Below are 40,822 nucleotides of genomic sequence, written 5' to 3'. Positions count from 1 at the left end.
CGGCCATGAACCAATTCGCTATCCTTTATGCAGATCGATTCGTTCGACCTTCCGTGTAATTACTCAATCTGCCTCGAACACGGAAATACTGACACCCCCAGCGACTGAATCAACGGCCTCGTCAGACGTTGGGCTTTATGAATCCAGCGGAAAAGCTAGCCGAAACGTTAGGGGTTGCGTTGACCGGTTGAATCCGCCGCTGCTTTCTTTGGTGACTTTCTTTGCAGCGGCAAAGAAAGTTACCCCCGCCCCGGGGAGGGGCAGTGCTAACAGACCGACGTGATAACGGGAAGTCCATAGAAGCGCAAGCAGACAACAACAAGCGCAAGCAAAAAACCACCCTAAACCGCCTGCCTCAAAGTCTCCTTGAACTGCGCAAGTGTGTTGCGCTCCAACAGATGCCCGGCCACCTGCGGCCGTCCCCTCCTTGCGAGGACATCATCGAGTGCCCGGTTGATCGACGCAACCGCCAGATCCTCGACCACGGGTCCAAGCTCCCCGGTCCGGCAGAACCATCCAATCAATCCATCCGCCGTCGCCACGACCGGCTTCCCAAAGCGATATGCCTGCACCAGCACGCCGCTCATTCCGTAATGCCCCTTGTACCCAAGCCACACCACATCGCAAGCTGAAAACAGGTCAAGCTCGTCCTCGCTCGAAATGAACCGATCGAATACCACCGGCGCCGGTGTCAGCGCCGCCAGCGCCGCACTCAGCCGGGTGCGCGTCTCCGCATCCTGCGCCCCCGCGATCACCAGCGTCGGCCCATGCGAGCCGCTCGCCCGCCGCCCAAGCGCCTCGATCAACTCGAACACGCCCTTGCGATCGTTGATCGCCCCATACACCAGCACATGCGTGCCGTCCGACAGCCCCAGCCGCGCACGAGCGGCGGCCGGATCGGCGGCGCGCGCATCAGGAAACGGATCCGCCAGATAGTCGATGCTCGCCCCCGCCGCATGCGCGTGGCGCTTCCACCAGTCCGGCAAGGTCGGGTCGATCGTCAGCAAGGTCTTCATGCCGCCCGCCCGAATCGCACGCGCGAACAACGTCCCCTTGATCGCATTGACCACACGCCGGCGCGGCGCGCGCACGCCCACACGGTGATGGTGAAAGTTCGAGCGCATCGTGATGCCCACCCAGGGCGTCGCGCCAAACGGCGATCCCAGGAACGGCAGCGCAAGCAGGAAGTAATCGACATACGGCACGACGACCAGCGCCGCCCGCCGCTCGCGGCTCGCCGCCCCGTACATGTGCCGGAACTGCCGGTGCATCCGGGCATAACTGACCCTCGACGCCAACGCGCCGCCTTGCGCCGGCGGCGCGACAAACACGATGTCGAGACCGGACGGCGCCGCCTCGCGAATCCTGCGCGCCAGCGGATGGTCTTCGTTGCACGGATCCGTCACGATCGCACAACGGAATCCGGCTTCCATGTACGCATTCGCCGCCCATTCGGCATAACGCCAACGGTGGCCGCTGAAGTCAGGTTCGATGATGAAGACGCTTTCGGTCATCGCAGGGGCCCTTGCGGTCTCTGTGCACGTGGGTCACGCGTGAAGCGGACAGAACAACGCCGCCGACGTCCGTCGATTGCGCCGACGAATCAACACTAGCACCGCCCGCACGTCATCGAACGCCATATATGAGCGTTTATCCGCGTGCCGGAAGCGGTCCAGAAACGGTTCCAGAATCACGTTCGCAACGGCGAAAGGCCCGCAATCCGCATCGCTACCCATTTCGGGCCGATTTCGACTACGCGTTGGCGTCCGCCGCGACACGGCGCACGATACTTTTGCCACAGTCGCCTGAAAAGAAGCGTGGCCGCGCTCGCATCGCCGTCCGGACAAGGCGTTGCAACGGCTCGCAAGGTGGTCCGCACGCGATACCGACATATCGCGGCGCCACGAATTGAAATCTCAGCTGCGCGGGGAATTCGAGTGAGATCGGTCCGGCTTCCTTTTCTTCCGGCACGCGCGCGTTTCGAGCACGATGCAGCGTTCTGGGTGCTGCTCCAGCAAGTCGTCGTGCGCGGTTTCGTGGCCATCAAGTTTCTCGCCATCGGCCGGATTCTCGGGCCGGAAGCCATCGGCGCAGTCAGCATCGCGCTGCTCGCCGTCGCCATCGCCGAATCGCTCTCCGACACCGGTCTCGCCCAGGCCGTCGTGCAAGGGCGCGACGCGCCCACCCACAGCGAACTCGGCGCAGTCTGGACCACCCTCGCCATGCGCGGCCTCGTCATCGGCCTGCTGCTCGCCGCCCTCGCGCCGTTCATGAGCAGTCAGTTTCATCTGAGCGGTTCCGTCGGGCTCATCCTGCTCGCGGCCGCGCTGCCGCTCCTGCGCGGCATCGCCTCTCCCGCCTATTTCGTCGTCACCCGACAGCGCGGTTTCCAGAAGCTCGCGGGCGTCGAAACGTCCGCCGCGTTCACCGATTGCGCCATCGGCCTCGTATGCGCGCTGTCCGGCGCGGGCGCGTATTCCGTGCTGATCGGCCTGGTCGCGGGCGAACTGCTCAAGACCGCGCTCACCTGGACCAGCATGGCGCCGCGTCCGCCACTGCGCTTCTCCTTCGCGGGAATCGGCCACTACGTGAACTTCAGCCGCTGGATCTGGGCGGGCAGCGTGGTCAACCTGCTGCTCAACCAGTTCGACAAGGTGGTCGTCGCCAAACTGCTCGGCCCGGCTCAGCTGGGCGCGTACCAGATGTCATCGAAACTCGCGCAGATGCTGCTCGCCGATGCCGCCATCGCGATGTCGCAGTATCTGTTTCCCACCTTCTCCGAACATCACCGGCGCGACGTGCAAGCCGCGCGCAAGCTGTTCCGCCGCTATCTGCTGCTCGCGGCGTTCGGGCTGGCGCTGTTCGTCGTCGTGCTGCGCTGGGCGGCCGAGCCGCTCTTCAACTTCGTGCTCGGTCCGGCCTGGCTGTCCGCCGTGCCGCTCTTCAGGATCTTCGCCATCAACATGGCGATCGGCGCGATCATCGCCGTGCTGGTGTCGTGGTTGCGCGCCGCCGGTCTGCCGAAGGTCGCGACGCATGCGTCGATCATCCAGGCCGTCGTGCTGTGCGTGACGGTGCCCGTCGCGACGCATCTGTGGGGCGTGACCGGCATCGCCTGGGCCATGACGCTGGGGCTCGGCGCGGCCGCGAGCTGGATGCTGTTCCGAATCATGCGGGAGGCGTGAATGCGCATAGTCCACCTCGTGCTGACGCCGCGCCTGTCGGGCGCCGAAGTCCTGGCGAAAGATCTCGCGATTCATCAGCAGAAGGGGGGCGAAACGGTCGCTGTGGCCTCGCTGATGCCGGCGCACGAGGATTTCACGGCGCTCAGCGCGGAACTCGTCGCCAGCGGCGTGGAATGTCTGTTTCCGGACCGCCGGCACGGCCGCTTCGGCAAGCTGTGGAACCTGTATCGCACCCTCCGCGGCTATCGCGCCGACGTGCTGTTCGCGCACGCGACCATTCCCGCGTTCTATGCACGCGCGCTGCCGCTCGCGGCGCCGGTCGTGTATGTGATGCATTCGGCCACCAACGACTTCGAACGCTCGATGTTCCGCAGCGTCGAGCGCCTGCTGTCGCGCCGGGCGCGCGCGGTGATCGCGGTGTCGCCGAACAACATCGACGATTACGTCGACGCAGTGGGCCGCCATCCTTCGATGACGCTGATCCCCAATGGCGTCGACATGTCGCGTTTCGGCATGCGCACGCGCACCCAGGCGCCGGCGACGGCGCAGATCGTGCAGATCGGGCGCTATACCTCGGTCAAGAACCAGCTCTCGACAGTGCATGCGTTCCGCCAGGTCGTCGAGCGGGTTCCCGCCGCGCGGCTGTTGTTGTGCGGCGTGATCGAAGATCCGGCGTATCACGCGGCCGTGGGCGATCTGATCGACAAGCTCGGACTCGCGGACCGTGTCAGCATCCAAGGGCCGCGCACGGATGTCGCCGACCTGCTGTTCTCGTCCAGTGTGTTCGCGATGCCGTCGCGCTCCGAAGGGCACAGCATCGCGTTTCTCGAGGCGCTCGCCTCGGGACTGCCGGTGGTGGCCAGCACCATCCGGCCATTCGGTTTCGCCGCCGATCTGCCCGGCGTGCATTTGTGCGATCCCGACGATACCCAGGCCTACGCCGATGCCCTCGTGCGCGCACTGGCCGAACCGCGTTCGCACCGGCCGCTGCCGGGACTCACGCTCGCGGATACGGCGGCGCGTTATCTCGCCGTCGCACGCGAGGTCACGCGGCCGCTGCGCGCGGCGGCGGTCTGATTTTTTCATTGCCTTCCGGCTTCCAACGCACTCCGCTTTCTGCCTTTTCTTCAGGGTTTATCGATGCCCCTGGAAGCGCCGCTTTCTTTTTTATTCGTCATGCTAGCCATTCGGACTAGGTGCGTAGAGGCGCGCAAAACCTGATGATAGACTGCATCGCCATATCGCAAAGGATGGCGAAGCATCTGTTACGGGAAGAGATGATGAAGGGAAAGGAAACATGCTGAAAAGAACCGCGTATTACATGCTTGCGAAGCATTGGGACGGAAAATTGCCCGTTGACACTTTTGCTATTGCCCGGTCCGAGAACGTGACCGTGCAGCTTGAACCGGACATGGGCGTAGTGTACGGGCGCTTCGAATTCGTTGACGGACAGCCGCGCATTGCCGTCAATGGCGATGCCCCGGAGCTGCGGCAGCGTTTCGTCGTCGCGCACCATCTCGGACATCTGGCGCTGAGGCACGGCACGCAATTCACGTGTGCCTCACGCCAGTTTTCACTATATCAACTGGACGAAATCGAGAATCAGGCCAATCGCTTCGCACTGGAATTGCTCGTACCCGGGTTCGCGCTCAACATCCTGATACAGAAGCGGAACATCACCAACTTCGCTCGCCTGACGGATGCTTTCGACGTCAGCGAACTTGCAATGAAGGTCCGCTTGAAGCAAACCGGATGGATCAAACGAGCACGCATATGAATCGCCTTCCTGTCGTGGCCGAGCGCGATGAGACCTCGGATCTCACCATTCCGCCACCTGAACTTAAAGAGCGGGTGGCAGCGCATCCCGAACTCATTGAAGAGGAAATTGCTGATCGTAAGCAGTTTCGTCAGCTCAGAGCGTTCTCTTTCTACGGTGTGGCGGGACTGATCGCCACGCTGGCAACCTTGTTCGTTGCGTGGACTGCGTCGTTCGGCATGAGGCTCCATGAAAGCTTTCGAGCGGATCCTGCCTTGAGCGTGTTCCTTCTCACGCCCATGATCGTGATGTCAGCTTCGGTCGTCTTGCCGTTGCTCGCCCTCGTTCGCTTCGTGTTCCGGGAAACCTCCAGCGACGACGAACCTGCCGCACCCACCCTCTGGCAAGCCCTGCTCAAGGAACTGGCAGACCTTTTCAAGCAGTACCTGAACCGCAGCAAGCCCGCGACCTGATCGCGCGTCTCACCACTCGCTCCACTCGCACAGGAGACTTTCATGTCCGACATGCTCAGCATCTCCACCCCTGACGGCAACTTCGATGCCTACGTCGCCTATCCGGCCGCGACGCCCGCGCAGACTGCCGCACCCGCAGTCATCGTCGTCCAGGAAATCTTCGGCATCAACGGCGACATGCGCGAAACCTGCGACGAATACGCGCGTCAAGGGTACGTCGCGTTGTGCCCCGACCTGTTCTGGCGTCTCGAACCCAATGTCGTTCTCACGGATCGCACCGAAGCGGAATGGCAGCAGGCCATGAAGTACTACAACGCGTTCGACCTGAACACGGGCGTCGAGGACATCGCCGCGACCATCGGCTTCGCGCGGGGACTGCCGCAGGTGCGGGGAAAGATCGGCGTGGTCGGCTTCTGTCTCGGCGGGCTGTTGTCTTTCCTGACGGCTGCGCGCACGGACGTCGACGCTGCGGTTGCGTACTACGGCGGCGGCACGGACCAGCATCTCGGCGAAGTGCCGAAGATACGCATTCCGCTGATGCTGCATCTCGCGGAAGCGGACGAATTCATTCCAGCGGATGCACGCAACCGCGTGCTCGTTGCCGTGCAGGGACAAACGAACGTCGAGGCGTTCACCTATCCCGGCTGTCATCATGCGTTCGCGCGCAACCAGGGCGTGCATTACGATGACGCCGCCGCGCAGCTCGCCAACGGTCGCACCTTTGCATTCTTCGCGCAGCACCTGAAATGACCCGCGCCGGTCGCGCCAGAAAAAACGCCGCCCGAAGCAGGGCGGCGCGCGTTCATTACCTCACGCTTATTTCTTCACCGTATGCGGCCGTCGAAACACCAGCCAGCGCGGCGACTTGAAGCGCACGATGCTCACATACAACCACACGTAGGTGGCCGCGAACACCACGACGAAGCAGAACAAATGCAGCGTGTGCCGCCAGAAAAGCGTCGCCGGAATCACGGCGATCAGGCACAGCAGCCAGAGGTAGGGCGAGGTGAGCGAGTTGCGTCGAGTGAGTTCGTGCGCGTTCTTCACCCCGACGGCCCAGCGCATCAGACGCTTGTAGACGAGCATGTGCAGATGCACGCCGTCCGGAATCCCCGGCGAGATGCCGCGAATGAATTTCTTGCGATAGATCGAGAAACAGGTTTCGAAGATCGGGTACATGAACAGCAGCACCGGATACCAGGCCGACACATCGCGGTTGCGCATCACGAGCATGATGGCGAGTTCGCCGAGCATGAAGCCAACGAAGTAGGCGCCGCCGTCACCCAGAAAGATCAACCCCGCCGGAAAGTTCCAGATGAAGAAGCCCATCACCGCGCCCATCATGATGAGCGAGCCCGACAGCACCACCGGATCATGCACCTGGAACGCCACATAGGCGAGCGAGGCGAACATCATGAAGGTGACCATCGAGGCGAGGCCGTTGAAGCCGTCGATGATGTTCACCGCGTTGGCGAGCGCCGCCACCGCGAGCACCGTCACCGCGCAGGAAATGACTGCGTAGGAGAGCAGGAAATCGAGCGGCGGCACGCTGATGCGCGTCACGGCGATGTCGAGAAACCCATACGCCAGTCCGGCGGCGGCCATCGTGCAAAGCAGGCGTACCAGTGGCGACACGCGTTTGGTCAGGTCCTCGACGAGCCCGGACAGGAACGCCGGCATGCCGCACGCAATGATGCCGAGAATGCCGCCCGACACCGCCGGATAGCCCCAGCGCAACTGCACGGCGGAAGCGGTCAGTCCGCACAGAATGCCGACGCCGCCGATGCGCGGCACCGGATGCGCATGAAATTTCTGCACGCCGGCGAGGTCGGTATCGCCGAGCACGCCTTCCTGGAGATGGGCGAAGCGCACGATGAACAGCGTCACCAGCAGCGAAATCAGGAAGGCAAGCGCGAAACTAAGCATGAAGATGAACCGGAGGAGGGGTTGCGCCCCGCATCGTACCTCATCGGCAGGGACGATCCGGAGCGCAATGCCGGAAGCTGCGTTCCAGGCGAACCCTCAAGCAAAACCTTGCGGATTCTGCGACTGCCAGCGCCAGTGATCCTCGCACATGCGTTCGATGCCATGCTGCGCGCGCCAGCCGATCAACTCGGCCGCGGCGGCGGGGTCGGCGTAGCACGCGGCGATATCGCCCGGACGGCGCGGCACCAGTTCGTAGGGCACAGGCTTGCCGGACGCCGCCTCGAACGCCTTGACGACATCGAGCACGCTGTATCCCTGGCCCGTGCCCAGGTTCACGACGAAGCTGCGGTCCAGGCGCCGCAGCGCGTCGATGGCCGCGATATGCCCGCGCGCCAGGTCCACGACGTGAATGTAATCGCGCACGCCGGTGCCGTCGTGGGTCTCATAGTCGCTGCCGAACACGCGCAGGCGCTCCAGCTTGCCGACGGCCACCTGCGCCACATACGGCATCAGATTGTTCGGCACGCCTGCCGGATCCTCGCCGATCAAGCCGCTTTCGTGCGCGCCCACCGGATTGAAATAGCGCAGCGTGGCAATCCGCCATGACGGGTCCGAGATTTCCAGATCGCGCAGGATCTGCTCGGCGATGAGCTTCGACTGGCCGTAGGGATTGGTTGCCGAGAGCGGGAAGGATTCGTCGATCGGCACGCTTTTCGGCACGCCGTACACCGTCGCGGACGAACTGAACACGAAGTTGCGCACATTGCGCGCCTTCATCACCTTGAGCACGGCGAGCAGGCTGCCGACGTTGTTCGCGTAATACTCGACCGGCTTTGCCACGGACTCGCCCACGGCCTTGAGCGCCGCGAAGTGGATGGCGCCGGTGATGTCGTGGGCGTCGAAGATGCGTTCGAGCGCGGCTTCGTCGCGGGAATCTTCCTGATAGAACGCCACCCGCTTGCCGGTGATCTGCTCCACGCGTTGCAGCGATTCGGCACGGCTGTTCACGAGATTGTCGATGACCGCCACGTCATAGCCCGCGTCGAGCAGTTCGACGCAGGTATGCGTGCCGATGAAGCCGGCCCCGCCGGTGACGAGAATCGTGCCCTGGGTCGCGTTGTTCAGCGACTGCTTGCCATTCATCATGCGCTCTCCAAATAACTCGAATCAGAGTGAAATGCCGGTGATGGCATGTATTGTGCCCTTGTAGCGTTCGACGACATTCTTCTCGTCGAATTCACGGGCCACCTTGGCGCGGCCGCGCTGCGCCATCGCCGCGCGTTCGGCGGCGGGCAGCGTCAGCATGCGCTCGAGCGCCTGGGCCAGGCTGTCCGCGCTTTTCACCTCGCAGAGCAGTCCCGTCACGCCGTGCTCGACCACTTCGCGGCAGCCCGGCACATCGGTGGCGACGATCGGGCGGCCCATCGCCGACGCTTCCATCAGCGTGCGCGGCACGCCTTCCCGGTACGACGGCAGCACGACGCAGTCCGCCGCGGCGATGAGCGGACGCACGTCGTGCGCTTCGCCCAGGTACTCGACGATATTGTCGGCCTCCCATTGCGCCACGTCCGTGCGGCTGATCGCGCTCGGATTGTCGACGCCGACCGGCCCGAGCAGCTGAAAGCGCACGTGCGCAAACCGTGCCTTCAGGCGCCGCGCGGCTTCCACGTATTCGGCCACGCCCTTGTCCCACAGCAGCCGGCCAATCAGGATGAAGACAAAATCCTCGCGGGCGGGCAGCGGAGTGAAGGCGAATTCATCGAGATCGACGCCTTCTCCATGCAGCCGCCGCGCACGATCCGGATGCGCCAGCAGCTTTTCCTGCACGAAAGCCGCATGATCGTCCTGATTCAGGAACCAGATCTCGCGTGGGAAGCGGAACGCGAAGCGGTAGAGCCGTTTCGCGACTTCCGCCGTGCGGCTCTTCTGGATGAACACGTAGCCCAAGCCCGTTGTGACGGCGATCGACGGCACGCGCGCGAGCATCGCGGCCAGCGAACCGTAGATGTTCGGCTTGATCGTGTAGTGGAGCACGATGTGCGGGCGCGTCGTCCGATAGGCGCGGTACAGCGCGGCGAGCGTTTTCAGGTCCTGGCGCGGATCGGTGCCCTTCGAGGCCACCGGCAGTTCGACGCAGCGGCAGCCCATCTCGGTGAGCGGCTCGAAGGTGCGGTCGCGCGGCGCGAGAATCGTTACCTCGGCGCCGCGTGCGGTCAGCGTGCGCAGCAGGCCGCGCCGGTAGGTGTAGATTGCCCATGCGGTGTTGCAGACGAGGGCAATGCGAAGACTCGACTTTTCTTTCGTCATCCGGAGGTCATGGTTCGACGGCATGGATCGCGCGGCGTGCCATCGAGTTGCAGGTGAGTGGACAAGTGCCGCGCGGATTCGCCGTGCGCTCAACGTAACGCAAAACAATTTGAAAACAAATCGACAAAAAAGCTTCAGGCGACGGGCGTGGAGCGCATGAGTTTCGCCTTCAGGCTGCGCAGCAGACTGTACGGTAGCGCCAGATGCGCGACGCTCTTGACGATCCCCAGCCAGTCCAGCGGATTCATCACTCGCAGATGGCGCAGCTGCAGCCGCAGGGTCGAGACCACCTGGGTCCGCCGTTTCGTCGCGCTGATGCCGGCCTCGTTGAGTTCGTAATACAGGCCGAACTCGGGCAGGTTGGCGCCGTCGTGATGCTGCAAGAGGCGCAGGATCAGGTCCAGATCCTCCGCGGCACGATAGCGCACGCGATAGTTGCCCGCCTCGATCACCGCGTCCACGCGCAGCATCAGCGAAGGATGCGTGAAACAGGTGCGCACCAGCATCAGGCGGCGCAGCGCGGACGGCTCGCACGGCGGCTTCAGGTCGAACAGCGGCGCGCCCGCGGTGGATACGACGTGGGTCCACATGCCCAGCACCGCGACGCGCGGATGCGCTTCCATATAGGCGCGCTGCTTCGCGAGACGGCCGGGCGTGGCGAGATCGCCGGCGTCGATGCGCGCCGCATAGCGCACGCCGCGCGCCGCGAGCGCCTCGATGCCGGCCTGCAACGCCCGTTCGATGCCGCCGTTGCGCGGCATCCGCAGGATCTCGATCTGCAGGTTCGCCAGCGCGGGCGCGGTGATCGGCGGGGTGCTGCCGTCGTCAACGACCAGCACACGCACCGGCGCCGTCTCCCGGAACGACGCGAGCGTGCGCTCGACCTCGGCCTGGCCGTTGAAGGCGGGCAGCAGCAGCATCACATCGGAAAGAGCATTCATGCGCGCAGCCGGAAACGGAGGTAATAAAAGTTCACCGATGCCGCCGCCACATAGCCCGCCGCCAGGCCCATCAGTGCGCCATAGCCTTCGAAGCGCGGGATCGTGATCAGGTTCACCGCGAACGCGACCGCAAGCGCAAGCAGCCACTTCGACAACAGCACGTACTTCGCCTGATATTTGAGCACGACCAGATTGCCGATCGCCTCGATGCCGGCCGGCACCGACAGCCACACGGCCCAGCGGAACAGGTTGGCGGCGTCGGCATAGTTCGGCCCGAACACGCGCGCGATGATGAAGCCGCCGAGCGCGTCCAGCACGGCGGCGCCCGCGATCATCAGCAAGGCGGTCAGCGCGAACAGGCGCAGCAGGTTGCGCCGCAACAGCCGCGTGTCCTGCACGCGGTACACGAAAGCTGGCGCGATGGTCTGCGCGAGCATCAGCGCGAGCGCGATCCAGTTCTCGTTGAGTTGCTGCGCGGCGGAATACAGGCCCAGTTCGGCGAACGACACGCGGTGCGCGAGCATCAGCCGGTCGAGCTTCAGGAACAGGTACATGCAGATGAGACCGAGCCAGAACACCGTGCCTGCGCTCGCGAAATGCCGGAAAAGCGCGCGGTCGAAGCGCCAGCCGAGCCGGCCGCCGTGCCGGCGCATGTAGTACAACACGAGCGCCGCGCTGATTGCGGCTGCTTCGAGCGCCCACAGCCAGCCGAAGCGCGACGGCGCCGCCGCGACGCGTACGAGCGCGTAGACCAGCGCCGCCTTGACGATCGCGGCCAGCATGCTGGCGAGCAGTTGCGGCTTGCTGTAGGTCTGGCTTTGCAGCCAGGAATTGACGACGCCAATGAAAGGTTCGCGGAACAGCATCGTCACGGCGAGGCCGGCGAGCATGAGGCCGACGGTCGGGTCGATGCCGCCCGCCGCGATCCAGATCCAGGTTGCGATGAGCGCGAGGATCGAGACGCCCATGCGCAGCACGAACGCGCTGCCGAGCACGATGCCGGTGTCGGCGGGCAGACGGCGCACGATGGTCGGGACGAGGATTTCCGCGCCGCAGACCCACGTGACCGGCGCGATCACGAGCAGCAGCGTGTTGGCGTACTGCCACTTGCCGAAGTCGTCGGGGCCGAGATAGCGCGCCAGCACGCCCGCGACGACGATGGCGACCGCAATCTGCGTGAGCCGTTCCAGTCCGAGCCAGACGATGTTGGCGAGCGCGCGGGCGACGTCCGGATTGCCGGAGCGCAGCAAGGCCTTCATGCGGCGCGCTTCCCGCCGTGCACGGGCACGGCGCGTGCTGCCGAAGACTGTCCGGCTGCTCGAATGGCCCAACCTGCTGACGAACGGCCTTCAATTGTCACGTTATGTGGGATGACGCGCGAAGGCGCTTGATTCGGGGGCATCGGGGCAATAGGGCGTTTGAGCATTGGATTAGAATGAACGCGCCGGTTTTTACCGCAACGCGAGAGCCACGAGAGCGCCGAAAGACAGCGATTATAAGTGCGATCCGGGGTGCGTCTGCCCGCCTCGGCCGCCGGCACGGGCTTCAGTGTGTTTCCGTTTGCATGCGCTGCTGCGGTTTGCTTCCATTTGTTTCAGTCGTATGGGTTTAACAGACGCATAGGCACAATTCGACACGTCATCCGACAGTCGTCCGCGCGGCATACGCGCTGTGGCGGCGGCCAACGTCACGACCTGCATGCCCTCATGGCTGCATCGCCGAGAATTCGTTCATCATTCGATAAGAGGTAGCCATCTCATGAGCCAAGTATCCCAATCCATTTTCAAGGCCTACGACATTCGCGGCATCGTTGGCAAGACGGTCGATCGCGACGTTGCGAAGAGCATCGGACAGGCGTTCGGCAGCGAGATCAAGAAGCAGGGCGGCGATTCGGTGGTGGTCGCGCGCGACGGCCGCCTGTCCGGTCCTGAACTGGTCGGCGCGCTGGCGGACGGCTTGCGTGCGGCGGGCGTCGATGTGATCGATGTCGGCATGGTACCGACGCCGGTCGGCTATTTTGCGGCGAGCGTGCCGCTGCCCTTGCCGTCGGGCGAGCGGCGCGTGGATTCGTGCATCGTCGTGACGGGCAGTCACAATCCGCCCGACTACAACGGCTTCAAGATGGTGCTGCGCGGTGCGGCGATTTACGGCGAGCAGATCCAGGGCTTGTACAAGCGCATCGTCGACAATGACTTTTCGACGGGCGAAGGCAGCTATACCGAGTTCGACGTGCAGCAGATGTATCTGGACCGTATCGTGTCGGATGTGAAGCCGGTGCGCGGGATGAAGATCGTCGTGGATGCGGGTAATGGCGTGGCGGGCGGACTGGCGCCGCGTCTGTTCAAGGCGCTTGGTTGCGAGCTGGTTGAGCTGTTCACGGACATCGACGGCAATTTCCCGAACCATCATCCGGATCCGGCGCACGTCGAGAACCTTCAGGACGTCATCAAGGCCTTGAAGGAAACCGATGCCGAAGTGGGCTTTGCATTTGATGGCGACGGCGACCGTCTGGGCGTCGTGACGAAGGATGGCCAAGTGATTTTTCCGGACCGTCAACTGATGCTGTTCGCGCAGGAAGTGCTGTCGCGCAACAAGGGTGGGCAGATCATTTATGACGTGAAGTGCACGCGCAATCTGGCGAAGTGGGTGCGCGAGCAGGGCGGCGAGCCGATCATGTGGAAGACGGGCCATTCGCTGGTGAAGGCGAAGCTGCGTGAGACGGGTGCGCCGCTGGCGGGCGAAATGAGCGGTCATGTGTTCTTCAAGGACCGTTGGTACGGGTTTGATGATGGCTTGTACACGGGCGCGCGGCTGCTTGAGATCCTGTCGAGGGTGGCGGATCCGAGCAAGTTGCTCAACGACCTGCCGGACTCGCTTTCGACGCCGGAGCTGCAGATCAAGATGGAAGAGGGTGAGAACGTTCAGCTCATTTCGAAGCTGCAGAAGAACGCGAAGTTCACGGGTGCCGATGATGTGCTCACTATCGACGGACTGCGCGTCGAATACCCGGATGGGTTCGGGTTGGCAAGATCGTCGAACACGACGCCGGTCGTGGTGATGCGGTTCGAAGCGGATAGCGAAGGGGCGCTGAAGCGCATTCAGGAAGATTTTCGAAGGGTGATTCTGGCGGAGAAGCCGGACGCTCAATTGCCGTTCTGAAGCGCCTGCGCGGCGCTTGACTAAGCGGTGCGGTTTCTTTTTTGGGGGCCGCACCGGTTATTTCTTCCGCTGGCGCTTCTATGGACTTCCCGATATCACGTCGGTCTGTTGGCACTGCCCCTCCCCGGGGCGGGGGTAACTTTCTTTGCGGCTGCAAAGAAAGTCACCAAAGAAAGCAGCTTTCTTACCGCCCAAGGTTCACTAGCGGCGCGACACGGAAATACCTCACTGGCCCTGCAGTAGCGAGTGCCCCCATAGGCCCCACCGGGCGTGGATCGCGGACCCACTGTGAAATCGCGCCATTGAACAGACTGGTGCAGCCCCTGAAAGCTCCGGCGCTGCGCTTCGCGCCGCCGACCGGTCAATCGGGTCTGCCGGTGCTTGCTTGCTGACTCATCCATCTCGGCTACCGCGTCCATTTCACCGCGCAAACCTCCCGTTGGTTTCCCTTGCATACCCTTCGGCAGCGCGTAGCGCTGGGCCGGCGCTTTCAATGGCTGCACCAGTCTGTTCTGTGGTGCGGTTGCACGGTGGGTCCGCGATCCAAGCCCGGTGTGGCCTCTGAGGGCACTCGCTACTGCCGGGCCAGAAACCGGGCTCTGTGCTGCATCCGTGTGACTACGCTGGGCGGTAAGAAAGATGCTTTCTTTGGTGACTTTCTTTGCAGCCGCAAAGAAAGTTACCCCCGCCCCGGGGAGGGGCAGTGCGAACAGACCGACGCGAACACGGGAAGTCCATGAAAGCGCTGGCAAACCAAACACCAGCAACCCACGCGAAGGACCAGAGCGAAGACCGGGGCAGTGCCAACAGACCGACGCGAACACGGGAAGTCCATGAAAGCGCTGGCAAACCAAACACCAGCAACCCACGCGAAGGACCAGAGCGAAGACCGGGGCAGTGCCAACAGACCGACGCGAACACGGGAAGTCCATGAAAGCGCTGGCAAACCAAACACCAGCAACCCACGCGAAGGACCAGAGCGCAGGCCCCCGATGGTGCAAAGCCCGCCAACCCGCCATGCCGCGCTAAAATCCCCCTTTTCCCTTCACCCGGCGCCCTCGGCGCCACTCCCCCGGCGTGCAAAAAATCCTGATCGTCCGCGTGTCGTCGCTTGGCGACGTCGTCCACAATATGCCGGCCATTGCCGACATCCGCCGCCGCTATCCGGATGCCCAGATCGACTGGCTCGTCGAAGAAAGCTTCACCAGTCTCGTCGAACTGGTTCAAGGCGTACACCGCCCCATCCCGTTCTCGCTCCGACGCTGGCGCAAGTCGATCGCCTCGCCAGCCACCTGGCGCGAGATCGGCCAGTTCAAGCGCACGCTCGCCGCCGAAAACTACGATCTCGTCATCGACTGCCAAGGCCTCATCAAAACCGCATGGGTCGCAAGCTGGGCCCGCGGGCCGCTCGCCGGCCTCGCCAACCGCACCGACGGCGCCGGCTTCGAATGGCCCGTGCGCTTCTTCTACGACCGCCGCGTACCCGTCGAGCCCCGCACTCACGTCGTCGAACGCACCCGCAAGCTGGTCGCCGCCGCCCTCAGCCTGCCCGACCCGCACATGAGCGACGACATCGACTTCGGCCTCGACACACGGCGCGCGACCCTCGCCGTCTCCGAACTCGGTCTCAACCTGCCCGTGCCCTATGTCGTGTTCGTCCACGCCACCTCGCGCGCCGACAAGCAATGGCCCGAAGCCGCATGGATCGAACTCGGACAGGCGCTCGTCACGCGCGGCGCATCACTCGTGCTGCCCTGGGGCAGCGAAGCGGAACGCGCGACCAGCGAAAAGCTCGCGAAGGAATTCGGCGCGGCAGCCATCGTGCCGCCCAAGCTCTCGCTGCCCGCAGTAGTCGGGCTGATCGAGGGCGCGGCGGCGACAGTCGGCGTCGATACCGGTCTGGTGCATATTGCCGCGGCGCTGAAGCGGCCGACCGTCGAGTTGTACAATTTCTCGACCGCCTGGCGCACCGGCGGCTACTGGTCGCCGCAAGTCGTCAATCTCGGCGACGCAAGCCGCCATCCCACGCTCGCAGACGTCAAGGCCGCCCTCGCGGGCTTCGGCCTGCTGTAGCGCTTGGCGCATGGCCCGCACGCGCGGGCAACGCGCGGGACAACCCAGCTGTCATTCAAGCTCGAAGCAAGGTCATAATCACATGACGGAATCGCAAATCATCGAAGTCGCTTCCGCCGACTGGCACGGAAAAAATCTCTCCGTACCGCGCGAGACGCTGCTGGCCGGCGTCGAAAACGGCAAGGTGCTGTATTTTCCGAATCTGCATTTCGCAATCGAAGGCGGCGAACGCGCGCTGCTCGATCCCAAGATCGCGGATCCCAAGCGCAAGAACATCAGCCTCGCGCCCAATGGCGGCGCGCTGAACGGCGTGCTCGGCGATGCCGTGATGCAGTCGGCAGTGCGCTCGCTCATCAAGCGCTATCAGGACAACGCGCGCTCGCTCGTCGACGGCCTGTTTCCCGAATACGACGGCAAGCTGCGCGTCGCGCCCACCAGCCTGCGGCTGCATCAGGTCGAAACCCGCGAGACCTCGTGGCGCAAGGACGACAGCCGCCTGCACGTCGACGCCTTCCCGTCGCGCCCGAACTACGGCGAGCGCATCCTGCGCGTGTTCACCAACATCAACCCGCAAGGCGCGCCGCGCGTCTGGCGCGTGGGCGAGCCGTTCGAAGACATGGCGCAGCGCTTCCTGCCCGCCATCAAGGCGCAGGCGCCCGGCGCCGCATGGCTCATGAACCTGCTGCACATCACCAAGTCGCGCCGCAGCGAATACGACCATCTGATGCTGCATCTGCACGACGCAATGAAAGCCGACCTCGACTATCAAAAGGTCTCGCCGCAGGAAACCATGCCGTTCCCGCCCGGCTCGGTGTGGGTCTGCTTCTCGGATCAGACTTCGCATGCCGTGATGTCCGGCCAGTACATGATGGAGCAGACCTTCTTCCTGCCCGTCAAGGCGATGGCCCGTCCCGAGTGCGCGCCGCTCGGCATTCTCGAGCGCCTGAAGGGCAGGGCGCTCGTTTGAGCGGCGCCGCTTCTCCCAGTCTGTCCGCCAGCGTGCTGCGCCGAATCTACCGCGCGCTATGGTGGATCGTCGCGCCGCTCGCGGTGCTGCGGCTCCTGATCCGCTCGCGCAGGGAACGGGGCTACCGCGAACACATCGGCGAGCGCTTCGGACACATGCCGCCGCATGGCGGCCGCAGCGCCGGCGATCTCGCACCGCTCATCTGGGTGCACGCGGTATCGGTCGGCGAGACGCGCGCCGCGCAACCGCTCATCGACGCGCTGATCGACGCGCATCCCGAAGCGCGCATCCTGCTCACCCACATGACGCCGAGCGGGCGCGCCACGGGCGTTGAGCTGTTCGGCGACCGCGTGCTGCGCAGCTATCTTCCCTACGATCTGCCGATTCTCGTGCGGCGCTTCCTGCGCGCATGGCGGCCGTCGCTCGGCATCGTGATGGAAACCGAGGTCTGGCCGACGCTCATCGACGAATGCAAGCGCGCCGACGTGCCGCTCGTGCTGACCAACGCGCGCATGTCGCAGCGTTCGTACCGGCGCGCGGCGAAGTTCGGCCGCGCGGTGCGCGAGGTGTTCGGCGGCTTCTCGCGCGTGCTCGCCCAGACGCCTTCCGATGCCGAACGGCTCACCGCGCTCGGCGCCCGCAATGTCGCGGTGCTCGGCAATCTGAAGTTCGACATGAGCGCGCCGCCCGAACTGATCGCGCGGGGCCAGGCATGGCGCACGGCAATCGGTGACCGCCCGGTGTGGGTCGCGGCGAGCACCCGCGAAGGCGAGGAAACGCTCGTGCTGCGCGCGTTCGCGGCGCTGGACATGCCGCATGCGCTGCTGATTCTCGTGCCGCGTCATCCGCAACGTTTCGACGAAGTCTCCGCGCTGCTGTCGAGTCATGGGCTGACGAGCGCGCGCCGTTCGGTCTGGGCGCCCAAACCGGCCGCGGCGGGTTCCGGCGCCGACACCCCTGAGCCCCTTTCGGCCAACGTGCAGGTCCTGCTCGGCGATTCGATGGGCGAACTCGGCGCGTACTACGCCGCCGCGGATGTGGCGTTCATCGGCGGCAGTTTGTTGCCGCTCGGCGGGCAGAATCTGATCGAAGCGTGCGCGGCGGGCGTGCCGGTGCTGATCGGCCCGCACACTTTCAATTTCACGCAGGCCACCCGCGACGCCATTGCCGCCGGCGCTGCGCTGCGCGTCCAGGATCCGCAGGAACTGGGGCAAGGCCTGCGCGAGATTTTTCAGGATCGCGCCCGGCGGCTGGCGATGAGCGCGGCGGCCTCGGCCTTCGCGGCGGCGCATCGCGGCGCAACGGCGCGCACGGTGAGCGTGCTGGGCGCGCTGCTGGAGGAAAGCGAGGCGGCGCGTGAGGCCGCGTCGCTCGCCGAATAAAGGTCAGTGCGGCTTGCGGGAGAGCAGTTCCGTCACGCAGCGCGCGAAGCGCTCGTTGCTCGCAGCGATCCCATACTCCTCGGCGCGTTCCGACGCGCGCTGCTGCATGCTGGCGCGCAGCGCGTCGTCCGTCAGCACGCGATGCAGCGCCTGCGCGAGTTCATCGACGGAACCGACCGGAAACAAAATGCCGAAGCGCCCGTCGCCGAGAATCTCGCGCGGTCCGGTCGGGCAGTCGCTGGCGATCACCGGCTTGCCGAGCGCAAGCGCTTCCAGCAGCACCATCGGCATGCCTTCATAGCGCGAGCTCAACACCTGTAGCCGCGCGCCCGCTGCCAGCGCATGCGGATTGTCGAGCTGACCCATGAAGTGCACGCGCCCATCAACACCCAGTTCCTTCGACAACCCTTCCAGCTCGCCGCGAAACGCGCCGTCGCCGACGATCACGAGATGCTCGCGAATGGCCGGATCGCGGATCAGTTGCGCATAGGCCCGCAGCAAGGTGCGATGGTCCTTCTGGATTTCATCGAGACGCGCGACCGACACGATATACGGCGCATCACAGGGCGGCGTCTGCGCCGCGGCGCCGTTGCTGCGAATCCGCTCGATGTCGATGGCATTGGGCAGCGTGAACAGCCGTTGCAGCGTGTCGCCGAACATGGCGCGGGCCTCGTCGGCCATGTGCTGGTTGAGCGCGCCGACGCCATCGTAGCGGGCGAACTGCGTCGCGAGCCGGCGCTGCTTGCGCGGCCGGTTGGCGAGGCGCGCATCGAAACTGAAATGATTCACGCCGAGCCACGCCACGCCGAACTGTCCGGCGAGACGGCGCAACGACATGTCGTAGTCGACGATCAGCGCATGGCGGCGCGCAAGCTCGGCCACGCGGCGTTTCACGTACGGACGCACAGCGAGCGTGTTGAACACGTCACGCCCGACGCGCCCGAGCTTGCTCAGGTTCTGCGCATAGCGGCGTTTCTGGAAGTGATTGAGCCAGTCCTGATCGGCGAGGATTTCGATGGCGACATCGGCCGGCACGAGCGGGCGAAAGCGCTCCTCGAAAGCGGGTGACGGATGCATGACCGACAGCGTGACCGTGAAGCGGTTGCGGTCGAACACGTGCAGCCATTGCATCAACGATGACTCGATGCCGCCGTTGCCGAAGTCGACGATATGAAACAGCACCGGAATGCGGCCGGCCGGGAAATGCGCGGGCGAGCGAGGGGACAGGGCAGCGATGGACACCGTGCAGCGCCCGCCGCACAGCGCGGGCGTGGAATGATTGCGAAGTCGTCATGCTACCGCATGCGCGTGCCGCTCCCGTGAAAGCGGCGGGCGCTGCGACATCAATTCACGAAACCAGCAAGCCCTTTTTCTCGATGAACGCGATCACCTGGACCAGCCCTTCCTGCGCCTTCAGATTGCACATGACGAAGGGGCGTTCGCCGCGCATCTTGCGGGCGTCGCTTGCCATGATGTCCAGGTTCGCGCCGACGTGCGGCGCGAGATCGGTCTTGTTGATCACCAGCAGATCCGATTTCGTGATGCCCGGGCCGCCCTTGCGCGGAATCTTCTCGCCGCCCGCGACGTCGATCACGTAAATCGTGAGATCAGAGAGTTCCGGGCTGAAGGTTGCCGCGAGATTGTCGCCGCCCGATTCGATGAACACGATGTCCGCGTCCGGAAACTTCGACACCATGCGATCCACCGCTTCGAGGTTGATCGACGCGTCCTCGCGGATGGCCGTGTGCGGGCAGCCGCCCGTCTCCACGCCCATGATGCGCTCGGCCGGCAGCGCGCCCGCCACGGTGAGCAGGCGCTGATCTTCCTTGGTGTAGATGTCGTTGGTGATGGCGACGAGATCGTAGCGCTCGCGCATCGCCTTGCAGAGCATTTCGAGCAGCGTCGTCTTGCCGGAACCGACCGGCCCGCCGACGCCGACCCGCAAGGGCGGCAGTTTTTTGGTTCGACGGGCGGCGGCGGAATAGGCGGGAGCGTTCATGAGTCGGGCTAGGAACGAAAGAGTCGTGAGTATTGGGATTCGTGCCGCGCGGACAGGATGCCCAGTTGCGGCGCGAAGGTGTTGATCCGCTCGGGGGGCGTGGCGAGCGCGCGGCGCACGGCGTCGTCGATGGGTCCGCGCAACGCGACGATGATGCGCTGCCCCGCGAGCTGGCCGAGCGGCACGGCCTTGAGCGCGGCGGCCGCCTGGTTCTCGACCCAGCTGAACGCGTAAGCGGCGAGCGCGGCGTCGGAGGCGGCGTCGTGCGCGAAGGCGGCAAAGGCGAAGGCCGTGGGCTGCGCAACCGGCTTGAGCAATGCGAGCGTTTCGCGGCGCGCGGCATCGCCCCATTCGAGCGACGTGCACAACTGCGCCAGCGACCAGCCCATCTGCTCGGTTTCGCGCCGCAACTCGGCCGACTCGCGGCTGGCGAGGTAGGAATCGTTGGCGGCGCGGAGCGCGGCGGCATCATGCGTGCGCCAGGAATCGATCTGATGCGCGAGCAAGGGCAATTCGCCGCGCGCGAGCACCGTCGAGAGACCGCTTTCGATCCACTGGCGCGCGCTGTCGCCATCGTGGATCAGGCCGTGCTCGATGGCCGCTTCAAGCCCTTGCGAGTAGCTGAACGCGCCGATCGGCAGTGCCGGCGACGCGAGATGCAGCAGCGCCGTGAGTTCAGCGATGCGCATGGCCGTGGTGCTTGTGGCCGTGATCGTGGTCATGCGGGTGATCATGACCGCATGACGAGTGATCGTGGTCATGCGAATGATCGTGGCCGCACGACGACTGATCATGTGCGTGGTCGTGCGCGTGATCATGCGCATGCCCGTGATGCTCGTCGAACACCTTCTGGGCGAGCGCATAGTCCTCGCTGAAGGTTTCGTCGTGACCATGCTTGTGGCCGCCGCCATACGCGCCGGTCTCGGGCTGGAACGGCTGCGTTTCATGCGCCACCAGCACGCCCAGGCGCTTCAGCATGTCTTCGAGCACGGCATCCGCTTCGAGCTTCAGATAGTCCGCGCCGACTTCCACCGGCGTATGACGGTTGCCGAGATGATAGGCGGCCCGCGTCAACAGACGCACGCTCGGCGCGCGCACGACGAGCACGTCTTCCGCAGCCGCGACGACGCGCACGAAGCCGCCGTCGTCCGCGACCAGCATGTCGCCGTCCGCGAGCACGGTGCCGCGCGGCATGACGAGCGCGACTTCCTCGCCGCTGTCGAGTGTCGCGGCGAGGCGGCTCTTGCAGCGCGCATCGAACGGCAGCGTCAGGGTGGGCGCGCGCTTCACGAGCACGGGCGCGAGTTTCGCGGTCAGGCGTTTGTCGATCGTACGCATGGCATTCGGCATGGCATCAGAACAGGAAATAGCGCTGCGCCATCGGCAGGACGGTGGCGGGGTCGCAAGTGAGCAATTGTCCGTCGGCGATCACCTGATAGGTCTGCGGATCGACGCTGATGGACGGTTGCCATGCATTGTGAATCATGTCGGCCTTCTTCACATTGCGGCAATTCCTTACCGCGACCACCTGCTTGGACAGTCCGTAGCGATCCGCGATGCGCGCTTCCATCGCCATCTGCGAGACGAACGTGAGCGAGGTCTTGCCGAGCGCGCCGCCGCGCGTGGCGAACATCTCGCGGTAATGCACCGGCTGCGGCGTCGGAATCGAGGCGTTCGGGTCGCCCATCTGCGCCAGCGCGATCATGCCGCCCTTGACGATCAGCGAAGGCTTCACGCCGAAGAACGCGGGCTCCCAGAACACGAGGTCCGCCCACTTGCCCGGCTCGATGGAGCCCACTTCATGCGCGATGCCGTGCGTGATCGCCGGATTGATCGTGTACTTGGCGACGTAGCGCTTGGCGCGGAAGTTGTCGTTGCGTCCGGCGTCCTCCGGCAGCGCGCCGCGCTGCACCTTCATCTTGTGCGCCGTCTGCCAAGTGCGGATGATGACTTCGCCGACCCGGCCCATCGCCTGCGAATCCGACGACAGCATCGAAAGCGCGCCCAGATCGTGCAGGATGTCTTCGGCCGCGATGGTCTCGCGGCGGATGCGCGACTCGGCGAACGCGATGTCCTCCGCAATCGACGGATCCAGGTGATGACACACCATCAGCATGTCGAGGTGTTCGTCGAGCGTGTTGATGGTGTAGGGGCGCGTCGGGTTGGTGGAGGAGGGCAGCACGTTCGATTCGCCCGCCACCTTGATGATGTCCGGCGCATGCCCGCCGCCCGCACCTTCCGTGTGATACGTGTGGATCGTGCGGCCCTTGAACGCGGCGATGGTCGTCTCGACGAAGCCCGCCTCGTTCAGCGTGTCCGTGTGGATGGCGACTTGCGTGTCGGTGTCGTCGGCCACCGAGAGGCAGTTGTCGATGGCCGCGGGCGTCGTGCCCCAGTCCTCATGCAGCTTCAGGCCGATCGCGCCGGCCTTCACCTGTTCGATCAGCGGCGCCGGCAGGCTCGCGTTGCCCTTGCCGAGGAAGCCGAGGTTCATCGGCCAGCCGTCGGCGGCCTGGAGCATGCGCTCCATGTGCCACGGTCCCGGCGTGCAAGTGGTTGCGTTGGTGCCGGTCGCGGGGCCGGTGCCGCCGCCGAGCATGGTGGTGACGCCGCTCGCGAGCGCTTCGTCGATCTGCTGCGGGCTGATGAAGTGGATGTGCGTATCCACGCCGCCCGCCGTGACGATCAGCCCTTCGCCCGCGATCACTTCGGTGGCAGCGCCGATGGCGATGTTCACGTTCGGCTGGATATCCGGATTGCCGGCCTTGCCGACGGCGAAGATGCGCCCGCCCTTGATGCCGATGTCGGCCTTCACGATGCCCCAGTGATCGAGGATCAGCGCGTTGGTCACGACGGTATCGACCACGTCCGCGGCGGCGCGCTGCGACTGGCCCATGCCGTCGCGGATCACCTTGCCGCCGCCGAACTTCACTTCTTCGCCGTAGGTGGTGAAGTCGCGCTCGACTTCGATGATGAGTTCGGTGTCGGCAAGGCGCACGCGGTCGCCGGTGGTCGGGCCGAACATTTCCGCATAAGCGCGGCGGCCGATGCGTAGCGTCATATTCTCAGCGTCCTTTTGCGGGAATGATTTAGAGCGGACCCATGACGAGGCCGTTGAAGCCGTACACATGGCGGTCGCCCGCGAGCGCCACGAGCTCGACCGTGCGTTCCTGGCCCGGCTCGAAGCGCACGGCGGTGCCCGCCGCGATGTTCAGCCGGAAGCCGCGCGCCTGCTCGCGCTCGAACTTGAGCGCCGCATTGACTTCGTAGAAATGATAATGCGAGCCGACCTGCACCGGCCGGTCGCCATGATTCGCGACGACGACCGTCACGGTCTCGCGGCCCACGTTGAGTTCGTGCTCGCCGTCATCGATGAAATATTCGCCGGGAATCATCAGCGTCGCTCTGCTCAGGGAATCGGATGATGGACGGTCACAAGCTTCGTGCCGTCGGGGAAGGTCGCTTCGATCTGGATGTCCGGGATCATCTCGGGGACGCCTTCCATCACGTCGTCGCGGGTGAGCAGCGTGGTGCCGTAGTGCATGACCTCGGCGACGGTCTGGCCGTCGCGCGCCGCTTCCATCAGCGCGGCCGAGATGAACGCCACGGCCTCGGGATAGTTGAGCTTCAGGCCGCGTGCGCGGCGGCGTTCCGCGAGCAGCGCCGCGGTGAAGATCAGCAGCTTGTCCTTTTCTCTGGGTGTCAGTTTCATGAGCTTCTTGGGCAGTAAGGCGTGACGGGCCGCGCCATGCTAGCACCGGAACGTCTTGTTTCGTTAGCCTGCTTCCGTTCTTACGGACGGCTTGCGGCTCACTGGATGAAGCGCTGCAACTCCACGGTCGAGGGCCGCTCGAAGATCGCGTCCGGCGCGCCGGATTCCCACACGCGTCCCTGATGCATGAACACGACCTTGTCGCTCACCTTGCGCGCGAAGCGCATCTCGTGCGTGACCATGATGAGCGTCATGCCGTCGCGGGCGAGGTCTTCCACCACGGCCAGCACTTCGCCGACGAGTTCGGGATCGAGCGCCGAGGTGATCTCGTCGCACAGCAGCACGGTGGGCTTCATCGCAAGCGCGCGGGCGATGGCCACGCGCTGCTGCTGGCCGCCGGACAACTGGTCGGGAAAGGCGTCGAACTTGTCGCCGAGGCCCACGCGTTCGAGCACCGAATGCGCGGTGGCGCGGGCCTTGGCCTTGTGGATCTTCTTGACCACCGTCTGCGCGAGCATCACGTTCTGGCCGGCGGTGAGATGCGGGAACAGGTTGTACTGCTGGAACACCATGCCCACCTTGAGGCGCAGCGCGCGCAGGTCGGCGTGGCGCGCGTCCATGTGCTCGCCGTCGATTTCGATCGACCCTTCGTCGATGCTTTCCAACCCGTTCAGCGTGCGCAGCAGGGTGCTCTTGCCCGAGCCGCTGCGCCCGATGATCGACACGACCTGGCCGCGCTCGACGGAAAAGTCGATGCCCCTCAGCACCGGGTTGGTGCCGAACTGCTTCTGGAGATTGCGGGTTTCAACGAGCGGCATGCCATTTCCTTTGAAGCGTGCGTGCATAGCGCGTGAGCGGATAGCAGAGCACGAAATAGATCACGGCCACGAGTCCATACACGAGGAAGGGCCGGAAAGTTGCATTCGAAATCATCGTGCCGGCCTTGGTGAGCTCGGTGAAGCCGATGATCGAAACCAGCGCCGTGTCCTTGACCGCCTGCACGGCGAAGCCCACCGTGGGACCGACGGCGATGCGCAGCGCCTGCGGCAGGATCACGTGGCGCAGCTGCTCGAAGTAGCTCATCGCGAGCGATGACGACGCTTCCCACTGGCCCATCGGCACGGCTTCCACGGCGCCGCGCCAGATCTCCGCGAGATAGGCGCTGGTGAAAAGCGTGAGGCCGATGGTCGCCGCGAACCACGGCGCGACATCGACGCCGAGCAACGGCAGGCCGAAGAACACGAGGAACAACTGCATCAGCAGCGGCGTGCCCTGGAAAATCTGGATATAGCCCTTGACGAGCATGCGCAGGACCTGGGACTTCGACACGCGCATGACGAGCAGCGCGAAGCCGACGATGCCGCCCAGCACGAACGACACGATGGACAGCACGATGGTCCAGCGCGCCGCGAGCAACAGGTTCTCGACGATCTGCGCGAGGGTGAATTCGATCATCGCGCGTGGCTCCGGCTGGCGGTGAGGAAACGCTTGCCGGCCACGTTGAGGACGGTGCGCAACACGAGGGCCATCACGAGATACGCGCCGGTGATGAAGAAGCACGTCTCGAACGCGCGGAAATTGCGTGACTGGATATAGCTCGCCGCGTAGGTGAGATCGGGCACGGAGATCTGCGAGACGACCGCTGAGCCGAGCATCGTGATGACGATCTGGCTCGTCAGCGCGGGAAACACCTTGGCGAGCGCCTGCGGCAGCACGACATGGCGGAAGGTCTCGCCGCGCGACAGCGCCAGCGACGCCGCCGCTTCGTGATGTCCCTTCGGCACGGCCGCGATGCCCGCGCGGATGATCTCGGTGGAATAGGCGCCGAGGTTGAGCGTCATCGCGAGAATGGCGGCGACGTACTCGCTCAGGTGGATGCCGAGCGCCGGCAAGCCGAAGAACACGAAGAACAGCTGCACGATGAACGGCGTGTTGCGGATTGCCTCGACATACGCGCCGACGAGGGCATTCAGCGACGGGCGCGGACTGTCGCGCCCGGCCGCGCCGAGCACGCCGAGCGAGACGCCCAGCGCGGTCGAGACGGCGGTGAGCGCAAGCGTCGTCGCCGCGCCGCTCGCGAACATGCCCGCGTATTGCGCGAGATCGGAGAACTCAAGTTCGTAGGCCATGCTATGCCCCGCTCCCGGTCACAGGGTGGCGGGCAGCGGCTGCCTGAACCACTTCTTCGACAGGGTGTCGAGCGTGCCGTCCTTCTTTGCCTGTGCGATCGCGCCGTCGACCTTGGCGAGCAGACGCGGCTCGTTCTTGTTCATGCCGACGAAGCACGGCGAATCCTTGATGACGAACTTGGCTTCGGGGCGGCGCGGCGGGTTCTTCGCGAGGATCGCGGCCGCGACGATGTTGCCCGCCGCGATCAGCTGCACTTGTCCGGAGAGGAAGGCGGAGATGGTCGCGTTGTTGTCTTCGAAGCGCTTGATGGTGGCGTTCGGGGCCATCTGCGAGAGCGCGATCTCTTCGAGCGCGCCGCGCGTGGCGCCGACGGTCTTGCCGGTGAGATCCGCGGGGCCGGCAACCTTGATGTCGGCGGGGCCGAACACGCCCTGGAAGTAGGGCGCGTAGGCGGTCGAGAAGTCCAGCACCTTCTCGCGCTCGGGCGTCTTGCCGAGCGACGAGATCACGAGGTCCACCTTGTTGGTCGTCAGATAGGGGATGCGGTTGGCGCTGTTGACGGGCACGAGTTCGAGCTTCACGTTCAGCGACTTGGCGAGCAAGGCGGCCATGTCGACGTCATAGCCTTGCGGCTTCATGTCCGCGCCGACCGAGCCGAACGGCGGATAGTCCTCGGGCACGGCCACGCGCAGTGTGCCGTTCTTCGCGATGGTGTCGAGCGCATCCGCGTGGGCGGCGAGGGGCGTGAAGGCGGCGAGGGAGACGGCAAGGGCGGCGAGCGCCGTGCGGCGGGCGCGGGAGAACGGGGTGTGCATCGATGATCCTTCGGTCTTGATCGGTCTTGGCGGCCGCGTGGGAAGTGCGGCTCTTGAGCGAAGGCTTAAAGCGAGAGTCGTGCCATCGGGGCGACGGTCTTGTCCTGTCGAGCTTCCCGGTTCATGGGCGCGTTGCCGCGCCCCCTTGCAGGGCAGCGTGATGCGCCATTGTGGTGCGTACTAGGTAGTCCACAGGCGAAGCGGGCGCGCTTCGACGCCATGCACGATGGGACGAAGCTGCATCCAGCATGCGGCGAGGGCGTTCTGCAGCGGTTCCATCGAGCGGCTGACGGCGCGCACGATCAGCACGCCCGGCGCGACGCAGGAGGCGGCGGCGCGCAGTTCGGCGTCGAACGGCAGGGCGGCGGTGAGGGTTTCGGCGAGCGCGTCGTCGCAGGCGGGGCCGATGGCCCACAGCGTGCCGTAGGCCGGAAAACCGGCGAGGCCCTGGGGTGAATCGCGCAGCGGGTCGTCGGCGGCGAGCAGCGTGCGTTCGAGCCAGCGCGTGGTGCCGTCGCGATGCCCGATGCGCGATAGCGCGCGGATATGGCCTTGCGTCCACTTCTCGCCGGCGGCGGCGCGGCCGAGCAGCATGGCGTCCCAGCCGATGGCGGTGGCGTCGTCGTCGAGTGTCAGGTCGAAGTCGAGCTCGATATTGGACGACTCGAACACGATGTTGTTTTGCGGCAGCCAGTCGAGCTTTGCGCCGGCGGCGAGCGTGATGTCGATGCGTTGCGTGGCGAGCCGGCCGTTGGCCTTGTACCACTTGGTGGCGCCGGGCGTCGTGATGACGGCGTGGGTGTGTTCGTGGAGGCGGATGTCGATGGAGAGGCGGTCGCCGCCCGCGACGCCGCCGGGCGGATGCACGATCACGGTGTGGCAGATGTCGGCTTCGGGATAGAGCGGGCGTTGCAGCCGCAGCGGTCCTTCGTGCTTGCGATGTGAGCAGACGGTGCGGCCGTGCTGATGCGTGAAGCCGAGTTCGAGGCGGCCGCGCCATACGTGGGGATCGGCGAGCGCGGCGTGAGATTCGTGGTGCATGGGCGATGCGGGTCAGGGGTGAGTCGGGATCATACGGCGATCAGCTCGCGCACTCCATGCTGGTCCATTTCATTGCCGGCGCCGCCTGCGATGATTTCGCCGCGGCTCATGACCCAGTAGTGGTCGGCGAGTTCGCGGGCGAAGTCGTAGTATTGCTCGACGAGCAGGACGGTCATGCCCATTTCATCGACGAGCTGGCGGAGTGTGCGGCCGATATCGCGGATGATGGATGGCTGGATGCCTTCGGTGGGTTCGTCGAGGATCAGGAGTTGGGGTTCGCTCATGAGGGCGCGGCCGATGGCGAGTTGTTGCTGCTGCCCGCCGGAGAGGTCGCCGCCGCGGCGGTGTTTCATTTCCCGTAGCACGGGGAAGAGCTCGTAGATGCGGTCGGGGATTTTTGAGGGGGCCTTGCGGCTGGCGGCGCCGACCAGCAGATTTTCTTCTACTGTCAGGCGGCCGAAAATGTCCCGGCCTTGCGGGACGTAGGCGAGGCCGCTCGCCACGCGGGTGTGGGTCGGCATGGTTGAGATCGTGGTGCCTCGCCAGGTTACGGTGCCGGTTTTGGTCGGCACCACGCCCATCAGGCAGCGGAGAAGCGTCGTTTTGCCTACGCCGTTGCGGCCTAGCAGGACGGTCAGCTTGCCTTCCGGCACGGTCATCCGCACTTCGCGGAGGATGTGGCTGCCGCCGTAGTATTGGTTCAGGTTTTCTATTTCCAACATGGGTTTTGGCCTTGCGGTTGGTTCGGTTTTGCTTTGCTTGCGCTTGTTTGTTGTCTGCTTGCGCTTCTATGGACTTCCTGTATTCGCGTCGGTCTGTTGGCACTGCCCCTCCCCGGGGCGGGGGTAACTTTCTTTGCGGCTGCAAAGAAAGTCACCAAAGAAAGCAGCTTTTCTTCCCGCCCAAGGGCCACCTAGCGGCGCGACACAGAAATACCTCACTGGCCCGGCACTAGCGAGTGCCCTCATAGGCCCCACGGGGCGTGGATCGCGGACCCACTGTGACAACGCGCCGTTTGACGAACTGGTGCAGCCCTTGAATGCTCCGGCGCAGCGCTACGCGCCGCCGACCGGTCAATCGGGTCTGCCGGTGCTCCCTTGCTAATGCGCCCATCTCGCCGCCTGTGCCTTCCCTCGGTTTCCCTTGCATACCCTGCGGCAGCGCGTAGCGCTGGGCCGGAACTTTTAGGTGCTGCACCAGTTCGTTAAACGGCGCGTAGTCACAGTGGGTCCGCGATCCAAGCCCGGTGGGGCCTATGAGGGCACTTGCTACTGCCGGGCCAGAAACCGGGTTCTGTGCTGCGTCCGTGTGACTACGCTGGGCGGTAAGAAAGCTGCTTTCTTTGGTGACTTTCTTTGCAGCCGCAAAGAAAGTTACCCCCGCCCCGGGGAGGGGCAATGCCAACAGACCGACGCGAACACGGGAAGTCCATAGAAGCGCAAGCGAACGACACCTGAGCGCAAGCGAACGACAACCGAGCGCAAGCAAAAGAAAACCTTCACCTCCCCAAGTACGACTCAATCACCGCCTCATCCCGCTTGACGGAATCCAGCGTCCCTTCGGCCAAAACACTGCCTTCGGCCATGACAGTAACCTTCCCATGGTCCCCAGCAAGCGCAGCAACAAACTCCATATCATGCTCAACAACCATCATCGAACATGAACCGCGCAGCGTGTTCAACAACTCGGCTAGTTCCATCGTTTCATGATCGGTCATCCCCGCCGCCGGCTCATCGAGCAGCAACAACGCCGGCTGCTGCATCAGCAACATACCAATCTCCAGCCGCTGCTTCTGCCCATGCGACAATTCCCCCGCCAGCCGCGTCGCCTGATGCTGCAAGCGTATCAACTCCAGCGTTTCCTCAATCCGTGCCTGCGCCTGCCGGTCCAGCCGCGCCCGCAGCGAAGCAAACCAGCGCTTGTCCGTCTTCATCGCCAGTTCAAGGTTCTCCCACACCGGGTGATTCTCGAACACCGTCGGCTTCTGGAACTTGCGACCAATCCCCGTACGCGCAATCACCGGCTCCGACAAACGCGTCAGATCCAGCGTCTGTCCCAGAAACACGCGGCCATCGTCAGGTCGCGTCTTGCCCGTGATGACGTCCATCATCGTCGTCTTGCCCGCACCATTCGGCCCGATCACACAGCGCAACTCACCCACATCAATGGACAACGTCAGCTTGTTCAACGCACGAAAGCCGTCGAAGCTCACCGTCACGTCCTCCAGATACAGAATCGTCCCGTGCGATACGTCAATCTCCCCCGGCGCAAGCACATGCCCCAGCCCCGCAATCCCATTCAAACCCGTGCGCTCGTCGAGCTGCGGCAGCGGCGGAAGATCCACGATCAATGCATTGTGCGCGGTCATTCCGCTGCCTCCGTATGCGCCCCGCCATGCGCCTTCCTGCGGCGCACCAGTTCAATCAGCCCCATGATGCCGTTGGGCAGCAACAAGGGCACCAGCGTGAAAATCAGTCCAAGGAAAAACAGCCAGTATTCCGCGAAATACGCCGTGAAAAAGCTCTTCGCACCATTCACCGCAAACGCGCCGATGATCGGCCCGATCAACGTGCCGCGTCCGCCCACCGCCACCCAGATCGCCATCTCGATCGAATTCGCCGGCGACATCTCACTCGGATTGATGATGCCCACCTGCGGCACATACAACGCCCCCGCAATCCCGCACAGCACCGCCGATACCGTCCAGATGAACAACTTGTACGCAAGCGGGCTATAGCCGAGAAACATCAGGCGCGTCTCGCCATCGCGCACGCCGGTCACAACGCGCCCCAACTTCGACGTAACGATCCAGCGCGCCGCGAGAAACGCCAGCACCAGTACCGCGAACGTAATCAAAAACAACGCCGTCCGCGTGCCCGCATGCACGACCGGAAAGCCCGCAATACGCTTGAAGTCGGTAAAGCCATTGTTGCCGCCAAAGCCCGTCTCGTTGCGATAGAACAGCAGCATCGCTGCGAATGTCATCGCCTGCGTGATGATCGACAAATACACACCCTTCACGCGCGATCGAAAGGTAAAGAAGCCGAACACCCACGCCAGCACACCGGGCACCAGCACCACCAGCAGCAGCGCATACCAGAGATGCTCCGTGCCCTCCCAGTACCACGGCAGCTTGTGCCAGTCGAGAAACACCATGAAGTCGGGCAGGTCGCTCTTGTACACACCCTCGCGGCCAATCGAGCGCATCAGGTACATGCCCATCGCATAGCCGCCCAGCGCGAAGAACAGCGCATGGCCCAGGCTCAGGATGCCGCAGTAACCCCACACGAGATCCAGCGCGAGCGCGCCGATCGCATAGCACATCAGCTTGCCAACCAGCGTCATCCCATATGCGGACAAGTGGAACGCGCTCGTCTCCGGCAGCACCAGCGCCGACACAGGCACGACAATGCCCATCGCGATGACGAGCGCCAGCAGCGCGATCCAGCCGCGACGCGGCAACAGCGCAGCGCGTGGCGGCAGGCCCAGCGCGAAACCGGCGCGGGCAGCGTCGGCGTCGGGTTGCGGCGCGACGTCGAGATTGGCGGACAGATTGGTCGTGGCGTTCATGACTCAGGCCTCCGCGCTGCGGCCCTTCAGGGCAAACATGCCCTGCGGACGCTTCTGGATGAACAACACGATCAGCACGAGCACCGCGATCTTCGCGAGCACCGCACCCCAGAACGGCTCCGCCGCCTTGCTGACCAGCCCGAGACCGAAGCCGCCGATCACCGTGCCCGCCAACTGGCCGACGCCGCCCAGCACCACCGCCATGAACGAATCGATGATGTAGCTCTGGCCCAGATCCGGACCGACATTGCCGATCTGCGAGAGCGCACAGCCGCCGAGGCCCGCAATGCCCGCGCCGAACGCGAACGCGTAGGAATCCACACGCGCCGTCTTCACGCCGACGCACGCAGCCATGCGGCGGTTCTGCGTCACCGCGCGCACGAACAACCCAAGACGCGTCTTGGTCAGGACCGCCCATGCAATCAGCACCACGGCCAGCGAGAAGGCGAGGATCGTCAGGCGGTTGTACGGCAGGATCAGGTTCTGCATCACGGCGACGCCGCCGCTCATCCACGACGGATTGGTCACCTGCACGTTCTGCGCGCCAAACAGGGTGCGCACGGCCTGGATCAGGATCAGGCTGATGCCGAAGGTCGTCAGCAGCGTTTCGAGCGGACGGCCATAGAGATGCTTCAGCACCAGCCGTTCGAGCACGATGCCGACCAGTGCCGCCGCCGCAAACGACACCGGCACCGCAAACAACGGATACCAGTTGAACGCGGCGGGCGCGTAATGCTGCACGAGGTTCTGCACCACATAGGTCGCATAGGCGCCGATCATCAGAAACTCGCCGTGCGCCATGTTGATCACGCCAATCAGCCCGTACGTGATCGCCAGTCCCAGCGCCGCGAGCAGCAGCACGCTGCCGAGCGACAGCCCCGCGAACAGCGTGCCGAAAATCTCGCTGCGGCGCTGGATGGAGTCCAGCGCGTAAATGCCTGCCTGCGCCGCGCCGCGCACGCGCTCATCGGGCTCGTTCCAGCTGCCGTCGGCCTTCTTCGCGACGATCGGGCGCAGCAGCTCGTACATGTCGAGGTCGTGCCGCGCCGCGACGAGCTGCGCCGCCTCCAGACGCTTGTTCACGTCGGGATCGTGCAGCGCGGTCATCGCCCAGAGCGTGTCGAGGCGCTTCTTCAATTCAGGATCCTTCTCGATGGCGCGGGCGCGGTCGATCAACGGCTTCATCGCCGGGTCCGGGCTCTTCAACAACGCGGCGATGGCATCGCGGCGCTTCGCGGTATCGGGGGAGGCGAGCTGCAGGCCGGACAGCGCGCCCGATACCTTGCTGCGCAGGATGTTGCTGAGCGTGATCGGCTGCGCATCGGGCGCTTCGACCACCTTGCCCGTGAGCGGGTCCTTGTTGCCGTCGTCGGTCTGGAGATAGACGTGACCGTCGTCGGTCGCGACGGCGGAGCCGTCCGACAATGCATTCAGCACAGCAACCGAAGGCGTGTCGGCGTTGGCGATGAGCTTGTCGATCGCGGCGGCCTTGGCTTCGAAGTCGTCGCCCGCGAGCGGCGCGAGATCGTCTTGAGTGAGCGCATGCGCCGCGAACGGCGTAAGCGCGATGCACAGCGCGCACAACATGCGCACGAGGGAACCGGTCATGATGGCCTTTCTAATGAGACTTCGAGGGCCGCGCGAGGCGGGCACGCGCGGCCTGTGCTTCAGACGACCTGCTTCAATCGTCCTGCTTCACGCCATCAACATGCCAAGCGTCAGGCGGCGCGCACGCGCTGGCGGCGCAGGAACGACGGGATCGAACTGACCACGTCCGGCTTGCCTTCGTTGCCGGCAATGAACGGGCTCCACGGCTGCGCGCGGACCGCAGTCTTGGTCTTCCACACGACGTTGAACTGACCGTCGCCGCGAATCTCGCCGATCATCACCGGCTTGTGCAGGTGATGATTGCCGTCCATCGTCAGCGTGAAGCCGGAAGGCGCGGGGAAGGTCTGGCCGATCATCGCGACGCGCACCTTGTCGACATCGGCGCTCTTCGCCTTCTCGACGGCCTGCTTCCACATGTGGATGCCGACGAAGGTCGCTTCCATCGGATCGTTCGTCACGCGCTTGTTTCCGCCCGGCAGGTTCTGCGCTTGCGCATACGCGAAGAATTCCTTCTCGAACTTCGAGTTGTTCGGGTTCTTCACCGACATGAAGTAGTTCCAGGCGGCGAGGTGGCCGACGAGCGGCTTGGTGTCGATGCCCCGCAATTCCTCTTCTCCCACCGAGAACGCGACGACCGGCACGTCGGTCGCCTTCAGGCCCTGGTTGCCGAGCTCCTTGTAGAACGGTACGTTGGAATCGCCGTTGATCGTAGAGACAACCGTCGTCTTTCCCCCCTGGGCAAAGGTCTTGATGTTCGCGACGATGGTCTGATAGTCGCTATGTCCGAACGGTGTGTAGACCTCTTGTATGTCCGCATCCTTGACGCCCTTGGAGTGGAGGAACGCACGCAGGATCTTGTTGGTCGTGCGCGGATACACGTAGTCAGTGCCGAGCAGGAAGAAGCGCTTGGCGTTGCCGCCTTCCGGTCCCATCAGGTACTCGACGGCAGGGATCGCCTGCTGGTTCGGCGCGGCGCCCGTGTAGAACACGTTGCGCGACATCTCCTCGCCTTCGTACTGCACCGGGTAGAAGAGCAGGCCATTCAGCTCCTCGAACACCGGCAGCACCGACTTGCGCGACACCGAAGTCCAGCAGCCGAACACGACGGCGCACTTGTCCTGGGTCAGCAGCTGGCGCGCTTTCTCGGCGAACAGCGGCCAGTTCGAGGCCGGATCGACCACCACCGGCTGGAGCTGGCGGCCCATCACGCCGCCGCTCTTGTTGATGTCGGCGATGGTCATCAGCGCCGTGTCCTTCAGCGACGTCTCGGAGATCGCCATGGTGCCCGAGAGCGAATGCAGAATGCCGACCTTGATCGGACCGGTGTCTCCCTGCGCGGCCTGGGCTTTCGAAATGGGAAGCTGACCTGCGAGGGCGAGCGCGCCCGACATGGAACCGAGCTTCAGCAGACTGCGACGTTTCATGAGTGTGTTCCCCTTGCCGATATGGTTGTGTGCGCAATGTCGATTGCCCGCCGCAATTTGCAAGGGCTATGCCAATCAGGGCGAAATGCCCGGGCGGCGGGCCTCCAGCGGATTTGCGGGGCAGCTTTTACGCGGCTGGGGTGGCGATCGGGGCGGGGTTTTGGTGCACGGGTGGGGTGGCGTGCATCGTTGCGGTGCGCGGATGCGAGTCTGTGATGGGATGCGGGTGAAGCGCGGGTGGTTTCAGTCGCGATCGCCGGGTGGCCGTGAAGACGACTTTTCGGAAATCTCCGTTTGGCGAATCGTTAGAATCCTCGACGGACTCGACACTCCGAAGCGCCGGTCAATCAACGACCGGTCGACACCATCGAACGATTCGCAGGCAAGCAAGTGGAACTGACGGGCATCGGACTTTATACCTTTGGCGAAGCATCGAAGCTCACCAGAATCCCGGTGAGAAATTTACGTCGCTGGCTGGAAGGGCATGCGGAACGGCACGGCACGCGAGGAACGAGCGTTTACTCGCCGCCGCTATGGACCTCCGAACTTGCCGGAGAATTGAGCGGCATGAGCTTTCACGATCTGCTGGAGAGTCGTTTCGTGCAGGCGTTCCGTCGGCATGGCGTGAGTCTTCAGGCGATTCGCGCTGCCAGCCGTCGAGCAAGAGAGCTTTTCGGCATGCCTTATCCCTTTACCTCACGCCGGTTCCAGACCGACGGGCGCACCCTCTTTGCCTCCGCACCCGGGCAAGCCGGGCAACGATATGCCTTCAACCGTTTGATCGAGCCTTCGCTCTATTGCGGCATCGAGTTTGATCAGCACGACGCGGCCATGCGCTGGTATCCGACGCCCGACAAGGCGATCGTGCTGGACCCAAAAGTCGCGTTCGGGAAGCCAATCGTGACAGGCGTCAACGTCAGGACGTCGATACTGCACGATGCATTCGTTGCGGAAGGCAACAAGAGCACGGTGGCGGCACTCTATGAAGTTCCGCTTGCTGCGGTGAACGCCGCGGTTGCATTCGAAGAAGGGGTGGCCGCGTGAGGTTTTTCGTCGACACAATCTGCCGCCGGCGTTTGCACAAGCCATGCATGCGCTGTGCGAACCTTTCGGGCTCGAGACCCGTCATCTCAAACAGATGTTTGCGCCGAACGTCGCAGATGCAGACTGGATCAACGTGCTGTCGGATCAGGGCGGATGGTCTGTGATTACCCATGACAGACGGAACAAGGGAATGGAGCGTGAGATCCTTCGCCGTGCCCGTCTGATCGTCTTCTTTCTGGATAAGGCCTGGGTGAATCATGCCTATTGGACAAAGCTTGCAATCTGGTTAGATGGCTGCCGCGTATCATCGAAGAATCAGGTTACACGGCGGGAAGCGCGGGTTTCAGGGTGCCTTTCAATTTCTCCGGCGAAGGCCGCCTGACGCAGACGACCATTTGAACCGTAAGTCCGCCGCGCTGCCCCGCGCCCCTAGCGATTCACCATCCGCGCCGGCACGCTCAACGCCAGCGCCGCGCCCAGCACCATGAAGCCGGCGAGCATGAACATCCCGCTCGCGTTCGACGCCGTCGCCTGCCTGAGCCAGCCCACCAGATACGGACTCAGAAAGCCCGCCAGGTTGCCGAGCGAATTGATCATCGCGATGCCCGCCGCCGCGCCCGTGCCGGCGAGGAACGCCGTCGGCAGGCTCCAGAACAGCGGCAGCGTCGTGAGGATGCCCATCGTGGCGAGCGTGAGTCCGAGCATCGCGAGCGTCGTATTGCCGGTCCACATCACCGACAACACCAGCCCGAGCGCCCCAAGCAGCGCCGGAATCGCGATATGCCAGCGGCGCTCGCCGGTGCGATCCGCGCTGCGGGCCGCATACAGCATGCCGATCACCGCCGCGCCGTACGGAATCGCCGAGAGCAGGCCGACATTCAGCGCATCGGACACGCCCATCGACTTGATGATGGTCGGCAGCCAGAAGCTCACGCCGTACAGACCCATCACGAACGAAAAGTAGATCAGGCTCATCAGCCACACCTTCGGGCTCGACAGGATCTTGCCGAGCGGCATGTCCTCCTTCTCGACATTGTCCGCGGCGATGTTGCGTTCGAGCAGTTCGCGCTCTTCCGCGCTGAGCCAGCGCGCCTTCGCGATGCGGTCATCGAGCTTCGCGAGCACCAGCAGTCCGACCAGCACCGACGGAATGCCTTCGAGCAGCAGCAGCCATTGCCAGCCATGCCAGCCGTGCATGCCGTCGAAGTGCGTCATGATCCAGCCGCTGACCGGCCCGCCAATCAGCCCCGACAGCGCGATCGCCGTCATGAACAGCGTCGTCATGCGGCCGCGCCGGCGCGCCGGAAACCAGTAGGTCAGATAGAGAATGATGCCGGGGAAGAAGCCCGCTTCGGCCGCGCCCAGCAGGAAGCGCATGACGTAGAACATGGCCGGGGTGGTGACGAACATCGTGAGCGCCGAGATGATGCCCCACGAGATCATGATCCGCGCGATCCACACGCGCGCGCCCACACGATGCAGGATGACGTTGCTCGGAATCTCGAAGATGAAGTAACCGAAAAAGAAGATGCCCGCGCCGAAGCCGTACACGGCGTCCGAGAGTTGCAGGTCGGCGGCCATCTGGAGCTTGGCGAAGCCCACGTTCACGCGGTCCAGATAGGCGACCACGTAGCAAAGCAACAGCAGGGGCGAGAGCCGCCATGCCACCTTGCGATAGGTTGCCTCCTCGAAGGCGGACGGCGCGCCGGCGCCGGGGCGAGGCATCGGATTGGCGGTGCTGGCCATGGTGCTTGTCTCCTTTATGGTTTTCTGGCGCGCGGAGCACGGTGCGGAACCGGCCCGCCCGCGATTACAGGCGCGTAAGGATTCTAGCCCTTCGGCCTGCGCGCCAAGGGCTTGTTTTCGCTAGGGAAAGCACGGAGGTTCGCGGGGCGCGAAGCGTCTGGCGAAGGCATGGAGCGGCGCCAGCATCGGGTTTTTACGCGCAGCGTCCGCCGTCCGTTTCGAGAGAGATTCGCGACGCGCGCCCCGGCGTAAAGAAGCCCGCCACGGCACGCGCAACGAGCTTCTACACGCAGCGTCCGCCGTCCATTTCGAGAGAGATTCGCGACGCGCGCCCCGGCGTATAGAAGCCCGCCGCGGCACGCGCAACGAGCTTCTACACGCAGCGTCCGCCGTCCATTCGAGAGAGATTCGCAACGCGCGCCCCGGCGTATAGAAGCCCGCCGCGGCGCGCGCATCGCGCGTCTACACGCAGCGTCCGCCGTCCACTTCAAGCGCGACGCCGGTGATGAATTCGGCGTCGTCGGAAGCGAGGTAGAGCGCTGCGTTGGCGATGTCCTGCGGCGTCGAGAACCGGCCCAGCGGAATCGTGGCGAGGAACTTGCGGCGGTTCTCCGGCGTGTCTTCCATGCCCATGAACTCGGAGAGCAGCGCGGTTTCGCCGATCACCGGATTGATGCAGTTCACGCGGATGCGGTCCGGGCCCAGTTCGACCGCAAGCGACTTGCTGGCGATGATCACCGCCGCCTTGCTGCCGTTGTACCAGACGAGCCCGGGACGCGGCCGCACGCCTGCCGTCGATGCCACGTTGATGAACGCGCCGCCGCCCTGATCGCGAAAGTACGGCACGAACTGTTCGACGCTCCAGTAGATGCTCTTCACGTTGACGGCATAGACGCGGTCGAACTCGGCTTCGGTGACGTCGAGCACGGGCTTGTTGCGATGCGTGGTGCCCGCGTTGTTGACGACCACCTGCACGCTGCCGAAGTCCTGAATGGCCGCGTCGTGCAGCGCCTGCCAGTCCTGCCGTTTCGTCACGTCGCCTTGCACGGCGATCGCCCGGCCATGCGCGCCCGCCAGCGACGGCGTCAGCGCGATCTCGCTGGCCACGCGCTCGGCGGCGGGACCGTTGAGGTCGTTGATGACCACGTTCGCGCCTTCGCGCGCGAACGTCTTCGCGATGCCTTCGCCGAATCCCGAGCCGCCGCCCGTCACGATCACTGTCTTGCCTTGCAGTCGCATGTCCTTGTCTCCCGATGTGAACCCTGCAAAGGATGCCAACCTCAGCCGTGCCTGATCGCGATGGTCTTCAGCGTCGTGAAGCCGTACAGCGCCTCGAAGCCTTTCTCGCGGCCGTGTCCCGAATGCTTCACGCCGCCGAACGGCAACTCGATACCGCCGCCCGCGCCATAGTTGTTGATGAACACCTGACCCGAGCGCACGCGCCGCGCAAGCCGCATCTGGCGCGCGCCGTCGCGGGTCCAGATGCCGGCCACGAGACCGTAGTCGGTGCCGTTGGCAAGGCGGAGCGCGTCGGCTTCGTCGTCGAAGGGCATGGCGGCCAGCACCGGGCCGAACACTTCCTCGCGTGCGAGGCGGTGGCTCGGCGGGACGTCGCGCAGCAGCGTCGGCGCCTGATAGAAGCCGGCCTCCGGCGCGTCGCCGACCACTTCTCCGTGCGCGGCCATCGCGATGCCGTCGTGCTGCGCATCGGAGAGAAAATCCCACACGCGCTGTTGCTGCTTCGCGCTGATCAGCGGGCCGCAGTCGAGATCGAGCTTGCTCGGCCCGACCCGCAGCGCCGCGAAGGCCCGCGCCAGCCGTTCGAGCAGCGGCTCGTAGGCCGCGCGCTCGATCAGCACGCGGCTGCCCGCCGAACACGTCTGCCCGGCGTTCTGCACGATCGCGGCGACGAGCACGGGCAGCGCGGCGTCGAAATCGGCGTCGGCGAAGACGATCTGCGGCGACTTGCCGCCGAGCTCCAGCGTGACAGGCACATGGTTGTCGGCGGCCATCTTCGTGACGGCCGCGCCCGTCGCGGGCGAGCCGGTGAAGGAAATGTGATCGATGCCCGGATGCCGCGCGAGCGCCGCGCCGGCCTCGTGTCCGTAGCCGGTGACGATGTTCAGCGCGCCGTCCGGCAAGCCCGCTTCCGCCGCCAGTTCCGCCACGCGCAGCACCGACAGGCACGCGTCCTCCGCCGGCTTCACGACGCACGCGTTGCCCGTCGCGAGCGCCGCGCCGACGCTGCGTCCGAAGATCTGCAGCGGATAGTTCCACGGCACGATGTGCCCGGTGACGCCATGCGCCTCGCGGATCGTCAGCACGGTGTAGCCGGACTGGTAGGGCAGGGTTTCGCCGTGGAGCTTGTCGGCGGCGCCGGCGTAGAACTCGAAATAGCGCGCGATGCCGGTAGCGTCGGCGCGCGCCTGCTTGAGCGGCTTGCCGGTGTCGCGCGCCTCGATCTGCGCGATCTCCTCGTGGCAGGTGGCAATCAGCATGGACAGCCGCGCGAGAATTCGGCCGCGTTCGGCCGCGCTCATCGCGCCCCACGAGCCTTCGTAGGCGGCGCGGGCGGCGGCCACCGCGCGATCGATGTCGGCGGGCGTGCCGCGCGCGATCTGCGCGAAGATCTGGCCGTCGGACGGATCGACCACGGGAATCGTCTCGCCAACCGACGGCGCGACAAAGCGGTTGTTGATGAAATGCTTCGCTTCTTCCATGCGTGTCTCCCGATGGGTGTTCGTGTCGTGAATGGAATCCGATGCTTCCTGCAATGCCGTAACCGATTATCGCGCCAACCCGGACCGGCCGGGCCGCGATGCCCGATTGGCTATAATGAGGCGATCACACGCCGCCATGCGCGGCCATGCGTGGCAAGCGCAGCGGACCGTTATCCCGGCCGTCCATGCGATTCCCGCATTTTCCTTTTTGCGACCTCAACTTCTCCAGAGAGTGCTCATGAGCTTCAACAACGTACCTCCCGGCAAGGATCTTCCGCAGGATTTCAACGTCATCATCGAAATTCCCGCGCAGAGCGATCCGGTCAAATATGAAGCCGACAAGGACATGGGCCTGCTCGTCGTCGACCGTTTCGTCGGCACCGGCATGCGCTACCCGGTGAACTACGGTTTCATTCCGCAGACGCTCTCGGGCGACGGCGATCCCGTCGACGTGCTGGTCATCACGCCGTTCCCGCTGCTGGCCGGTTCCGTGGTCCGCTCGCGCGCGCTGGGCATGCTGAAGATGACGGACGAATCCGGCGTCGACGCCAAGTTGCTCGCCGTGCCGCACGACAAGGTCTGCCCGATGACGGCGAACATCAAGTCGATCGAAGACGTGCCCGAGTATCTGCGCGACCAGATCAAGCACTTCTTCGAAAACTACAAGGCGCTCGAAAAAGGCAAGTGGGTGAAGGTCGAGGGCTGGGACGGCATTGAAGCCGCTCACAAGGAAATCTCGGAAGGCATTGCTAACTACGGCAAGTAAGCGCGCCTTTCCTGCGAGAAACGACGGCCGGCGCCCCACAGCCCCCGCCCCGGTACCATTAAGACGCCGGCATGGAGA

The 40,822-nt window shown here is 64.6% G+C and carries 38 protein-coding genes; 12 read left to right on the top strand and 26 right to left on the bottom strand.

The genetic code is table 11. The annotated features are described in order from the left end of the window. Positions 1 to 341 precede the first annotated feature (341 nt). The gene (locus QCE63_RS11920) at positions 342 to 1,514 is read right to left on the bottom strand and encodes a glycosyltransferase (protein ID WP_309833049.1); all 1,173 of its coding nucleotides are present in this window, start codon (positions 1,512 to 1,514) and stop codon (positions 342 to 344) included. A gap of 423 nt (positions 1,515 to 1,937) precedes the next feature. Here QCE63_RS11920 and QCE63_RS11915 point away from each other — a divergent pair, with 423 nt between their 5' ends. From QCE63_RS11915 to QCE63_RS11895, 5 genes are all read left to right on the top strand, one after another. Then, the gene (locus tag QCE63_RS11915) at positions 1,938 to 3,185 is read left to right on the top strand and encodes an oligosaccharide flippase family protein (RefSeq protein WP_309833048.1); all 1,248 of its coding nucleotides are present in this window, start codon (positions 1,938 to 1,940) and stop codon (positions 3,183 to 3,185) included. Next, positions 3,186 to 4,262, top strand: coding sequence for a glycosyltransferase family 4 protein (locus QCE63_RS11910; protein ID WP_309833047.1), 1,077 nt, complete (start codon positions 3,186 to 3,188; stop codon positions 4,260 to 4,262). Positions 4,263 to 4,482: 220 nt separating this feature from the next. Further along, the gene (locus QCE63_RS11905) at positions 4,483 to 4,962 is read left to right on the top strand and encodes an ImmA/IrrE family metallo-endopeptidase (RefSeq protein ID WP_309833044.1); all 480 of its coding nucleotides are present in this window, start codon (positions 4,483 to 4,485) and stop codon (positions 4,960 to 4,962) included. Beyond that, on the top strand, positions 4,959 to 5,414 hold the full coding sequence (locus QCE63_RS11900; RefSeq protein WP_309833043.1) for a hypothetical protein: 456 nt from the start codon (positions 4,959 to 4,961) through the stop codon (positions 5,412 to 5,414). The genes QCE63_RS11905 and QCE63_RS11900 overlap by 4 nt, the downstream gene beginning before the upstream one ends. 42 nt (positions 5,415 to 5,456) lie before the next feature. Continuing rightward, the gene (locus QCE63_RS11895) at positions 5,457 to 6,164 is read left to right on the top strand and encodes a dienelactone hydrolase family protein (RefSeq protein ID WP_309833041.1); all 708 of its coding nucleotides are present in this window, start codon (positions 5,457 to 5,459) and stop codon (positions 6,162 to 6,164) included. Positions 6,165 to 6,230: 66 nt separating this feature from the next. On the opposite strand, the gene QCE63_RS11890 is transcribed toward QCE63_RS11895, so the two are convergent. The 5 genes from QCE63_RS11890 to QCE63_RS11870 form a co-directional block, all read right to left on the bottom strand. After that, complete coding sequence (locus QCE63_RS11890) at positions 6,231 to 7,340, bottom strand: glycosyltransferase (protein WP_309833039.1); 1,110 nt, start codon at positions 7,338 to 7,340, stop codon at positions 6,231 to 6,233. A gap of 96 nt (positions 7,341 to 7,436) precedes the next feature. After that, complete coding sequence (gene galE / locus QCE63_RS11885; RefSeq protein WP_404990100.1) at positions 7,437 to 8,486, bottom strand: UDP-glucose 4-epimerase GalE; 1,050 nt, start codon at positions 8,484 to 8,486, stop codon at positions 7,437 to 7,439. A 21-nt stretch (positions 8,487 to 8,507) separates the two neighbouring features. After that, the gene (locus QCE63_RS11880; RefSeq protein ID WP_309833037.1) at positions 8,508 to 9,647 is read right to left on the bottom strand and encodes a glycosyltransferase family 4 protein; all 1,140 of its coding nucleotides are present in this window, start codon (positions 9,645 to 9,647) and stop codon (positions 8,508 to 8,510) included. A gap of 134 nt (positions 9,648 to 9,781) precedes the next feature. Further along, on the bottom strand, positions 9,782 to 10,588 hold the full coding sequence (locus tag QCE63_RS11875) for a glycosyltransferase (RefSeq protein WP_309833036.1): 807 nt from the start codon (positions 10,586 to 10,588) through the stop codon (positions 9,782 to 9,784). Then, positions 10,585 to 11,847, bottom strand: coding sequence for an oligosaccharide flippase family protein (locus QCE63_RS11870; RefSeq protein ID WP_309833035.1), 1,263 nt, complete (start codon positions 11,845 to 11,847; stop codon positions 10,585 to 10,587). The genes QCE63_RS11875 and QCE63_RS11870 overlap by 4 nt, the downstream gene beginning before the upstream one ends. Before the next feature lie 499 nt (positions 11,848 to 12,346). On the opposite strand from QCE63_RS11870, the gene QCE63_RS11865 reads away from it, so the two are divergent. The 4 genes from QCE63_RS11865 (at position 12,347) to waaA (ending at position 18,169) form a co-directional block, all read left to right on the top strand. Beyond that, entirely contained in the window at positions 12,347 to 13,747 is a 1,401-nt protein-coding gene (locus QCE63_RS11865; protein WP_309833033.1) for a phosphomannomutase/phosphoglucomutase, read from the top strand. A 1,077-nt stretch (positions 13,748 to 14,824) separates the two neighbouring features. Beyond that, positions 14,825 to 15,820: a lipopolysaccharide heptosyltransferase I gene (waaC, locus tag QCE63_RS11860; protein ID WP_309833032.1), complete on the top strand. Its 996-nt coding sequence runs from the start codon at positions 14,825 to 14,827 to the stop codon at positions 15,818 to 15,820. A gap of 82 nt (positions 15,821 to 15,902) precedes the next feature. Continuing rightward, complete coding sequence (locus tag QCE63_RS11855) at positions 15,903 to 16,787, top strand: Kdo hydroxylase family protein (RefSeq protein ID WP_309833031.1); 885 nt, start codon at positions 15,903 to 15,905, stop codon at positions 16,785 to 16,787. 32 nt (positions 16,788 to 16,819) lie between these two features. Then, the gene (gene waaA / locus QCE63_RS11850; protein ID WP_309833793.1) at positions 16,820 to 18,169 is read left to right on the top strand and encodes a lipid IV(A) 3-deoxy-D-manno-octulosonic acid transferase; all 1,350 of its coding nucleotides are present in this window, start codon (positions 16,820 to 16,822) and stop codon (positions 18,167 to 18,169) included. 3 nt (positions 18,170 to 18,172) lie between these two features. Here waaA and QCE63_RS11845 read toward each other — a convergent pair whose 3' ends face one another. The 17 genes from QCE63_RS11845 to urtA all read right to left on the bottom strand — a co-directional run bounded on the left by QCE63_RS11845 (position 18,173) and on the right by urtA (position 34,468). Further along, the gene (locus QCE63_RS11845; RefSeq protein ID WP_404990121.1) at positions 18,173 to 19,351 is read right to left on the bottom strand and encodes a glycosyltransferase; all 1,179 of its coding nucleotides are present in this window, start codon (positions 19,349 to 19,351) and stop codon (positions 18,173 to 18,175) included. Between the two features lie 166 nt (positions 19,352 to 19,517). Further along, positions 19,518 to 20,168 (bottom strand): urease accessory protein UreG, encoded by a 651-nt coding sequence (ureG, locus tag QCE63_RS11840; protein WP_309833028.1) that lies wholly within the window; start codon positions 20,166 to 20,168, stop codon positions 19,518 to 19,520. 8 nt (positions 20,169 to 20,176) lie between these two features. Further along, on the bottom strand, positions 20,177 to 20,857 hold the full coding sequence (locus QCE63_RS11835) for an urease accessory UreF family protein (RefSeq protein WP_309833792.1): 681 nt from the start codon (positions 20,855 to 20,857) through the stop codon (positions 20,177 to 20,179). Next, positions 20,844 to 21,506 (bottom strand): urease accessory protein UreE, encoded by a 663-nt coding sequence (gene ureE, locus QCE63_RS11830; protein ID WP_309833026.1) that lies wholly within the window; start codon positions 21,504 to 21,506, stop codon positions 20,844 to 20,846. The genes QCE63_RS11835 and ureE overlap by 14 nt, the downstream gene beginning before the upstream one ends. Before the next feature lie 16 nt (positions 21,507 to 21,522). Continuing rightward, positions 21,523 to 23,229 (bottom strand): urease subunit alpha, encoded by a 1,707-nt coding sequence (ureC, locus tag QCE63_RS11825; RefSeq protein WP_309833024.1) that lies wholly within the window; start codon positions 23,227 to 23,229, stop codon positions 21,523 to 21,525. Between the two features lie 28 nt (positions 23,230 to 23,257). Next, on the bottom strand, positions 23,258 to 23,563 hold the full coding sequence (locus QCE63_RS11820) for an urease subunit beta (RefSeq protein WP_309833023.1): 306 nt from the start codon (positions 23,561 to 23,563) through the stop codon (positions 23,258 to 23,260). Positions 23,564 to 23,577: 14 nt separating this feature from the next. Further along, entirely contained in the window at positions 23,578 to 23,880 is a 303-nt protein-coding gene (ureA, locus tag QCE63_RS11815) for an urease subunit gamma (RefSeq protein ID WP_309809433.1), read from the bottom strand. Positions 23,881 to 23,978: 98 nt separating this feature from the next. After that, entirely contained in the window at positions 23,979 to 24,698 is a 720-nt protein-coding gene (locus QCE63_RS11810) for an amino acid ABC transporter ATP-binding protein (protein ID WP_309833022.1), read from the bottom strand. Then, positions 24,685 to 25,335: an amino acid ABC transporter permease gene (locus QCE63_RS11805; protein WP_309833021.1), complete on the bottom strand. Its 651-nt coding sequence runs from the start codon at positions 25,333 to 25,335 to the stop codon at positions 24,685 to 24,687. The genes QCE63_RS11810 and QCE63_RS11805 overlap by 14 nt, the downstream gene beginning before the upstream one ends. Next, on the bottom strand, positions 25,332 to 26,009 hold the full coding sequence (locus QCE63_RS11800) for an amino acid ABC transporter permease (protein ID WP_309833020.1): 678 nt from the start codon (positions 26,007 to 26,009) through the stop codon (positions 25,332 to 25,334). Before QCE63_RS11800 ends, QCE63_RS11805 begins: the two co-directional genes overlap by 4 nt. A gap of 18 nt (positions 26,010 to 26,027) precedes the next feature. Beyond that, positions 26,028 to 26,825 carry a transporter substrate-binding domain-containing protein gene (locus QCE63_RS11795; RefSeq protein WP_309833019.1) on the bottom strand — a complete coding sequence of 266 codons (798 nt, stop codon included), beginning with the start codon at positions 26,823 to 26,825 and terminating at the stop codon, positions 26,028 to 26,030. Between the two features lie 180 nt (positions 26,826 to 27,005). Then, the gene (locus tag QCE63_RS11790) at positions 27,006 to 27,866 is read right to left on the bottom strand and encodes an urease accessory protein UreD (protein ID WP_309833017.1); all 861 of its coding nucleotides are present in this window, start codon (positions 27,864 to 27,866) and stop codon (positions 27,006 to 27,008) included. Positions 27,867 to 27,895: 29 nt separating this feature from the next. Beyond that, on the bottom strand, positions 27,896 to 28,588 hold the full coding sequence (urtE, locus tag QCE63_RS11785) for an urea ABC transporter ATP-binding subunit UrtE (RefSeq protein WP_309833016.1): 693 nt from the start codon (positions 28,586 to 28,588) through the stop codon (positions 27,896 to 27,898). Positions 28,589 to 29,364: 776 nt separating this feature from the next. Then, positions 29,365 to 30,234 (bottom strand): urea ABC transporter ATP-binding protein UrtD, encoded by an 870-nt coding sequence (gene urtD / locus QCE63_RS11780; protein WP_309833015.1) that lies wholly within the window; start codon positions 30,232 to 30,234, stop codon positions 29,365 to 29,367. Further along, complete coding sequence (urtC, locus tag QCE63_RS11775) at positions 30,231 to 31,436, bottom strand: urea ABC transporter permease subunit UrtC (RefSeq protein WP_309833013.1); 1,206 nt, start codon at positions 31,434 to 31,436, stop codon at positions 30,231 to 30,233. The genes urtD and urtC overlap by 4 nt, the downstream gene beginning before the upstream one ends. Positions 31,437 to 31,439: 3 nt before the next feature. Further along, complete coding sequence (gene urtB / locus QCE63_RS11770) at positions 31,440 to 33,044, bottom strand: urea ABC transporter permease subunit UrtB (RefSeq protein ID WP_309833011.1); 1,605 nt, start codon at positions 33,042 to 33,044, stop codon at positions 31,440 to 31,442. A gap of 110 nt (positions 33,045 to 33,154) precedes the next feature. Beyond that, positions 33,155 to 34,468 carry an urea ABC transporter substrate-binding protein gene (urtA, locus tag QCE63_RS11765; protein ID WP_309833010.1) on the bottom strand — a complete coding sequence of 438 codons (1,314 nt, stop codon included), beginning with the start codon at positions 34,466 to 34,468 and terminating at the stop codon, positions 33,155 to 33,157. A gap of 390 nt (positions 34,469 to 34,858) precedes the next feature. On the opposite strand from urtA, the gene QCE63_RS11760 reads away from it, so the two are divergent. Next, a complete protein-coding gene (locus tag QCE63_RS11760; RefSeq protein ID WP_309833009.1) occupies positions 34,859 to 35,512 on the top strand; it encodes a DUF433 domain-containing protein in 654 nt (217 codons plus the stop codon). Positions 35,513 to 35,555: 43 nt separating this feature from the next. Further along, positions 35,556 to 35,894: a hypothetical protein gene (locus QCE63_RS11755; RefSeq protein ID WP_309833008.1), complete on the top strand. Its 339-nt coding sequence runs from the start codon at positions 35,556 to 35,558 to the stop codon at positions 35,892 to 35,894. A gap of 47 nt (positions 35,895 to 35,941) precedes the next feature. Here QCE63_RS11755 and QCE63_RS11750 read toward each other — a convergent pair whose 3' ends face one another. The 3 genes from QCE63_RS11750 to QCE63_RS11740 all read right to left on the bottom strand — a co-directional run bounded on the left by QCE63_RS11750 (position 35,942) and on the right by QCE63_RS11740 (position 39,978). Continuing rightward, complete coding sequence (locus tag QCE63_RS11750; protein WP_309833007.1) at positions 35,942 to 37,258, bottom strand: MFS transporter; 1,317 nt, start codon at positions 37,256 to 37,258, stop codon at positions 35,942 to 35,944. A gap of 462 nt (positions 37,259 to 37,720) precedes the next feature. Beyond that, complete coding sequence (locus QCE63_RS11745; RefSeq protein WP_309833005.1) at positions 37,721 to 38,497, bottom strand: SDR family oxidoreductase; 777 nt, start codon at positions 38,495 to 38,497, stop codon at positions 37,721 to 37,723. 41 nt (positions 38,498 to 38,538) lie between these two features. Then, positions 38,539 to 39,978, bottom strand: a complete 1,440-nt coding sequence (locus QCE63_RS11740; RefSeq protein WP_309833003.1) for an aldehyde dehydrogenase family protein — start codon at positions 39,976 to 39,978, stop codon at positions 38,539 to 38,541. A 238-nt stretch (positions 39,979 to 40,216) separates the two neighbouring features. Here QCE63_RS11740 and ppa point away from each other — a divergent pair, with 238 nt between their 5' ends. Continuing rightward, on the top strand, positions 40,217 to 40,744 hold the full coding sequence (ppa, locus tag QCE63_RS11735; protein ID WP_309809382.1) for an inorganic diphosphatase: 528 nt from the start codon (positions 40,217 to 40,219) through the stop codon (positions 40,742 to 40,744). Positions 40,745 to 40,822 lie beyond the last annotated feature (78 nt).

Source organism: Caballeronia sp. LZ065, assembly GCF_031450975.1.
Classification (GTDB): Bacteria; Pseudomonadota; Gammaproteobacteria; order Burkholderiales; family Burkholderiaceae; genus Caballeronia.
The sequence above is the reverse complement of the archived record's forward strand: the minus strand, read 5'-3'. Positions and strand labels throughout refer to the sequence as shown.

Bases quoted from the DNA above. Each gene is read 5' to 3' on its own strand.
- QCE63_RS11920 (WP_309833049.1), bottom strand. From the start codon at position 1,514: ATGACCGAAAGCGTCTTCATCATCGAACCTGACTTCAGCGGCCACCGT.
- QCE63_RS11910 (WP_309833047.1), top strand. From the start codon at position 3,186: ATGCGCATAGTCCACCTCGTGCTGACGCCGCGCCTGTCGGGCGCCGAA.
- QCE63_RS11905 (WP_309833044.1), top strand. From the start codon at position 4,483: ATGCTGAAAAGAACCGCGTATTACATGCTTGCGAAGCATTGGGACGGA.
- QCE63_RS11900 (WP_309833043.1), top strand. From the start codon at position 4,959: ATGAATCGCCTTCCTGTCGTGGCCGAGCGCGATGAGACCTCGGATCTC.
- QCE63_RS11895 (WP_309833041.1), top strand. From the start codon at position 5,457: ATGTCCGACATGCTCAGCATCTCCACCCCTGACGGCAACTTCGATGCC.
- QCE63_RS11890 (WP_309833039.1), bottom strand. From the start codon at position 7,340: ATGCTTAGTTTCGCGCTTGCCTTCCTGATTTCGCTGCTGGTGACGCTG.
- galE (WP_404990100.1), bottom strand. From the start codon at position 8,486: ATGATGAATGGCAAGCAGTCGCTGAACAACGCGACCCAGGGCACGATT.
- QCE63_RS11880 (WP_309833037.1), bottom strand. From the start codon at position 9,647: ATGACGAAAGAAAAGTCGAGTCTTCGCATTGCCCTCGTCTGCAACACC.
- QCE63_RS11875 (WP_309833036.1), bottom strand. From the start codon at position 10,588: ATGAATGCTCTTTCCGATGTGATGCTGCTGCTGCCCGCCTTCAACGGC.
- QCE63_RS11870 (WP_309833035.1), bottom strand. From the start codon at position 11,847: ATGAAGGCCTTGCTGCGCTCCGGCAATCCGGACGTCGCCCGCGCGCTC.
- QCE63_RS11865 (WP_309833033.1), top strand. From the start codon at position 12,347: ATGAGCCAAGTATCCCAATCCATTTTCAAGGCCTACGACATTCGCGGC.
- QCE63_RS11855 (WP_309833031.1), top strand. From the start codon at position 15,903: ATGACGGAATCGCAAATCATCGAAGTCGCTTCCGCCGACTGGCACGGA.
- ureG (WP_309833028.1), bottom strand. From the start codon at position 20,168: ATGAACGCTCCCGCCTATTCCGCCGCCGCCCGTCGAACCAAAAAACTG.
- QCE63_RS11835 (WP_309833792.1), bottom strand. From the start codon at position 20,857: ATGCGCATCGCTGAACTCACGGCGCTGCTGCATCTCGCGTCGCCGGCA.
- ureE (WP_309833026.1), bottom strand. From the start codon at position 21,506: ATGCGTACGATCGACAAACGCCTGACCGCGAAACTCGCGCCCGTGCTC.
- ureC (WP_309833024.1), bottom strand. From the start codon at position 23,229: ATGACGCTACGCATCGGCCGCCGCGCTTATGCGGAAATGTTCGGCCCG.
- QCE63_RS11820 (WP_309833023.1), bottom strand. From the start codon at position 23,563: ATGATTCCCGGCGAATATTTCATCGATGACGGCGAGCACGAACTCAAC.
- ureA (WP_309809433.1), bottom strand. From the start codon at position 23,880: ATGAAACTGACACCCAGAGAAAAGGACAAGCTGCTGATCTTCACCGCG.
- QCE63_RS11810 (WP_309833022.1), bottom strand. From the start codon at position 24,698: ATGCCGCTCGTTGAAACCCGCAATCTCCAGAAGCAGTTCGGCACCAAC.
- QCE63_RS11805 (WP_309833021.1), bottom strand. From the start codon at position 25,335: ATGATCGAATTCACCCTCGCGCAGATCGTCGAGAACCTGTTGCTCGCG.
- QCE63_RS11800 (WP_309833020.1), bottom strand. From the start codon at position 26,009: ATGGCCTACGAACTTGAGTTCTCCGATCTCGCGCAATACGCGGGCATG.
- QCE63_RS11795 (WP_309833019.1), bottom strand. From the start codon at position 26,825: ATGCACACCCCGTTCTCCCGCGCCCGCCGCACGGCGCTCGCCGCCCTT.
- QCE63_RS11790 (WP_309833017.1), bottom strand. From the start codon at position 27,866: ATGCACCACGAATCTCACGCCGCGCTCGCCGATCCCCACGTATGGCGC.
- urtE (WP_309833016.1), bottom strand. From the start codon at position 28,588: ATGTTGGAAATAGAAAACCTGAACCAATACTACGGCGGCAGCCACATC.
- urtD (WP_309833015.1), bottom strand. From the start codon at position 30,234: ATGACCGCGCACAATGCATTGATCGTGGATCTTCCGCCGCTGCCGCAG.
- urtC (WP_309833013.1), bottom strand. From the start codon at position 31,436: ATGAACGCCACGACCAATCTGTCCGCCAATCTCGACGTCGCGCCGCAA.
- urtB (WP_309833011.1), bottom strand. From the start codon at position 33,044: ATGACCGGTTCCCTCGTGCGCATGTTGTGCGCGCTGTGCATCGCGCTT.
- urtA (WP_309833010.1), bottom strand. From the start codon at position 34,468: ATGAAACGTCGCAGTCTGCTGAAGCTCGGTTCCATGTCGGGCGCGCTC.
- QCE63_RS11755 (WP_309833008.1), top strand. From the start codon at position 35,556: ATGCATGCGCTGTGCGAACCTTTCGGGCTCGAGACCCGTCATCTCAAA.
- QCE63_RS11750 (WP_309833007.1), bottom strand. From the start codon at position 37,258: ATGGCCAGCACCGCCAATCCGATGCCTCGCCCCGGCGCCGGCGCGCCG.
- QCE63_RS11745 (WP_309833005.1), bottom strand. From the start codon at position 38,497: ATGCGACTGCAAGGCAAGACAGTGATCGTGACGGGCGGCGGCTCGGGA.
- QCE63_RS11740 (WP_309833003.1), bottom strand. From the start codon at position 39,978: ATGGAAGAAGCGAAGCATTTCATCAACAACCGCTTTGTCGCGCCGTCG.
- ppa (WP_309809382.1), top strand. From the start codon at position 40,217: ATGAGCTTCAACAACGTACCTCCCGGCAAGGATCTTCCGCAGGATTTC.